Source organism: Pseudonocardia sp. EV170527-09, assembly GCF_008369905.1.
Classification (GTDB): domain Bacteria; phylum Actinomycetota; class Actinomycetes; order Mycobacteriales; family Pseudonocardiaceae; genus Pseudonocardia.
On the sequence record NZ_VRMC01000035.1, the window covers coordinates 1 to 55,481 of the forward strand.

57 protein-coding genes and 1 tRNA gene (1 of these 58 running past the window's edge) are annotated in these 55,481 nt (G+C 74.5%); 25 read left to right on the forward strand and 33 right to left on the reverse strand.

What is annotated here, in order from left to right:
- Positions 1–170: integrase core domain-containing protein (locus tag FVA95_RS12965; protein ID WP_149662779.1), on the forward strand; the 170-nt coding region annotated here is incomplete at its 5' end.
- Here FVA95_RS12965 and FVA95_RS12970 read toward each other — a convergent pair.
- On the reverse strand, positions 161–640 hold the full coding sequence (locus FVA95_RS12970) for an SDR family oxidoreductase (protein ID WP_149664446.1): 480 nt from the start codon (positions 638–640) through the stop codon (positions 161–163). The two genes, FVA95_RS12965 and FVA95_RS12970, sit on opposite strands and share 10 nt — an antisense overlap.
- Positions 641–753: 113 nt before the next feature.
- Here FVA95_RS12970 and FVA95_RS12975 point away from each other — a divergent pair.
- Positions 754–829, forward strand: a tRNA-Gly gene (locus FVA95_RS12975).
- Positions 830–831: 2 nt separating this feature from the next.
- Here the strand turns inward: FVA95_RS12975 and FVA95_RS12980 are convergent.
- From FVA95_RS12980 to FVA95_RS12990, 3 genes are all read right to left on the reverse strand, one after another.
- Entirely contained in the window at positions 832–1,650 is an 819-nt protein-coding gene (locus tag FVA95_RS12980; protein WP_149664447.1) for an SDR family oxidoreductase, read from the reverse strand.
- A 59-nt stretch (positions 1,651–1,709) separates the two neighbouring features.
- Positions 1,710–2,303: a helix-turn-helix domain-containing protein gene (locus FVA95_RS12985; RefSeq protein ID WP_149664448.1), complete on the reverse strand. Its 594-nt coding sequence runs from the start codon at positions 2,301–2,303 to the stop codon at positions 1,710–1,712.
- Between the two features lie 73 nt (positions 2,304–2,376).
- A complete protein-coding gene (locus tag FVA95_RS12990; RefSeq protein ID WP_149664449.1) occupies positions 2,377–2,781 on the reverse strand; it encodes a hypothetical protein in 405 nt (134 codons plus the stop codon).
- A 74-nt stretch (positions 2,782–2,855) separates the two neighbouring features.
- Between FVA95_RS12990 and FVA95_RS12995 the strand changes: the two genes are divergently transcribed.
- Both FVA95_RS12995 and FVA95_RS13000 read left to right on the forward strand, forming a co-directional pair.
- The gene (locus FVA95_RS12995; RefSeq protein WP_020624102.1) at positions 2,856–3,110 is read left to right on the forward strand and encodes a type B 50S ribosomal protein L31; all 255 of its coding nucleotides are present in this window, start codon (positions 2,856–2,858) and stop codon (positions 3,108–3,110) included.
- 20 nt (positions 3,111–3,130) lie between these two features.
- Entirely contained in the window at positions 3,131–3,430 is a 300-nt protein-coding gene (locus FVA95_RS13000; RefSeq protein WP_149664450.1) for a hypothetical protein, read from the forward strand.
- A 65-nt stretch (positions 3,431–3,495) separates the two neighbouring features.
- On the opposite strand, the gene FVA95_RS13005 is transcribed toward FVA95_RS13000, so the two are convergent.
- Together FVA95_RS13005 and FVA95_RS13010 are read right to left on the reverse strand one after the other, a co-directional pair.
- Positions 3,496–4,839: an FAD-dependent oxidoreductase gene (locus tag FVA95_RS13005; protein ID WP_193564346.1), complete on the reverse strand. Its 1,344-nt coding sequence runs from the start codon at positions 4,837–4,839 to the stop codon at positions 3,496–3,498.
- 56 nt (positions 4,840–4,895) lie between these two features.
- A complete protein-coding gene (locus FVA95_RS13010) occupies positions 4,896–5,771 on the reverse strand; it encodes a metallophosphoesterase (RefSeq protein WP_149664451.1) in 876 nt (291 codons plus the stop codon).
- Between the two features lie 123 nt (positions 5,772–5,894).
- Here FVA95_RS13010 and FVA95_RS13015 point away from each other — a divergent pair, with 123 nt between their 5' ends.
- On the forward strand, positions 5,895–7,235 hold the full coding sequence (locus FVA95_RS13015) for a cytochrome P450 (RefSeq protein WP_240051452.1): 1,341 nt from the start codon (positions 5,895–5,897) through the stop codon (positions 7,233–7,235).
- 2 nt (positions 7,236–7,237) lie between these two features.
- Here the strand turns inward: FVA95_RS13015 and FVA95_RS13020 are convergent, their stop codons facing one another.
- From FVA95_RS13020 to FVA95_RS13040, 5 genes are all read right to left on the reverse strand, one after another.
- Complete coding sequence (locus FVA95_RS13020; protein WP_020624107.1) at positions 7,238–7,723, reverse strand: DUF6069 family protein; 486 nt, start codon at positions 7,721–7,723, stop codon at positions 7,238–7,240.
- A 102-nt stretch (positions 7,724–7,825) separates the two neighbouring features.
- Positions 7,826–8,899, reverse strand: a complete 1,074-nt coding sequence (locus tag FVA95_RS13025; protein ID WP_149664452.1) for a phosphotransferase family protein — start codon at positions 8,897–8,899, stop codon at positions 7,826–7,828.
- Positions 8,900–9,040: 141 nt separating this feature from the next.
- Positions 9,041–9,472, reverse strand: a complete 432-nt coding sequence (locus tag FVA95_RS13030; RefSeq protein WP_149664453.1) for a DUF3037 domain-containing protein — start codon at positions 9,470–9,472, stop codon at positions 9,041–9,043.
- Positions 9,469–10,350, reverse strand: a complete 882-nt coding sequence (locus FVA95_RS13035) for a HipA family kinase (protein WP_193564347.1) — start codon at positions 10,348–10,350, stop codon at positions 9,469–9,471. Before FVA95_RS13035 ends, FVA95_RS13030 begins: the two co-directional genes overlap by 4 nt.
- A 145-nt stretch (positions 10,351–10,495) precedes the next feature.
- Positions 10,496–10,963: a DoxX family protein gene (locus FVA95_RS13040; protein ID WP_149664454.1), complete on the reverse strand. Its 468-nt coding sequence runs from the start codon at positions 10,961–10,963 to the stop codon at positions 10,496–10,498.
- Positions 10,964–11,434: 471 nt separating this feature from the next.
- Between FVA95_RS13040 and pgi the strand changes: the two genes are divergently transcribed.
- Together pgi and FVA95_RS13050 are read left to right on the forward strand one after the other, a co-directional pair.
- Positions 11,435–13,105, forward strand: a complete 1,671-nt coding sequence (gene pgi, locus FVA95_RS13045) for a glucose-6-phosphate isomerase (RefSeq protein WP_149664455.1) — start codon at positions 11,435–11,437, stop codon at positions 13,103–13,105.
- Between the two features lie 47 nt (positions 13,106–13,152).
- Positions 13,153–13,824 carry a phosphatase PAP2 family protein gene (locus FVA95_RS13050; protein ID WP_161992296.1) on the forward strand — a complete coding sequence of 224 codons (672 nt, stop codon included), beginning with the start codon at positions 13,153–13,155 and terminating at the stop codon, positions 13,822–13,824.
- A gap of 16 nt (positions 13,825–13,840) precedes the next feature.
- Here the strand turns inward: FVA95_RS13050 and FVA95_RS13055 are convergent, their stop codons facing one another.
- Both FVA95_RS13055 and FVA95_RS13060 read right to left on the reverse strand, forming a co-directional pair.
- Positions 13,841–14,419: a hypothetical protein gene (locus FVA95_RS13055; RefSeq protein WP_149664457.1), complete on the reverse strand. Its 579-nt coding sequence runs from the start codon at positions 14,417–14,419 to the stop codon at positions 13,841–13,843.
- 125 nt (positions 14,420–14,544) lie between these two features.
- Positions 14,545–15,351, reverse strand: coding sequence for an Fpg/Nei family DNA glycosylase (locus tag FVA95_RS13060; protein WP_149664458.1), 807 nt, complete (start codon positions 15,349–15,351; stop codon positions 14,545–14,547).
- 77 nt (positions 15,352–15,428) lie between these two features.
- On the opposite strand from FVA95_RS13060, the gene FVA95_RS13065 reads away from it, so the two are divergent.
- Positions 15,429–17,204, forward strand: a complete 1,776-nt coding sequence (locus tag FVA95_RS13065; protein WP_149664459.1) for an NHL domain-containing thioredoxin family protein — start codon at positions 15,429–15,431, stop codon at positions 17,202–17,204.
- Here the strand turns inward: FVA95_RS13065 and FVA95_RS13070 are convergent.
- Both FVA95_RS13070 and FVA95_RS13075 read right to left on the reverse strand, forming a co-directional pair.
- Positions 17,201–17,842, reverse strand: coding sequence for a response regulator transcription factor (locus FVA95_RS13070; RefSeq protein ID WP_043282742.1), 642 nt, complete (start codon positions 17,840–17,842; stop codon positions 17,201–17,203). The two genes, FVA95_RS13065 and FVA95_RS13070, sit on opposite strands and share 4 nt — an antisense overlap.
- Positions 17,843–17,862: 20 nt before the next feature.
- Entirely contained in the window at positions 17,863–19,302 is a 1,440-nt protein-coding gene (locus FVA95_RS13075; RefSeq protein ID WP_149664460.1) for a sensor histidine kinase, read from the reverse strand.
- A gap of 140 nt (positions 19,303–19,442) precedes the next feature.
- Between FVA95_RS13075 and FVA95_RS13080 the strand changes: the two genes are divergently transcribed.
- Positions 19,443–20,600, forward strand: a complete 1,158-nt coding sequence (locus FVA95_RS13080; RefSeq protein ID WP_149664461.1) for an acyl-CoA dehydrogenase family protein — start codon at positions 19,443–19,445, stop codon at positions 20,598–20,600.
- A gap of 36 nt (positions 20,601–20,636) precedes the next feature.
- Here FVA95_RS13080 and FVA95_RS13085 read toward each other — a convergent pair whose 3' ends face one another.
- Positions 20,637–21,209, reverse strand: coding sequence for a TetR family transcriptional regulator (locus tag FVA95_RS13085; protein ID WP_149664462.1), 573 nt, complete (start codon positions 21,207–21,209; stop codon positions 20,637–20,639).
- A gap of 95 nt (positions 21,210–21,304) precedes the next feature.
- Between FVA95_RS13085 and FVA95_RS13090 the strand changes: the two genes are divergently transcribed.
- Positions 21,305–22,216, forward strand: a complete 912-nt coding sequence (locus FVA95_RS13090; protein ID WP_149664463.1) for an SDR family oxidoreductase — start codon at positions 21,305–21,307, stop codon at positions 22,214–22,216.
- 67 nt (positions 22,217–22,283) lie between these two features.
- On the opposite strand, the gene FVA95_RS13095 is transcribed toward FVA95_RS13090, so the two are convergent.
- Together FVA95_RS13095 and FVA95_RS13100 are read right to left on the reverse strand one after the other, a co-directional pair.
- On the reverse strand, positions 22,284–22,682 hold the full coding sequence (locus tag FVA95_RS13095; RefSeq protein WP_020628301.1) for a cytochrome c oxidase subunit 4: 399 nt from the start codon (positions 22,680–22,682) through the stop codon (positions 22,284–22,286).
- A gap of 16 nt (positions 22,683–22,698) precedes the next feature.
- On the reverse strand, positions 22,699–23,649 hold the full coding sequence (locus FVA95_RS13100; protein WP_020628302.1) for a cytochrome c oxidase subunit II: 951 nt from the start codon (positions 23,647–23,649) through the stop codon (positions 22,699–22,701).
- Positions 23,650–23,943: 294 nt separating this feature from the next.
- Here FVA95_RS13100 and asnB point away from each other — a divergent pair, with 294 nt between their 5' ends.
- Positions 23,944–25,890: an asparagine synthase (glutamine-hydrolyzing) gene (asnB, locus tag FVA95_RS13105; RefSeq protein WP_149664464.1), complete on the forward strand. Its 1,947-nt coding sequence runs from the start codon at positions 23,944–23,946 to the stop codon at positions 25,888–25,890.
- A gap of 67 nt (positions 25,891–25,957) precedes the next feature.
- Here the strand turns inward: asnB and FVA95_RS13110 are convergent, their stop codons facing one another.
- The 3 genes from FVA95_RS13110 to FVA95_RS13120 all read right to left on the reverse strand — a co-directional run bounded on the left by FVA95_RS13110 (position 25,958) and on the right by FVA95_RS13120 (position 28,630).
- Positions 25,958–26,893 carry a carbohydrate kinase family protein gene (locus tag FVA95_RS13110; RefSeq protein ID WP_149664465.1) on the reverse strand — a complete coding sequence of 312 codons (936 nt, stop codon included), beginning with the start codon at positions 26,891–26,893 and terminating at the stop codon, positions 25,958–25,960.
- Positions 26,894–27,017: 124 nt separating this feature from the next.
- Complete coding sequence (locus FVA95_RS13115; RefSeq protein WP_020628305.1) at positions 27,018–27,389, reverse strand: iron-sulfur cluster assembly accessory protein; 372 nt, start codon at positions 27,387–27,389, stop codon at positions 27,018–27,020.
- Between the two features lie 125 nt (positions 27,390–27,514).
- A complete protein-coding gene (locus tag FVA95_RS13120) occupies positions 27,515–28,630 on the reverse strand; it encodes a glycerate kinase (protein WP_149664466.1) in 1,116 nt (371 codons plus the stop codon).
- A 38-nt stretch (positions 28,631–28,668) separates the two neighbouring features.
- On the opposite strand from FVA95_RS13120, the gene FVA95_RS13125 reads away from it, so the two are divergent.
- Positions 28,669–29,334 (forward strand): DUF3043 domain-containing protein, encoded by a 666-nt coding sequence (locus tag FVA95_RS13125; protein ID WP_149664467.1) that lies wholly within the window; start codon positions 28,669–28,671, stop codon positions 29,332–29,334.
- Positions 29,335–29,358: 24 nt separating this feature from the next.
- On the opposite strand, the gene FVA95_RS13130 is transcribed toward FVA95_RS13125, so the two are convergent.
- Positions 29,359–29,919 (reverse strand): VOC family protein, encoded by a 561-nt coding sequence (locus tag FVA95_RS13130; protein ID WP_368667325.1) that lies wholly within the window; start codon positions 29,917–29,919, stop codon positions 29,359–29,361.
- A gap of 95 nt (positions 29,920–30,014) precedes the next feature.
- Here FVA95_RS13130 and FVA95_RS32875 point away from each other — a divergent pair, with 95 nt between their 5' ends.
- On the forward strand, positions 30,015–31,883 hold the full coding sequence (locus tag FVA95_RS32875) for a bifunctional adenosylcobinamide kinase/adenosylcobinamide-phosphate guanylyltransferase (RefSeq protein ID WP_161992298.1): 1,869 nt from the start codon (positions 30,015–30,017) through the stop codon (positions 31,881–31,883).
- Positions 31,880–32,704 carry an adenosylcobinamide-GDP ribazoletransferase gene (locus FVA95_RS13140; protein ID WP_149664469.1) on the forward strand — a complete coding sequence of 275 codons (825 nt, stop codon included), beginning with the start codon at positions 31,880–31,882 and terminating at the stop codon, positions 32,702–32,704. Before FVA95_RS32875 ends, FVA95_RS13140 begins: the two co-directional genes overlap by 4 nt.
- Before the next feature lie 16 nt (positions 32,705–32,720).
- Here FVA95_RS13140 and FVA95_RS13145 read toward each other — a convergent pair whose 3' ends face one another.
- The gene (locus tag FVA95_RS13145; protein ID WP_240051453.1) at positions 32,721–34,163 is read right to left on the reverse strand and encodes an FAD-dependent monooxygenase; all 1,443 of its coding nucleotides are present in this window, start codon (positions 34,161–34,163) and stop codon (positions 32,721–32,723) included.
- A 115-nt stretch (positions 34,164–34,278) separates the two neighbouring features.
- Here FVA95_RS13145 and FVA95_RS13150 point away from each other — a divergent pair, with 115 nt between their 5' ends.
- The gene (locus FVA95_RS13150; protein WP_149664470.1) at positions 34,279–35,268 is read left to right on the forward strand and encodes an Lrp/AsnC family transcriptional regulator; all 990 of its coding nucleotides are present in this window, start codon (positions 34,279–34,281) and stop codon (positions 35,266–35,268) included.
- A gap of 23 nt (positions 35,269–35,291) precedes the next feature.
- On the opposite strand, the gene FVA95_RS13155 is transcribed toward FVA95_RS13150, so the two are convergent.
- The 3 genes from FVA95_RS13155 to FVA95_RS13165 form a co-directional block, all read right to left on the reverse strand.
- Positions 35,292–36,413 (reverse strand): branched-chain amino acid aminotransferase, encoded by a 1,122-nt coding sequence (locus FVA95_RS13155; RefSeq protein ID WP_060711610.1) that lies wholly within the window; start codon positions 36,411–36,413, stop codon positions 35,292–35,294.
- 62 nt (positions 36,414–36,475) lie between these two features.
- Complete coding sequence (gene gcvT, locus FVA95_RS13160) at positions 36,476–37,603, reverse strand: glycine cleavage system aminomethyltransferase GcvT (protein WP_149664471.1); 1,128 nt, start codon at positions 37,601–37,603, stop codon at positions 36,476–36,478.
- Positions 37,604–37,622: 19 nt separating this feature from the next.
- Positions 37,623–38,981 carry an amino acid permease gene (locus FVA95_RS13165; RefSeq protein ID WP_149664472.1) on the reverse strand — a complete coding sequence of 453 codons (1,359 nt, stop codon included), beginning with the start codon at positions 38,979–38,981 and terminating at the stop codon, positions 37,623–37,625.
- Between the two features lie 215 nt (positions 38,982–39,196).
- On the opposite strand from FVA95_RS13165, the gene FVA95_RS13170 reads away from it, so the two are divergent.
- Complete coding sequence (locus tag FVA95_RS13170; RefSeq protein ID WP_149664490.1) at positions 39,197–40,705, forward strand: leucyl aminopeptidase; 1,509 nt, start codon at positions 39,197–39,199, stop codon at positions 40,703–40,705.
- 6 nt (positions 40,706–40,711) lie between these two features.
- Here FVA95_RS13170 and FVA95_RS13175 read toward each other — a convergent pair whose 3' ends face one another.
- Positions 40,712–41,284 carry a hypothetical protein gene (locus FVA95_RS13175; protein WP_205015843.1) on the reverse strand — a complete coding sequence of 191 codons (573 nt, stop codon included), beginning with the start codon at positions 41,282–41,284 and terminating at the stop codon, positions 40,712–40,714.
- A gap of 80 nt (positions 41,285–41,364) precedes the next feature.
- On the opposite strand from FVA95_RS13175, the gene FVA95_RS13180 reads away from it, so the two are divergent.
- Positions 41,365–42,213 (forward strand): SDR family oxidoreductase, encoded by an 849-nt coding sequence (locus FVA95_RS13180; protein ID WP_149664473.1) that lies wholly within the window; start codon positions 41,365–41,367, stop codon positions 42,211–42,213.
- 12 nt (positions 42,214–42,225) lie between these two features.
- On the opposite strand, the gene FVA95_RS13185 is transcribed toward FVA95_RS13180, so the two are convergent.
- Positions 42,226–42,633 (reverse strand): oxidoreductase, encoded by a 408-nt coding sequence (locus FVA95_RS13185; protein ID WP_149664474.1) that lies wholly within the window; start codon positions 42,631–42,633, stop codon positions 42,226–42,228.
- A gap of 201 nt (positions 42,634–42,834) precedes the next feature.
- Here FVA95_RS13185 and lpdA point away from each other — a divergent pair, with 201 nt between their 5' ends.
- From lpdA to lipB, 5 genes are all read left to right on the forward strand, one after another.
- On the forward strand, positions 42,835–44,226 hold the full coding sequence (gene lpdA, locus FVA95_RS13190) for a dihydrolipoyl dehydrogenase (RefSeq protein WP_149664475.1): 1,392 nt from the start codon (positions 42,835–42,837) through the stop codon (positions 44,224–44,226).
- Between the two features lie 54 nt (positions 44,227–44,280).
- Positions 44,281–46,074: a 2-oxoglutarate dehydrogenase, E2 component, dihydrolipoamide succinyltransferase gene (gene sucB / locus FVA95_RS13195; protein ID WP_149664476.1), complete on the forward strand. Its 1,794-nt coding sequence runs from the start codon at positions 44,281–44,283 to the stop codon at positions 46,072–46,074.
- A 138-nt stretch (positions 46,075–46,212) separates the two neighbouring features.
- The gene (locus FVA95_RS13200) at positions 46,213–47,103 is read left to right on the forward strand and encodes a TIGR01777 family oxidoreductase (RefSeq protein WP_149664477.1); all 891 of its coding nucleotides are present in this window, start codon (positions 46,213–46,215) and stop codon (positions 47,101–47,103) included.
- Positions 47,100–48,365 carry an NAD(P)/FAD-dependent oxidoreductase gene (locus FVA95_RS13205; protein WP_149664478.1) on the forward strand — a complete coding sequence of 422 codons (1,266 nt, stop codon included), beginning with the start codon at positions 47,100–47,102 and terminating at the stop codon, positions 48,363–48,365. Before FVA95_RS13200 ends, FVA95_RS13205 begins: the two co-directional genes overlap by 4 nt.
- A 10-nt stretch (positions 48,366–48,375) precedes the next feature.
- The gene (lipB, locus tag FVA95_RS13210; protein ID WP_149664479.1) at positions 48,376–49,098 is read left to right on the forward strand and encodes a lipoyl(octanoyl) transferase LipB; all 723 of its coding nucleotides are present in this window, start codon (positions 48,376–48,378) and stop codon (positions 49,096–49,098) included.
- Positions 49,099–49,114: 16 nt separating this feature from the next.
- Here lipB and FVA95_RS13215 read toward each other — a convergent pair whose 3' ends face one another.
- Positions 49,115–50,047 (reverse strand): LLM class F420-dependent oxidoreductase, encoded by a 933-nt coding sequence (locus FVA95_RS13215; protein WP_149664480.1) that lies wholly within the window; start codon positions 50,045–50,047, stop codon positions 49,115–49,117.
- An 82-nt stretch (positions 50,048–50,129) separates the two neighbouring features.
- On the opposite strand from FVA95_RS13215, the gene FVA95_RS13220 reads away from it, so the two are divergent.
- The 3 genes from FVA95_RS13220 to FVA95_RS13230 are packed head-to-tail and all read left to right on the forward strand — an operon-like array spanning position 50,130 to position 52,840.
- Positions 50,130–51,056, forward strand: a complete 927-nt coding sequence (locus FVA95_RS13220) for an SDR family NAD(P)-dependent oxidoreductase (RefSeq protein ID WP_149664481.1) — start codon at positions 50,130–50,132, stop codon at positions 51,054–51,056.
- Positions 51,053–52,057, forward strand: a complete 1,005-nt coding sequence (gene lipA / locus FVA95_RS13225; protein ID WP_020623523.1) for a lipoyl synthase — start codon at positions 51,053–51,055, stop codon at positions 52,055–52,057. The genes FVA95_RS13220 and lipA overlap by 4 nt, the downstream gene beginning before the upstream one ends.
- A gap of 45 nt (positions 52,058–52,102) precedes the next feature.
- On the forward strand, positions 52,103–52,840 hold the full coding sequence (locus FVA95_RS13230; protein WP_149664482.1) for a DUF4191 domain-containing protein: 738 nt from the start codon (positions 52,103–52,105) through the stop codon (positions 52,838–52,840).
- A 68-nt stretch (positions 52,841–52,908) separates the two neighbouring features.
- On the opposite strand, the gene FVA95_RS13235 is transcribed toward FVA95_RS13230, so the two are convergent.
- The 4 genes in view from FVA95_RS13235 to FVA95_RS13250 are tightly spaced (each overlapping or abutting the next) and all read right to left on the reverse strand, a layout consistent with a single transcriptional unit that may run on beyond the window.
- Entirely contained in the window at positions 52,909–53,697 is a 789-nt protein-coding gene (locus FVA95_RS13235; protein WP_149664483.1) for a (2Fe-2S)-binding protein, read from the reverse strand.
- On the reverse strand, positions 53,694–53,912 hold the full coding sequence (locus FVA95_RS13240; protein ID WP_149664484.1) for a hypothetical protein: 219 nt from the start codon (positions 53,910–53,912) through the stop codon (positions 53,694–53,696). Before FVA95_RS13240 ends, FVA95_RS13235 begins: the two co-directional genes overlap by 4 nt.
- A complete protein-coding gene (locus FVA95_RS13245) occupies positions 53,909–54,343 on the reverse strand; it encodes a glycerol dehydratase reactivase beta/small subunit family protein (protein ID WP_149664485.1) in 435 nt (144 codons plus the stop codon). The genes FVA95_RS13240 and FVA95_RS13245 overlap by 4 nt, the downstream gene beginning before the upstream one ends.
- Positions 54,340–55,481 carry the 3' portion of a diol dehydratase reactivase subunit alpha gene (locus FVA95_RS13250; RefSeq protein ID WP_240051454.1) on the reverse strand. 499 nt of this gene lie beyond the right edge of the window, so only the last 1,142 of its 1,641 coding nucleotides appear in the window; its start codon lies beyond the right edge, outside the window — the gene reads right to left on this strand; it ends in the stop codon at positions 54,340–54,342. Before FVA95_RS13250 ends, FVA95_RS13245 begins: the two co-directional genes overlap by 4 nt.

Genomic DNA, 55,481 nt, shown 5'->3' on the forward strand with positions numbered 1-55,481 from the left:
GGACCCTGGCCGACGGCTGGGCCTACGCCCGACTCTATGAGTCGACCCGCCAACGCAACGACGCCCTACCCGGCTGGCTGCACTTCTACAATCACCACCGCGCTCACTCCGCCATCGGCGGCCAGCCACCAGTCACCAGGCTGACCAACCTCCCTGGACATCACACGTAGACGTTGCTGTGCGGGGAGGGGACCCGCCGCCCGGCCGCCGAGCTGATCGTCACCACGTCGGCGACGCCGCGCGGGCCACCGGCTGCCGTCGCCAGGTGCGGCAGGGCCGCGTGCGTCGCCGACAGCACACCCATGAGGTTGACGTCGATCATCCTGCGCCAGTCCGCGACGTCGGCCTCGGCCGCCGGGCCCCAGGCCCCGACGCCGGCGTTGTTGACCAGCACGTCCAGCCCGCCGTGCTGTTCGACCACGGCCGCCACGGCGGCGTGCAGCGCGTCGTCGTCGGCGACGTCCACCGGGTGCACCGACGACCCCGGCAGCGAGTCCGCCAGCTCCTCGAGCCGCTCCCGGCGCCGGGCCAGCAGCGCCACCGTCGCGCCCTCGGCGGACAGCGCCCGTGCGGTCGCCTCACCGATGCCGCTCGACGCTCCCGTCACGATCACCGTCGTCCCGTCCAACCGTCCGCTCATGACAGCGGCGTACCCGAACCCCGGGCGCGGTAATGATCGTCGCCGGGGTGCGGAGCGGAGACCGGGACCGGGTGGGCTATCGTGGTCGGGCACGCACCGGTGACGGTGCGCACGCGGACGTAGCGCAGCTGGTAGCGCATCACCTTGCCAAGGTGAGGGTCGCGGGTTCGAATCCCGTCGTCCGCTCCACCTCACCAGGGCCGCCACCCGTTCCGGTGCCGCGCGAACCCACCTTCGGAGTCGATCACCTGTCCGGTGATCCAGGCCGCCTCGTCGGTGCACAGCCAGGCGATCAGCCGGGCCGGGTCGTCCGGCTCACCGAACCGGCCGAACGGGAACATCGGGGCCATCTCACGGAACGCCTCCGCGCCGAGGTAGCCGGTGTCGACCGGCCCCGGGTTCACCGTGTTGACCCGCAGCCACCGGTCCGCGAGCTGGTCGGCCAGGGTCGGGGTGATCCCCGCGACGGCCGCCTTCGCCGCGGCGTAGGCCACCTCACCGGGCATCGGCCCGCGTGCCTGCCCCGAGGTGAGCAGGACGGCCGCGCCACCGGGACGGGTGTCGTCGTGCGTGTTCGCCCACGCCTGGACCAGCAGGATCGAGGCACGCGCGTCGACCGCCCAGTGCCGGTCCAGCTCCACGGACAGCTCCCCCAGCGGGCCGTCGGACCCCGAGAGCGCCTGGTTGGCGACGAGCAGATCCACCGGCCCGGCGAGCTCACGGGCGGTGTCGAGCAGCCGCTGCGGCGCGGACGGGTCGGCGAGATCGGCGTGCACCCCGGCGACGGGCGCCGTCGCGTGCGTCCGCACCTCGGCCAGCGCGTCGTCGACGTCGTCGGCGCCCCACGGCTGCGCCGCGTCGTGCGGGGCGAAGTGGTGCACGACCACGGCCGCGCCGTACGCGGCGAGCCGGCAGGCGGTCGCGTGCCCGATCCCGCCGCGACGGCCACCGCCGGTCACGAGCGCGGTCCGGCCGCGCAACGGCATCGGGTCCCGGCGCAGGGTGCTCACACCCCGACCCTGCCCGACCGCGACCCGGCCGCGCGAGGGAGAAAGTGGGCGGACCGGGCTCAGTGGCGGCCCGGACCCGCTGCGCCGTGGCTGAGGTGTGCGTGCTCGCTCTGCAGGCTGAACAGCGCGAGCGTCTCGGCGGGCCGGTCGTCGGCGCTGCCGATCCAGTGCGGTGTGCCGGTGTCGAACTCGACGACCTCGCCAGGATCGAGGAGGTGCTCGGTGTCGTCGAGGACCAGCCGCACCCGGCCGTCGAGGACGTAGAACCACTCGTAGCCCTCGTGGGTCTGCAGGGCGGTCGTCGCGGACGCCGCCGCCGGAGGGTAGATCACCTTGAAGGCCTGGACCCCACCACCGCGCCGGGTCAGCGGGACGAACACCAGCCCGCGGTGACGCACCGGGCGCAGGTGGATGCGGGGGTCGCCGGTCGGTGGTGCCTGCACCAGGTCGTCGAGCGGGACCCCGTGGGCCCGGGCCAGGGGCAGCAGCTGCTCCAGTGTCGGCCGCAGCTTCCCGGTCTCCAGCCGGGACAGCGTGCTCGCGGTCAAGGAGGTCTCCGCGGCGAGCTGGTCGAGGGTGACGCCGCGGCGACGGCGCAGGTCCCGCAGCCGCGGGCCCACCCCGGCGAGCACGTCGCGTCCGGTGTCGTCCACACCGCCAGGTTGCCGATCGGCAAGGTTCCTTGCAAGACGGAGCGGTGGGCCCGGCCTCTCGGGGAGGCAGGGACTAGCCCCGGGCCGTCTCCGGGGTGATCGCGCAGCGCAGCCGTGCGGGCAGCGCCTGCGGGTCGGGCGCGCCGTCCTGGAGCCAGCGGGTCACCGCGCGGACGTCGTCGGTGCTGCGGACCGGGCCGACCGCGACCACCGGCGACTCGGGGCGGGTGCGGGTCGCGTCGCAGGCCTGCACCAGCAGCATCAGACCGGGCCGGCGCATCGCGCAGACGCCCGGCCCGAGCCGGCACCCGGTGGTCACGAGCACCCCGTGGGCGCTGTCCTGCACCACCGCGCGCAGGCCCTCCACCAGCACCTCGTCGATGCCGGGCAGGGCGGCGACGGTGCCGTGCGCGTCCTCGTCGAATCCCGACGGCGCGTGGGCGCAGGCCCCGCACCGGACCACCGTGAACCCGTCCACCGGCACCCCTTCCTGCGAACAGTAATCATTGTCGATTACTATGACGGTAACACCCGCGACGCAGGAGGAACACCGTGAAGCCCGGCATCCACCCCCCGTACGGCCCGGTCGTCTACCGCGACACGTCCACCGGCGACGAGTTCCTGACCCGGTCGACCGAGACCTCGCGCGAGACCGTCGAGTGGTCGGACGGGAACACCTATCCCCTGATCAAGGTGGACACGACCTCGGCGTCGCACCCGTTCTGGACGGGCAACGCGCGGGTGCTCGACGCCGCCGGCCAGGTCGAGAAGTTCCGTCGCCGCTTCGGGGAACGCACGCGCGGCTGACCCCGCGTAGCGTCGCCGGCATGCGCCGCCGTCGCGAACGGGTCCAGGTCGTCACCGACCTGACCGAGCCGCTGGCGGTCGAGCACGGTCGTCGCATCCGGATCCGGCTCGTCGCGATGGTGGTGTGGATCGCGGGCTGGCTCGTCGCCGGCGCCCTGTGGCGCGACGGGTGGCTGGCCACCACGATCCTGCTGGCCAGCGGCCCGGGGGTGTGGGTGCTGTGGTGGCTGCTCGTCCCGCCCCGGGAGCGCGGACGGCGCGAACCGGTCGGCCGCAGGCCCCCGCGGGCACTGCCCGCGCGGCGGGACCCGCGGGAGTGATCGGGTGGGCGGCCGCGGAGCTCCGCGACCACCCACCCCGGCATCCGGCGTCGTGGGCCGGAGGGTCATCCCGTCCTGCTGATCTCCACCATGTCCTCGCGCGGCACGACCTTCGTCCGCTCGCGGCCGCGCGCCTCGCCGAGGCTGCGCTCGTGCTTGTCGAGCGCGAGCCAGCCGCTCCAGGTCGTGTACGCCACGCCCCGGCGCTCCAGCAGCGCCTCGACCTCCGCCGGATCGCGGCGGGGCGCCCGCGGCAGCTGCGGGGCGTCGGAGAGAAGGCTCGCGACGGTCTCCGACGCGCAGCCCTTGGTGTGCCCGATCAGCCCGACCGGTCCGCGCTTGATCCAGCCGACGGCGTAGACGCCGGGCAGCTCCTGGCCGTCGATGTCGTGCACCCGCCCCTTGCGGTGCGGCAGCACGCCGTGCTCGTGGTCGAACGGCAGATCGGCCAGGTGCGAGCCGGTGTAGCCGATCGCCCGGTAGACCGCACCGACCGGGAAATCGGTGAACTGGCCGGTGTCGCGGACGTCGCCGTGGCCGGTGTACTCGGTGCGCTCGATCCGGATGCCCTCGACGCGGTCGGCGCCGAGGATCCGCTCGGGGCGCGAGAGGAAGTGCAGGTGCACCCGGCGCGGGTCGCCGCGCCGGTCGCGCAGCGCCCACCCCTGCAGGGTCCGCACCACCATCTCGACGTGCTTGGCGGAGCGGACCTCGGCGGCAGCGACGTCGTCGAACTCGACGTCGGCCGGATCGACGATCACCTCGACACCCGGGACGTGGTCGAGCTCGCGCAGCTCCATCGGGCTGAACCGGGCGTGCGCGATCCCGCGACGGGCGAACACGTGCACGTCGGTGGCCGGGTTGCGGGAGAGCCCGGCGTGGACCGAGTCCGGGATCTCGGTGCTCGCCAGGTCCTCGGCGGTGCTCGCCAGGATCCGGGCGACGTCCAGGGCCACGTTCCCGGCACCGATCACCGCGACCGACGACGCGTCGAGCGTCCAGTCCCGGGGCACGTCGGGGTGGCCGTCGTACCATTGCACGAAGCTGGCGGCACCGTGGCTGCCCGGCAGGTCGATCCCGGGGACGTCGAGGTCCCGGTCCCGCTCGCAGCCGGTGGCCGCGACGACCGCGTCGTAGTGCTCGCGCAGGTCGGACAGGGTGATGTCGGTCCCGACGTGGACGTTGCCGAACAGCCGCACACCGGGGCGGTCCAGCACACGGTGCAGGGCGTGCACGATCTGCTTGATCCGCGGGTGGTCCGGGGCGACGCCGTAGCGGACCAGTCCGAACGGTGCGGGCAGCTTCTCGAACAGGTCCACGGTGACGTCGGCGTCGGACTTCAGCAGGGTGTCGGCGGTGTAGACGGCGGCCGGACCGGCACCGATCACGGCGACGCGCAGCGCAGTCATCGTTCTCCTCGGGTGTCGACGGACCCCGAGGCTATAGCAAGGTAAGCCTTGCCTAACTATGATGCAGGCAACACCGTGCGCGGCAACTGGTCAGGGAAGTGCCCGCCGATCCGTTCGGAATGGCGTCGCCACTCCCGCGGGTAGCCCAGCGACACCTCGACGAACGGCACGCCGTCGACGGTGACCGTGCGCGGGATGTGCAGGTGACCGTGCACGACCGCCCGGGCCCGGTAGCGGCGGTGCCAGTCCGCCGTCGCCGTCGTCCCGCACCAGAGCGCGAACTCCGGGTACCACAGGACGTCGCAGGGCTCGCGGACCAGCGGCCAGTGGTTCACCAGGACGGTCGGCAGGTCCGGGTCGAGCGCGTCGAGACGGGCGGCGGTGGCGGTCACCCGGGCCGCGGACCACTCCGCCCGGGTCGCGTACGGGTCCGGGTGGAGCAGGTACTCGTCGGTGCAGACGACACCCGCGGCGTGGGCCGCGACCAACCCCTCCTCCGGGGTCGAGGTGCCGGCGGGCAGGAACGAGTAGTCGTAGGGCACGAACAGCGACGCGACGACGACCGGCCCGCCCGGCCCGTCCCACACCGGCCACGCGTCCTCCGGGGTCAGCACCCCGATCTCCCGGCAGCGGCGGACCAGCTCGTCGTAGCGGGCGACACCGGAGAGCCGCTCGACCGAGTCGGCCCGGACGTTCTTGGCACGGGTCCAGAGCTCGTGGTTGCCCGGTGTCCACAGCACCCGGGCGAAGCGGTCGCGCAGCGCGGCGAGCGTCGCGATGACGCTCTCGATCCGTTCGTCGACGTCACCAGCGACGATCAGCCAGTCGCCCGGGTGCGCCGGGCGCAGCCCCGCGGCGATGTCACCGTTCTCCGCGTACCGCACATGCAGGTCACTGACCGCGAGCAGGCGCGGCTCCCCGACGGCGGTCACCCGTCATTGGTACCCGGTGACCCCGGGGCCACCCCCCGCCGGGGCGGCGAAACGCGCCTACCCGCGGTAACTTACTGCTGGTAGCTTCGGATTCGAGCTCGACGACGAGGCGGGGAGGCCGGCATGGCGGCATCGCGAGGCGTACGACGGTGGATCCGGTGGGTGCTGCGCCATGGGGCGATGCGCCAGGAGGTGACCCGCCAGGCGGGCAAGGGCGACCTGGGCGCCCACATGATCATCAGCCCGGAGGTGGTCCGGGACCCGTACCCGGCCTACGAGCAGATCCGTGGTCAGGGCCGGATGGTGCGCTCGGCGCTGACCTGGACCACGGTCGACCACGAGATCACCACCGAGGTGCTGCGCAGCCCCGACTTCTGCGTGGGCATGCGCATGCCGGAGAACGCGCCGGGCCTGCTGCGCGCGCTGCTCGCCGCGGGCGGGACCTGGCCGCTCGGGCCGGCCGAACCGCCGTCGCTGCTGTCGATCGACCCGCCGGACCACAACCGGATCCGGAAGCTGGTCACCCGCTCGTTCAGCGCCAAGGCGATCTCGTCGCTGCGCGGACGCACCGAGGAGATCGCGGCGCAGCTGCTCGCGGACCTCGAGGCCCGGGCCGGCGCCGACCGGCGCACCGACGTCATCTCCGGCTACGCCTCGCTGCTGCCGGCCACGGTCATCACCGAGATGCTCGGTGCCCCGGTGGAGATGCGGGAGAAGTTCCTCGAGTGGGGCGCCGGCGGGGCCTACTCCCTGGACATGGGTCTGGACTACGCGAAGTTCCGCCGGTCCGAGCGCGACATCGACGCGCTCACCGACTGGATGGCCGGGCACTTCGAGCGGCTGCGCCGCGAGCCCAACGACTCCATCCTGTCCTCCCTGGTCGCCACCTACGACGAGGAGGAGGGCCGGCTCACCCACGACGAGCTGCTGTCGCTGGCGATGCTGCTGCTCGCCGCGGGGTTCGAGACGACGGTCAACCTGATCGGCAACGGCACCCGCCTGCTGCTGACCCACCCCGACGAGCTCGCCCGGCTGCAGGCCGATCCGGCGCTGTGGCCGAACGCCGTCGACGAGATCCTGCGCTACGACTCCCCCGTCCAGCGGACCGCGCGCGTCGCCGCCCGCGCCACCGAGGTGTGCGGGTTCCCGGTCGAGCGGGGCGCGCTGGTGGTCACCCACCTCGGCGGTGCGAACCGGGACCCGGAGGTGTTCGCCGACCCGGGCCGCTTCGACGTCGGGCGCGAGGGGGCCGACCGCCACGTCGCGTTCAGCCAGGGCATCCACTACTGCCTGGGTGCGGCACTGGCGAAGATGGAGGGCGAGGTCGGGCTCCGGGCGCTGTTCGACCGCTACCCCGACCTGCGTGCCGACGGCCCCGCCGAGCTGCGCGGGACCCGGGTGCTGCGCGGCTACCGGACGCTGCCGGTCCGCCTGGGCGACGCCCGGGTCCCCGTCGATGCCTGAGCTCAGGCCCGGTTGGTGGCGCTGGTGACCGTCGTCGTCACCAGGCTGATGATCGACATCCCGATGACGAGGTGGATCACCGCGGTGGCGATGCGGACCGTCCAGGGCTGCTCGGTGAGGATCAGCGGGGACACCGCGGCCAGCGCGGTGAGCAGCCCGGCGATCCAGCCGAAGTAGGACATCGGGCTCGGCACCGCGACCAGCAGCAGGTGCGCGAGACCGGTGGCCGCGAGACCGGCGACCGCCGCCCAGATCGCGAGGCTCTGCGCCGCGGCCCACCCGTCGAGCGGCTCGGAGACGGCCGGGGCCAGGTACGGGATCTGCAGCAGGACCTGCAGGATCAGCAGCCCCACCAGGGCGATCAGCGCGGCGGTCACCGCCGTCGCCACACCGCCGGCCCACAGCCGGCCAGGGTTCACCCCGCTGCGGGGACGCGGCCGGGCGGTCTCCCGGCTCATCTCTCGGGTGCGGTCGTCGGCCTCGGACATCGTCGTACTCCCCCGGTCGCGGACGGGCCGTGCGCGGCGTCGGTGCGGCGCCGCGCGGCGGTGAGCACCCGCGCCGGGTGATCACCTGTGGTGGGCAGCAGACTACGCCCCGCGACGACGCCCCGTCCGCCCCCGCTGCAACGCGGCGAGTGCGGCCTCCGCGTCGGCGACCACCCGCTCGCCACGGCGTTCCAGGGCCTCCCCCGACTCGGCGCCCGAGCCCATGTTGCCCTGGGCGTACCGCGTCCAGACCCCGGCCCCGATGCAGGCGCAGCGCCAGTGCGCGAACGCCACCCAGTACGGCAGCTGGTCCAGCGCCCGCCCGGAGCGGGCGGCGTAGCGGGCGGCGACGAGGTCACGGTCGGGCCAGCCGGGCGCCGCGGTCGGGCCGCTGGTGATCGCGGGCAGGGTGTCGCCGGGACGCTCCCAGGACGCCAGCAGCCACCCGAGGTCGGCCAGCGGTTCCCCCAGGGCCGCCAGCTCCCAGTCGAAGACGCCGGTGATCCGGCCGCCGCGGAACGACAGGTTGCCCGGCCGGTAGTCGCCGTGCGCGATCCGCGGACCGTCGGACGGCTCCGGCGGCATCGCCTCGACCAGCGCGGCGTGTGCGGCGTCGAGCGCGGCGAGGTCGGTGAACGCGCCGGCGTGCGCCTGCCGGTGCCAGCGGCGCAGCTGCCGCTCCAGGTAGCGGCCGGGCCGCGCCAGGTCGGCGAGCCCCACCTCGGCGGGGTCGACGGAGTGCAGTGCGGCGAGCACCTCGGCGGTGTCGAGACCGCAGGCCCGCCGTTCCGGTTCGGGGACGGCCTCGCCCGCGGCGCGGTCCCCCGGGACGACACCGTCGACCCAGCCCATCAGGTAGAAGCCGGCGCCGAGCACCGCGATGTCCGTGCAGAGGGCGACCGGCTCCGGCACCGGGACCGCGGTGCCGGCCAGCGCGGTCAGGAAGCGCCACTCCCGGCCCATGTCGTGCGCGGTGGCGAGCACACCCCCGGTCGGTGGGCGGCGCAGTGCGTACGGCGTGCCGCGGGCGTCGGTGATCCGGAAGGTGAGGTTGGAGTGTCCGCCGGAGATCCGCTCCACGGCCACCGGGCCGTCGCCGAGCTCGACCTGCGGCACCTCGGCTGCCAGCCAGCGGGTCAGGGCGACCGGGTCCACCCCGTCGTGTGCGTCGGTCATCCCCCGATGCAACATGATCGCCCCCGTGCCGACCAGCCCCCGGACGGAGAACAGCGGCACGTCCTCCGGGGCGGGACAACGCGACCGGCGGCACCGGCGGCACGGTCCTGCGTTCCCCGGCACCGGCCGGGGCACCCGCTCCTAGGACGGTGGTAGGACGAGCCGGGCCAGCAGCCGATCGGCCTCCGCGGCCGGGTCCGCGGTGAGCCCGGTGTGCACCGGGCCGGGGCACACGATGGTGCTGCGGGCGGTGGTGAGGCGCCGGAAGCGGCGTCCGATGTCCTCCCCCGCGCCGGGGCCGCGGGCGGCCAGCGCGCCGGTGGCGTGCCGGTCCGACCGCGGCGGCTCGGGTACCGCGGCGACCGCGGCCACGGTCGCCAGCAGCTCGTCGACGGCGTCGGCGTCGGCGGCCGGGTCGAGCGCGGCCAGCCGGGCACGGTCGAGGTGGACGCGCACCGCGAGGACGTCGCGGGCCCGGCAGTGCAGCAGCACCCCGGCGTTCATCGACTCCCCGCGTTCCACCCGCGGCACGACCCGCAGCAGCGCGTACTCGTAGGGGACGAGGTCGCTCACCGGCCCTCCCCGCCGCCGACGCCACCGATCCGCAGCCACGGTGGACGGCGGGGCGCCCGGTCGACCGGCCGGGGTCTGCCCGCGGCCACCGTCGCGGCGACGCCCGGCAACCAGTCCCCGCGTGCCGCGACCCGGGCCAGCAGGGCCTCGGCGTAGGCGGCACGGACGGCGTCGGGACCGCCGACTCCGTCGACGTCGGCGATCCACTCGTCGGGGACGAGCGCCAGCACCTCGTCGAGCAGGGCCGGGGTGACCTGTGGGGCGAGTGCGGCGTCGGCGGCGTCGAGGTCGGGGTGCGCACCGAGGAGCACGTGGTCGCCGGCGTCGAACGGACGGTGGGCGAACCGCGACGCGGCCGACCAGTCGTGGGCGAAGGTGAGCGTCGCGCCGTGGTCGATCAGGTAGGGCCTGCGGTGCCAGAGCAGCATGTTCGAGTTGCGCCAGGAGCGGTCGACGTTCCCGACGAGCGCGTCGAACCAGAGCACCCGACCGGCGAACCCGGGCCCGACGTCGAACGCGACCGGGTCCAGGTCGAGCGCCCCCGGCAGGAAGTCGACGGCGAGGTTGAGGCCGTCGGAGTTCCGGAGCAGCTCCTGGACCTCCTCGTCGGGCTCGGTGCGCCCGAGCGTCCCGTCGACGACGATCGTCGCGATCCGCGGGACGGGCAGGCCCAGCGCGCGGGCGAGCTCCCCGGAGACGATCTCGTTGACCAGCACCGGACGGCCCTGCCCGGCGCCGGTGAACTTCACCGCATAGGTGCCGAGGTCGTCGGCCTCCATCAGTCCGGGCAGCGACCCGCCCTCGCGCAGCGGGGTCACGTACCGGACCGCGGTCAGCCGGGGCAGGGCCCGCTTCTCGGTCGTCGGCTCCTGGCTCACCCGCGGAGGTTAGCGCCGGACACGGATGCGGCCCGCACCCCGTGGCGTCGGGGTGCGGGCCGTGGTCGCGCTCGCCGGCCGGGCCGGTAGGAGGATCACCGGCCCGCCCGGCTCCGGGGCGCGCGGGCGGGCCGGGAGGTACGGGTCAGACCGAGACGGTCTGGCGCGGGATCGCCTGGGTCTGCTCCATGCGGCGGGCCGACTGGCGGGCCAGGAGCTCGTCGACGCTGAACCGGCCCGGGCCGCTGGACATGAAGATCAGCGTGGCGCAGATGATCGTGCCGACCAGCGCCCAGCCGTTGTCGGCCATGAACAGGCCGTTCTTGCCGTGGACGAACCAGATCGCGCCGGCCATCACGAAGGTCATCAGTGCACCGGGCACGACCATGCGGACACCGAGGGCGACCGAGAGCGAGAACACGAGCTCGACCACGATCGTGAACGACGCCGCGCCGATGGCCAGCGGGATGCCGAACTTCGCGAACACGGCGGCGGTGTCGAACAGACCGGCGTCGATCTTCTTCCACGAGTGCATGACCATGATGTAGGCCAGCAGCAGACGGGCGACGAGCAGCGCGACGTCGCGCGGGGTTCCGGTCAGGGAGCGGTACACGGTTCCTCCAGGAGCGAGTTGGTCACCGCGGGTGAGCTCGTCACCACGGAATGCACAAGACCCTAAGCGCACGAACGTGCTACTCCGCCGGGTTCAGCAACTCTGCGCAACGAAATGGCCGCACGGCGCGACGAGGCGCACCGAACGGCCGGTCACCCGACCGGGGAGCGCTGCGGCCGGTGCGTCACGCGGCACGACCGGACGAGCGGTCGCCTCACGGGCACATCACCGCAGGTCACGAGCACGGAGGGTCGCACCTTCCGGGCGGCCATAACCCGAATGTCGCAGTGGTTCGACGACCACTCCCCAGGGGGTCACCGACGGTCGCCACGTCGTGCAACCCGGCGTTCCGGACGTGCCGCTCGTCCCGCGAACCGTCGCGTACGACGGGCGGTTCGCCCGAGCGGCCCAGCGACGCGCCCCGGCTCGTGCCGGCGCGCTCGCGCCGGGGTGCTGCGCCATGATGGCCGCGTGTCCGACACGAACAGCCACGACATCACGGCGACCACGGAATGGACGGCGCTGACCGAGCACGCGGCGGAGGTCGAGCCCCGACACCTGCGGTCGCTGTTCGACGACGACCCCGACCGCGCCGCCGCCCTCACCGCCACCGGCGCCGACCTGGTGCTCGACTTCTCCAAGCACCGCATCACCCGCGACACCGTCGGTCTGCTGACGGACCTGGCGCGCGCGGCCGGGCTGCCCGCGCGCATCGAGGCGATGTTCACCGGTGAGCACGTGAACACCTCCGAGGACCGGGCGGTCCTGCACACGGCCCTGCGGCTGCCGCGGGACGCGTCGCTCACCGTCGACGGCCAGGACGTCGTCGCCGACGTGCACGCCGTGCTGGACCGGATGGGCGAGTTCACCGACGCCGTCCGCTCCGGGGCGTGGACCGGGTTCACCGGGCAGCGGATCCGCACCGTGGTCAACATCGGCATCGGTGGCTCCGACCTGGGCCCGGTCATGGCCTACGAGGCGCTGCGGGACTACGCACAGCGCGACCTCGAGTGCCGGTTCGTGTCCAACATCGACCCGACCGACCTGTACGAGAAGACCCGCGACCTCGACCCGGCGACGACCCTGTTCGTCGTCTCGTCGAAGACGTTCACCACCCAGGAGACGCTCACCAACGCCCGCAACGCGCGGTCCTGGCTGCTGTCCGGGCTCGGGACGGACGACACCGGAGCGGTCGCGAAGCACTTCGCCGCGGTCTCCACGAACGCCGAGAAGGTGGCGGAGTTCGGCATCTCCACCGACAACATGTTCGGGTTCTGGGACTGGGTGGGCGGGCGCTACTCGGTGGACTCGGCGATCGGCCTGTCGCTGATGTGCGCGATCGGCCGCGAGCACTTCGCTGAGTTCCTCGCCGGCATGCACGCCATGGACGAACACTTCCGCCACACCCCGCTCGAGCAGAACCTGCCGGTGATCTCCGGACTGCTCGGCGTCTGGTACTCGAACTTCTTCGGCGCCGACACCCGCGCGGTGCTGCCGTACTCGCAGTACCTGCACCGGCTGCCCGCCTACCTGCAGCAGCTCACCATGGAGTCCAACGGCAAGTCGGTGCGCGGTGACGGCACCCCGGTCACCACCACCACCGGTGAGATCTTCTGGGGCGAGCCGGGCACCAACGGCCAGCACGCCTTCTACCAGCTGCTGCACCAGGGCACCCGGCTCGTGCCGTGCGACTTCATCGGCTTCGCCCGCCCGCACCACGACCTGCCCGGCGAGGACGCGGCCGACTCCCACGACCTGTTCATGGCGAACCTGTTCGCCCAGTCCGCGGCGCTGGCGTTCGGCAAGACCGCCGCGGAGATCGAGGCCGAGGGCACCCCGTCCGACGTCGTGCCGCACAAGGTGATGCCGGGCAACCGGCCGTCGTCGACGATCCTGGCCGAGAAGCTGACCCCGGCGGTGCTGGGGCAGATCATCGCCTTCTACGAGCACGTCACCTTCGTCGAGGGCACGATCTGGGGCATCGACTCCTTCGACCAGTGGGGGGTCGAGCTCGGCAAGGTCATGGCCAAGCAGTTCGGGCCCGCGCTCTACGGCGCGGACCCGCCGGACGCCGGCGAGTCCGGTCTCGACGCCTCCACCGCCGCGCTGATCGGTCGCTACCGCTCCTGGCGCGGTAGCTGAGACCCCTCGCCCGGCGGGGCCCCGTCCCGCCGGGCGAGAATCGCCCGGTGAACGATCCACGGTCGGCCCCGCTGCGGGCCAGCGTCACCGGTCCGGTCGCTGCGGCCCTGCTCGTGCTCGCCGGGGTGCTGATCGCCCTGGCAGCGACGGGGGTGCTGCAGAGCGGTGACACCGAGACCGCGATCGGACTCGCCGCGGACCGGATCCCGGGGGTCACGGTGGTGGCGCTGGTGGTCACCGAGCTCGGGAACACCGTCGGCAGCACCGCGGTCGCCCTGGCCGGCGCGGCCGTGCTCGCCCTGCGTGGCCGGGCCGCCGAGGGGCTGTGCCTGGCCGCGGTGCCGCTCGTCGCGAGCGTGGTGTTCACGGTGATCAAGCAGCTGCTCGACCGGGCCCGCCCACCGGCGGACCTGCAGGTCACCTTCATCGCGAACGAGTCCCTGCCGTCCGGACACGCGACGATGGTGGCCGCCGCCTGGACGGCGCTGGTGCTCGTGCTGTGGCCGGTGCTGCGCCCGCGCGGCCGGGTGCTGCTCACCGCGTTCGCGGTGCTGTGGGCCGGAGCCGTCGGGTTCACCCGCATCTACCTGGGTGTGCACTGGCTGTCCGACGTGCTCGCCGGATGGACGCTCGGGGCGGCGCTCGCGTTCACCGTGGTGACGGTGCTGTCGCTGGTGCTCACCCGGCGGACCCGGCGACGCGACATCGCCGCGGCCTGACCCGGCTCGGCGCCGGTCAGGCTCCGGGGTCACCGTCCGGTGTCCCGGCGCCGGTCAGGGCGCCGGTGACGCGCGTGGCCCGCTCCCCCGCCGCGGCGAGGGTGCGGGCGTGGTCGTGCCAGGCACCGATGTCCTCGCGCAGCCACGCCGCGCGCAGTGCCTCCGTCGCCGTCGTCCACTGCCGCAGCAGCGCGACCCCCTCGGCGGTGCCCGCGGCCTTCCGGTGCGTGCGCAGCGCACCGGTCATCGCGAGCACGGCACGCGTCGCGGTCGCGACCTTCCCGGTGATCTCGATCGGCACCGGGAGTCCCGCCGTGGCCTGGGCGACGGCGGCGGAGCGGGTCAGCAGCAGCACCGCGGCCACGGCCGCGACCAGCACGACGACCGCCGTCGCCCAGAACGCCGCGCCCGCCACCGGGGTGAACGCGAGCACCAGCACGACGAGCAGCAGCGCGGGGACCGCCCACCGGAGCCCGCGGGCGGTCCGGGCCAGGGTGTGGGCACGGCGCTGGACCCCGGGGTCGGGTGCGGTGTCGTCGGCGCGCACGAGGCCGCGGTCGACGTACAGCAGAGCGGTGTCGGACGCGTCCGGCATGGTGTGATTGTGCACGGCTCCCGGGAGGGTGGAACCGCGGGATTCGCGTACCCGGTGAGCGAGTTCGCCGATGTCACGTCCGGCCGCGCGGACGGGGCGGGCACGTGCGGTCGCTCCACCCGGGTTCAGACCTGCTCCCGCGGGCACCACCAGGTCGACCGCCCGCCGACGGTCCCGTGCACCATCTCCGTCCCGCAGCGCGGGCAGTGCCCGCCCGGACGCCGGTGCTCGACGACCTCACCGGTGTGGACGCCGCCGTGGGCGATGGCCCGCTCCAGCGCGCGGCCGAGGTTGCGGTGCAGCCGGTCCAGGTCGGCGCGGGTCAGGTCGCGGACCGGGACCTTCGGCGAGATCCTCGCCTGCCACAGTGTCTCGTCGGCCAGCAGGTTCCCGACGCCGGCCAGCACGGACTGGTCGAGCAGCCGGGCCTTCACCGCCGACGTGCCGCGCAGCAGTCGTTCACGGAACTCGGCGGGGTCGATGCCCTCGGCGTCGGGGCCGAGACCGGACAGGTCGGGGTCGAGCCGGACCCGGCCGAGACGGCGCTTGTCGAACAGCTGGAGCTGCCCGCCGTCGTCGAAGGTCAGGGTGAACCGGTCCCACTCGGCCTTGCGCGGCTGCCGGTCGGGGCGGGCCGGTCCGCCGCCGATGCGCTCGTGCCCCGAGTTCGTGACGACGATCCGCCCACCCATCCCGAGGTGCACGCCCAGCGCGGGGCCCGCGTCGCCGTCCGCGGTCTCGGTGTCGCACCAGAGGGTCTTGCCGATCCGGTTCGCCCGGGTCAACCGTCCGCCCTTCAGCGCCGAGGCGATGTCGCCGGGCCGGTGGGGGCGGCAGACCCACTCGTCGCGGTCGTCGACGTCGGTGATCGTCCGGCCGACGGCCTCGGCGAGGACGGTGCGTGCGTTCTCCACCTCGGGCAGCTCCGGCATGACGACAAGTGTGGCGCCGTCGGGGAACACCCGCGCGCCGATCGGTCGTTGGGGCTGGTGTGACGGTCGGTGAACGGATGAAGGTGCGGGCGCCCGAGCTGCGCGGGCGGCGTTGGCTGAACACCGGGGGCGCGGACGTGACCCTCGCCGGGCTGCGCGGGCGCATCGTGGTGCTCGACTTCTGGACCTTCTGCTGCGTCAACTGCTTGCACGCGCTCGACGAGCTGCGGCCCCTGGAGGCCGAGTTCGGCGACGTCCTGACGATCATCGGGGTGCACTCGCCGAAGTTCGTGCACGAGGCGGACCCGGCCGCCGTCGAGGCCGCCGTGGAGCGCTACGACGTCACCCACCCCGTCCTCGACGATCCCGAGCTCACCACCTGGGACGCCTACGCCGCCCGCGCCTGGCCGACCCTGGCCGTCATCGACCCGGACGGGTTCGTCGTCGCCCGGATGGCGGGCGAGGACCACGGCCCCGGCCTGGCCGCGCTGGTCCGGGAGCTGGTCGCCACGCACGGCGACCGGCTGCGCCGCGGGGACGACCCGTACGTCCCGCCGCCCGCGCCGGACACCGCGCTGCGCTTCCCCGGCTCGGTCGTCGCGCTGCCCGGCGGCACGTTCCTCGTGTCCGACACCGCCCACCACCAGCTCGTCGAGCTGGCGGGCGACCTGGAGACCGAGGTGCGGCGGATCGGGGCCGGGGAGCGCGGGTTCGCCGACGGCGCGGCGTCGGCGGCGCGGTTCTCCGAGCCGCAGGGGCTGCTGGTCCTCCCCTCCGGCGACGCCGTCCTGGTCGCCGACACCGTCAACCACGCGGTCCGGCGGGTCGACCTGGCCGACGGCACCGTGTCCACCCTGGCCGGGACCGGTGAGCAGCTGCGCGAGCGGGTCGCGGTGGGCGCCACGTCGACGCTGCTGTCCTCGCCGTGGGACCTCGCGTGGTGGGGCGGCACGGTCGTCGTCGCCATGGCGGGCCCCCACCAGCTGTGGACCCTCGACCCGGCCACCGGCGAGGCCCGGGTGCTGGCCGGCACCACCACCGAGGGGCTGCGCGACGGGGCGTTCGACGAGGCGTTCTTCGCCCAGCCCTCCGGGCTCGCGGTGGGCCCCGACGGGACGCTGTGGGTCGCCGACTCCGAGATCTCCGCGCTGCGCCGGATCGGGGACGGCCCCGGGGCCGCGGTCGCGACGGCCGTCGGGCAGGGGCTGTTCGAGTTCGGGCACCGCGACGGACCGGCCGCGCAGGCGCTGCTGCAGCACCCGCTCGGGGTGAGCGTGCTGCCCGACGGCTCGGTCGCCGTCGCCGACACCTACAACGGTGCCGTGCGCCGGTTCGACCCGGCCACGAACCGGGTCTCGACGCTGGCCGAGGGGCTCGCCGAACCGTCGGACCTGCTCGTCGACGGCGAGACGCTGGTCGTCGTCGAGTCCGCGGCGCACCGGCTGGTGCGTCTGCCCGTCCCGGCCGGATCGCTCGTGGCCGGCGACGCCCACGTCGTCCGGCGGACCCCGACGACGCTCGCTCCGGACGTGACGCTGCGGATCGGGTTCACCCCGCCCACCGGCCAGCACCTCGACGACCGGTACGGCGACCCGACGTCGCTGACCGTGGTCACCGACCCGCCGTCGCTGCTGCAGGGCGGCGGCGGCACCGCGACCGGGCTGACCCGCGAGCTGCGTCTGGACCCGGCCGTCGGCACCGGGGTGCTGCAGGTCGCGGTGACCGCGGCGGCCTGCGACGACCCGTCGGACGGGTTCGCCGCCTGCCACCGCTACCAGCAGGACTGGGGCATCCCGGTGACCGTCGGCGACGACGGCCCGGCCGAGCTGGAGCTCGACCTGCGGTCGGTCTAACCCTCCATCCAGGCGAGCACCGCCATCACGCGGCGGTGGTCGTCCGAGGACGGCGGCAGCCCGAGCTTGGTGAAGATCGAGGAGATGTGCTTCTCCACCGCGCCCTGGGTGATCACCATGAGCCGTCCGATCGCGATGTTGGTGCGGCCCTGGGCCATGAGCTCCAGCACCTCGCGCTCGCGCGGGGACAGCTCGGCCAGCGGGTCACGCCGGCGGCGCTTGGTGAGCAGCGCGGAGACGACCTCCGGGTCCAGCACGGTGCCGCCCGCGGCGACCCTGCCGAGCGCGTCGGACAGGTCGGCGAGCTTGGAGACGCGGTCCTTGAGCAGGTAGCCGACCCCGCCACCGGCCTCCAGCAGGTCGGTGGCGTAGGACTCCTCGACGTACTGGGACAACACGAGGATCCCCACCGACGGGAACCTCCGGCGGATCTCCAGCGCGGCCCGCAACCCCTCGTCGGTGAACGACGGCGGCATCCGGACGTCCACGACGGCCACCTCGGGCTGGTGCTCCTCCACCGCCGCGACCAGCGCGGTGCCGTCCCCGACGGCGGCGAGCACCGTCGCGTCCGCCTCCTCCAGCAGCCGTACCAGGCCCTCGCGCAGCAGCACCGAGTCCTCGGCGAGCACCACCCGCATCGTCATGGACCCATCCTGGGTCACGCGTCGCCGAGGCCGGCGACCGGGACCTCCGCGGTCAGGACGGTCGGGCCACCGGGCGGGCTGTCGACCTCCAGGCGTCCCTCGACGATCTCCAGCCGGTCGGCGAGCCCGGCCAGGCCGTGGCCCTTGCCCGGGTGGGCGCCGCCGCGGCCGTCGTCGCGCACGCTGACCCGCAGCAGCGTCTCGTCGACGGTCACCGTGACCGTCACCGCGGTCGCGCCGGCGTGCTTGGCGATGTTGGTGAGCGCCTCGGTCACCACGAAGTACGCGGTGTTCTCGACCAGGGCGGGCAGGCGGGCACCGTCGTCGAGGCCGACGTCGAGGTCGACCGGGACCGGGCAGCGCCCCGCGGCGGCCCGCAGCGCCGGGCCGAGCCCGCGGTCGGCGAGGATCGGTGGCGCGATGCCCCGGGACAGCGCGCGCAGCTCCGAGAGCGCCTCACGACTCTGTTCCAGTGCCTCGTGCAGCAGCGGGCGGGCGCGCTCGGGATCGTCGTCGAGGCGCCGGACGGCGGACTCCAGGTCCATGCCGAGCCGCACCAGCCGCTGCTGCGGCCCGTCGTGGATGTCGCGTTCGAGCCGGCGCAGGGTCTGCGCCTCGGCCGCGACGGCCGCCCGCCGCCCGGCGGCCAGTGCCAGCGCGCGGGCCCGCAGCGCGGCCGTCTGGTTGGTGAGCAGGCCGCGGGCCAGCAGTGCGCGCATGTCGGTCAGCCACCGCACGACCGTCGGCAGGGTCACGAGCAGCAGAACCCCGAGCCCGGTGTTGAGCGCGACGTCGCCGAGGGTGGAGTCGATGCCGGTGATGGAGCCGAACAGCGTCCAGTTCTCCGGCCCGCGCGGCAACGACCACTGCCAGAACACGTAGAACAGCCCGCCGAGCCCGGTGACCGCCCACACCAGCGCGACCGTCGCGGTCAGGATCCGGACCGGCAGGGCGGCGACCGCGTGGGCCACGTCGCGCCAGCTCTGGGGGTCGGCCAGCGCCCGGAACAGCCGTCCCATCAGTGAGCGCCCGCGGTTGGGCCGGTAGTGGTGCGGCGGGAGCGGACCGCCGGTCGCGCCCTCGGTGGCCCGGCGCTCCAGCTCGGCGAACCCGCGCGCCGCGGCCAGCAGACCGACGGTGATGGGCAGTCCGATCCAGATGACGAACGTGCTCGCCCCCAGCACCAGCCCGACCAGCACCACCACCCCGCTGACGACCGCCAGCGGCAGCCCGGCCAGCAGGTAGGCCATCTGCGCGCCGAGCCGGGTGCGTCCCGGCCACGTCGACGGCCAGCCCGGCGGGTGCGGCAGGTGCAGGCCGCCGTCGCGCAGCAGGTACTCGCGCAGCGCGCCGTTGCCCCAGCCCTCCAGCGCACGGACCAGGTGCGGGTCCAGGTGGCTGCCGCCCGGCTCGTCGGGGTCCGGCCGCGGCCGGATGGCCTGGTTCTCCGCCATCGCGGTCCACCTCCTCGCCCTGCCGGTCGTCCCTGCGCAGGATAGGCGGTGACGAACGCCGCGCCGGGGTCGCGTGGGGCGGGGGCGACATGGTGAGCTACCACTCGGTAACAGACGCGACGACGCGAGAAGGTGTGCCCGTGGACCCCGCCGACCTCACCGACGTCCTGGACTCCGTCCGTGACTTCATCCGCACCGAGGTGGTGCCGCAGGAGGAGCGGATCGACGCCGAGGACGCCGTCCCCGAGCGCATCGTCGCCCAGTGCAAGGAGATGGGTCTCTACGGTTTCACCATCCCCGAGCAGTACGGCGGGCTCGGGCTGACCGCATCGCAGGAGGTCCGGCTCGCGTTCGAGCTCGGCTGGACGACACCCGCGCTGCGTTCGCTGTTCGGCACCAACAACGGCATCGCCGGGCACGTGCTGCTGGAGGGCGGCACCGAGGAGCAGAAGAAGCAGTGGCTGCCCCGGCTGGCGTCCGGTGAGGTCACCGCCTCGTTCGGGCTGACCGAGGCCGACGCGGGCTCCGACCCGTCCTCGCTCACCACCAGGGCCGTCCGCGACGGCGACGGCTGGGTCCTCAACGGCTCCAAGCGCTACATCACCAACTCCCCCGTCGCCGACGTGATCATGGTGTTCGCGCGGACCGACCCGGACGCCCCCGGCAACCGCGGTATCTCGACCTTCCTCGTCCCGAAGGGCACCCCCGGTCTCTCCGTCGGGCCGAAGGATCACAAGATGGGCCAGTTCGGCGCGTGGACCGCCGACGTGCACCTCGACGACGTCCGCGTCCCGTTCGAGAACGTGGTCGGTGGCGAGGACGGCATCGACAAGGGCTTCCTCGTCGCCGCCAAGTGCCTGGCCCACGGCCGGCTGCACATCGCCGCCGTCTGCGTCGGGATGGCCGACCGCCTGGTCCACGAGACCGTCGAGTTCGCCAGGACCCGCGAGCAGGGCGGCAAGCCGATCGCACGGTTCCAGCTGGTCCAGGGTCTGGTCGCGGACTCGGTGACCGACGCGCGTGCCGGCCGCGGCCTGGTCCTCGACGCCGCTCGCAGCTTCGACGACGGCACCGACATGGTCTCCGGGCCCGCCGCCGCGAAGTACTTCTGCTCGGAGATGGTGGGCCGGGTCGCCGACCGCGCCGTCCAGGTGCACGGCGGGGCGGGTTACATGCGCGGGGTCGCGGTCGAACGGTTCTACCGCGACGCCCGGCTCTTCCGGATCTACGAGGGCACCAGCCAGATCCAGCAGGTGATCATCGCGCGCGACGCCCTGGGCCGCGCCGCCCGCGGGTGACCGTTCCCTGGCGGTCCGGCCCGTCCGGGCCGCCGGTCATCCGCCGGCGAGCACCTGGCGCAGTGCCGCGGACACCACTCTGATCTCCGCCACGAGGTCACCCGGCACGGGGGCGGAGACCCAGCGGGTGAACGCGGTGCGGAACACCGCGACGCCCGCCTCGGCCGCGACGGTCGCACCCGGCTCGCTCACGCCACGGTCGCGCAGTCCCTCGGCGAGCACCCGCGTGACCGCCTCCATCTTCACCAACTCCCGCTCGCGCAGCGAGACGTTCGCCATGAGCACCCCCTGCCGGCGCCGCGCGAACTCCCACCCTGGATCGAACGCGTCGGCCGCGCGCTCCAGCGCGGTGCCCAGCGCACGCTCGGGCGGCACGTCCGGGCCCACGGCGGCCAACCCCGCGGCGAACAGGCCGACGAACGACTGCCCCGAGTCCCCGCCGAACAGCACCTCCCGCTTGTCGGGGTAGTGCCGGAAGAACGTCCGCTTGGTGACCCCGGCCCGGGACGCGATGTCCTCCACCGTCGTGCCGTCGAAACCGTGCTCCTCGAACAGGTCCAGGGCCGCTCCACGCAGCCGCCCGGCGGCGTCCGGCTCCCATCTGCCCATGCGCGCAGCCTACGGGATGACACCTCGTGTCATCCCGGTGTACGGTAACGACACCAGGTGACATCACCTGGTCGTATCCCTCACGGAGGCACCTCATGCGCATCCTCGTCACCGGGGCGACCGGCTGGATCGGCTCCGCCCTCGTCCCCGAGCTCCTCGGGGCGGGCCACCGCGTCGTCGGGCTCGCCCGGTCCGACGCCGGCTCGGCCGCTCTCGACTCCGCGGGAGCCGAGGTCGTCCGGGGCGACCTGGACGACCTCGACCTGCTGTCCGCCACGGCCGCGCAGGTCGACGGCGTCGTCCACCTCGCCTTCAAGCACGACCTGGCCTTCGGTGGCGACTTCCCCGCCGCGGTCGCCGCGGACCGGGCGGCCGTCGGCGCACTCGCCGCACCGCTGAAGGGCACCGGCCGTCCGCTCGTCATCGCCTCCGGACTGGCCGGACACCACTCCGGCACGCCCGTCACCGAGGACGACCCGCCCGCCGCCGACAGCCCGGCGGCGCACCGCATGGTCACCGAGCGGGACGTCCTGGCCCTCGCCTCGGCGGACGTGCGCTCGGCGAGCGTGCGGCTCGCCCCCACCGTGCACGGCGCGGGCGACACCGGGTTCGTGTCCGTGCTCGTCGAGACCGCACGCCGGACCGGGATCAGCGGCCAGGTCGGCGACGGGAGCAACCACTGGCCCGCCGTGCACGTCACCGACGCGGCGCGGCTGTTCCGGCTGGCCTGCGAGTCCGCCCCGGCCGGGACGGTGCTGCACGCCGCGGGCGAGCAGGGTGTGCCGATGCGCGAGATCGCCGGCGCGATCGGCCGCGGGCTCGACGTGCCGGTGCAGGAGGTGCAGCCGGAGCACTTCGGCCACCTGGGCGCCTTCGCCGCACTCGACGTCGTCGCCCTCAGCGACCGGACCCGGGCGCTGCTCGGGTGGCGGCCGGAGGGACCCACGCTCGTCGAGGACATCGAGCGGCACTACACCAGGACCACCACGGCACAGCCGACGAGCTGAGGCCCCGGCAACGACGAACGGCCCCGCCCCGGAATCCCGGGCGGGGCCGTGCGTGCGGTGCGGTGGATCAGTGGGCGGCGGGGCCCCGGTGGTACTCGAACACCAGCCCGCCGACGGCGATCAGCACCAGCGTCATGCCGACGACGATCATCCAGGCGTACCAGAACGCCACACCCAGCGCGGCGAACGCCGCCGCGGCGGCCAGACCCAGGGGCCAGTAGCTGCCGGGAGAGAAGAAGCCCACCTCACCGGCGCCGTCGGACACCTCGGCCTCGGGGTTGTCCTCGGGACGCTCCTCCAGGCGGCGCGAGACGAACCGGAAGTACGTGCCGACGATCAGCGACAGCCCCGCGGTCAGCCACAGCGCGGTCACGCCGACGACCTCACCGGCGATGAACATGTACGCCAGCGCGGCCAGGATGAAGAAGCCGGTGACGATCTCGAAGAGCCGGGACTCGATCTTCATGGGTGCGCGTCCTCCCTCAGCCCGTGACCTGCGCGGCGAGCTGGCCGCGGTCGGTCGAGAACGGCTGCGTGCTGATCGCCTCCGGCGCGCACCACTCGCCGCAGTTCAGCGCCTGCAGCGCCTCACCGGTCGAGTAGGCCTGCCCGGTCTGCGGGTTGATCTCCTTGCGGAGCTGGATGTACCGGTCGAACAGCGCGGGCTCCAGGGCACGCACCTCGAAGTTCATCTGCGAGTGGTAGGTGCCGCACAGCTCGGCGCAGCGGCCGACGAACGCACCCTCACGGTCGATCCGGTCGATGATGTAGGTGTTGTCCTGCTCGTTCCGCTCCGGGAACGGGAAGACGTCGCGCTTGAAGAGGAACTCCGGCACGTAGAACGAGTGGATGACGTCGGGCGAGCGCTGCGTGAACTGGATCGACCGGTCGGTCGGGAGGACCATGATCGGGATCGTGTCGCTCGTGCCCAGCGTGCTCACCGGGCGTCCGCCCGGGCCGGCCTCGTCGGGGTAGGAGAACTCCCAGTTCCACTGGAACCCGACGATGTCGACCCGCAGGTCGGCCGGGCCACCCGCGGTCGGGTTCTCCTTGTCGACGAAGTTCTGCACGTTCACCGTGAAGCCGAAGAGCACGGCGACGATGACGGTCGGGATGGCGGTGAAGACGAGCTCGACCGGCAGGTTGTACTGCGTCTGGCGCGGCAGCGAGCCGTCGTCGTCCTTGCGCTTGCGGTGCAGGATCATCGCCCAGAACATCGCGCCCCAGGTGATGACACCGACGATCAGCGCCGCGATCGCGGACCAGGTCCACAGGTGACGCATCGACTCGGCTTCGGGGGTCACCCCCTCGGGCCACCCGAACCGGATGACCTCCTGGACCGAGCAACCGGCCAGAGCCGGCGCCGCCAGCAGGCCGACCACGGCCACCTTCGCCGCCCGGGCGATCCGGGAGCGGCCTTCGGTTCGGGCCACTGCACGCCGCCTTCCTGTCGTCTCCTGCGTACGCCGCACTGCCAGCACGTTCTTCCTTGCTCCGCCGTCACGACACCGCGGCCGAAGGGGATCTTGTGCCACCCGTATGGAGCACCGTCTTCGACCTCGCGTAGAGCCTAGACGAACCCCGGTCGGGCCGCGCCCCCCGGGGGTTCCCGGCCGGCGCGTGAACGTCGTCACCACCGCAGGGGAAACCGGCAGTCTCTCAGCGGGAAGACCGTTTCGCACCGGGGCGCGCGAGACCCGTCCGGCTGACTCGGCATACTGACCGATGTGTGCGGACTGCTGGGATTGCTGACCGCCGGGGCGGACGCCGCGACCCGGGTCGACCCGATCGCCGACGGGCTGCGCTGTGCGCGGCACCGGGGACCCGACGAGAGCGAGACGTGGAACGACCACGACCTCGTCCTGGGGTTCAACCGGTTGTCGATCATCGACGTGGACCATTCCCACCAACCCCTGCACTGGGGGCCGGTGCCGGGAGAGGACACCCGCTACACGATCGTCTTCAACGGCGAGATCTACAACTACCTCGAGCTCCGTGAGGAGCTGATCGAGACCTACGACGCGGCCTTCGCCACCGACGGCGACGGCGAGGTCATCGTCGCTGCGTTCCACTACTGGGGCCCCGACGCCGTCCAGCGCCTGCGCGGCATGTTCGCCTTCGCCATCTGGGACGTCGTGGAGCGCGAGCTGTTCCTGGCCCGCGACCCGTTCGGCATCAAGCCGCTGTTCCTGGCCACCACCCCGGTCGGCACCGCGTTCGCCAGCGAGAAGAAGTCGCTGCTCTCCCTGGCCGGTGAGCTCGAGATCGGGCTCGACCTGGAGCCGGCCGCGCTGCAGCACTACCTGACCCTGCAGTACGTGCCCGAGCCGATGTCGCTGCACCGGATGATCTCGCGCGTCGAGTCCGGCACGCACGTCACCGTGCGCCCCGGCGAGGAGCCGCTGCACCAGCGGTACTTCGCGCCGAAGTTCATCTCGCTGCCCAGCCACGCCCCGGCCAGCGCCGAGGCGGAGGCGATCGTGCACGGCGAGATCGCCGACGTGCTGCGCGACTCGGTCGCCAAGCACATGCGGGCCGACGTCACCGTCGGCGCGTTCCTGTCCGGCGGGATCGACTCCACCGCGATCGCGGCGCTGGCCAAGGAGCACAACCCGAACCTGATCACCTTCACCACCGGGTTCGAGCGCGAGGGCTACTCCGAGGTCGACGTGGCCGCCGAGTCCGCCGCGGCGATCGGCGTGCGGCACGTCGTCCGCACCGTCAAGCCGGACGAGATGATGGAGGCCCTGCCGCTCATCATCTGGTACCTCGACGACCCGGTCGCCGACCCGGCGCTGGCCCCGCTGTGGTTCATCGCCCGCGAGGCCCGCCAGCACGTCAAGGTCGTCCTGTCCGGCGAGGGCGCCGACGAGCTGTTCGGCGGCTACTCGATCTACCGCGAGCCGCTGTCGCTGTCGCCGTTCGAGAAGGTCCCCGGCACGCTCAAGCCGCTCATGCGCCGGGCCTCCCGCAAGATGCCCGAGGGCATGCGGGGCAAGGACCTGCTGCGCCGCGGGTCGCTGTCGATGGAGCAGCGCTACTACGGCAACGCCCGCATCTTCCGCGACGACCAGCTCCACGAGGTCCTGCGCGGCTACGACCCGCGGGTGTCGCACCAGGACGTGACGGCGCCGCACTACTTCGCCAGCCACGACTGGGACCCGGTCGCCCGGATGCAGCACGTGGACCTGTTCACCTGGCTGCGTGGCGACATCCTGGTCAAGGCCGACAAGATGACGATGGCGCACTCGCTGGAGCTGCGGGTGCCGTTCCTCGACCCCGAGGTCTTCGACATCGCCTCGTCGCTGCCGCAGTCGCAGAAGATCACCCACGGCTCGAACGGGACCACGAAGTACGCGCTGCGCCGGGCCTGCGAGGGCATCATCCCGCCGCACGTGCTGAACCGGCCGAAGCTGGGCTTCCCGGTGCCGATCCGACACTGGCTGCGCGACGAGATGTACGCCTGGGCGCGCGACATCCTGCAGAACTCGGGCGCCGGGCACCTGATCGACCTGCAGGCCGTGCACCGCATGCTCGACGCGCACCGCGAGGGCCCGGTCGACCACTCCCGCCGGATCTGGGCGGTGCTGGTCTTCCTGCTGTGGCACGGGATCTTCGTCGAGAAGCGGATCGTTCCCGAGGTCCCGACCCCGACCTACCCGGTCAAGATCTGAGCGGTCCCCGCACGACGACGGGCCGGCACCCCCTCGGGGGGTGCCGGCCCGTTCGGCTACGGCGGGGTCAGCCGGGCAGGACGGCCCGGATCTCGTCGGCGGCGGCGTCACCGAACGCGTCGCGCAGCCGGACGAGGGCGGCGTCGCGGTCCCAGGTCCACTCCTGCGGGCCGTCGGACTCCAGGACGTAGGTCGCGATGAGCGCGCCCAGCTGGGCCGAGCGCTCCAGCGACAGCCCGGCGCCGAGCGCGGTGAGGAACCCGGCGCGCCAGGCGTCACCGACACCGGTCGGGTCGACCAGCTCGGTCGGCGGGACGACGTCGATCCGGGTCTCGGTGCCGTCGGCCTCGACGATCAGCGCCCCCCGCTCGCCGAAGGTGGTGATCCGGGTGCCGACCTTGGCGCCGATCTCCTCGGCGGTCCAGCCGGTCTTCTTGAGCAGCAGCTCGAACTCGTAGTCGTTGGTCACCAGGTAGGTGGCGCCCTCGATGAGGCGCTTCACCTCGGGACCCTCCATGCGGGCCAGCTGCTGGGACGGGTCGGCGAGGAAGGGGTAGCCCTTCTCCCGGCACTCGTCGGTGTGGCGCAGCATCGCGTCGGGGTCGCTGGCGCCGATGAGCACCAGGTCGAACCCGCCGACGCGCTCGGCGATCGGGGCGAGCTCGATCTCCTTCGACTTGGCCATGGCGCCGGTGTAGAAGGACGCGATCTGCCGCATGTCGTCGTCGGTGGTGCAGACGAAGCGGGCGGTGTGGACGTCGTCGTGGGTGTGCACCCCGGAGGAGTCGACGCCCAGGTCGTCGAGGACCTTCCGGTACTCGGCGAAGTCGGCGCCGACGGCGCCGATCAGCACCGGGTTCTGGCCGAGCACACCGAGGGCGAAGGCGATGTTGCCGGCCACGCCGCCCCGGCGGATCGTCAGGTCGTCGACCAGGAAGCTGACCGAGATCCGGTCGAGCTGCTCGGCGAGGATCTGCTCGGAGAACTTCCCGGGAAAGTGCATGAGATTGTCGGAGGCGATCGACCCCGTCACGGCAATAGGCACACGGGGGAGCCTACGTCACCCGAGCCGAAGGGCCCCGCCGGAGATCACCGGCGGGGCCCTTCGGAGGTGCTGTCGTGCGACGTCAGTTGAAGCTGTCGCCACAGGCGCAGGACCCGCCCGCGTTCGGGTTGTCGATCGTGAAGCCCTGCTTCTCGATGGTGTCGACGAAGTCGATCGTGGCGCCCTGCAGGTACGGGGCGCTCATCCGGTCGACGCCGACCTTGAGACCGTGGAAGTCACGGAAGAGGTCACCGTCGAGCGACCGGTCGTCGAAGAACAGCTGGTAGCGCAGGCCAGCGCAGCCACCGGGCTGCACGGCGATGCGCAGGTGCATGTCGTCACGGCCCTCCTGCTCGAGCAGGGTGCGCGCCTTGACGGCAGCGGAGTCGGTCAGCTCCACGCCGTGCGTCTGCTCCGTGGTCGCGCCCGCGTTCACGGTGTTGTCAACGGTCATGACTCTCCCAACAACGTGCGTGGTCCGCCCTGTTCCCACCGGGCGTCGGAATCCATAGTACGACGTCCCGCAGGTCCGCATCCGCGCGGAGACCGTGCGATTCGTCGCCGGAAGGGTGACGGGGATCACCGGCTCCAGCGCGGGGCGACACGTTCGGCCAGGTGGGCGAGGGTCCCGGCCGGGTCGGCCAGCGAGGCCTCCAGCCCGAACTCCTCGGCCACCCCGAACGCGGCGTCGACCCCCGCCGCGGCGGCCTCCCGTCGCCCGACGCTCACCTGACCGGCCAGCACCACGCACGGCGTGCCGCGGTCGGCCGCGCCCCGGGCGACGGCGGTGACGAGCTTGCCGCGCAGCGACTGCCAGTCGAAGCTGCCCTCCCCGGTCACCGCGACGTCGGCGGCGTCCAGCTCGGCGTCGAGCCCGACCAGGCCGCGGACCAGCCCGGCACCGGACTCGACCCGCGCACCGAGGGCGAGCAGCGCGGCACCGAGACCGCCCGCGGCCCCCGCCGAGGGCAGGTCGCGCACCTCGTGCCCGGCCAGGCCGGCGAGCACCCCGGCGAACACGGTCAGCGCGCGGTCCAGCTCGGTGACCGCGGCGTCGTCGGCGCCCTTCTGCGGGCCGAACACCGCGGCGGCGCCGTGCGGTCCGAGCAGCGGGTTGTCGACGTCGCTCGCCGCGACCAGGGTCATCCCGCCCAGGTCGGGTGTCCCGTCGAGGCGGGCACAGCAGTCCAGGGACGCGCCGCCGGGTGGGAGCGGGAGACCGTCCTCGTCGACGGGGACGGCGCCGAGGGCGGCCAGCAGGCCTGCGCCGCCGTCGGTGGTGGCGGACCCGCCCAGCCCCACGACGGCGGTGGTGACCCCGGCGTCCCGGGCGGCGGCGAGCAGCTCCCCCACCCCGGAGGTCGTCGCGGTACGGGCGACCCCGGGGATCCGGTCCTCGCGCGGGACGTGGTGCAGGCCGCACGCCGAGGCGCACTCCAGGTAGGCCGTGTCCCCGACGCGCAGCCAGGACCCGGTCACCGGGTCGCCGAGCGGACCGGTGACCTCCTGCTCGTGCAGGGTCCCGCCGAGCGCGGTGTGCAGCACCTCCGCGAAGCCGGTGCCCCCGTCGGCGAGGGGGACGATCGCGACGTCGGCGCCGGGCACCCCGCGACGCCAGCCCGCGGCGATCGCCTCGGCCGCCTCCCGTGCGCTCAGCGTTCCGCCGAACGAGTCGGGAGCCACCACGATGCGCATGCGGGGCAGGCTAGCGGCGGCCCGTATTGTGAGCTCCTGTGAGGTTCCTGCGCCGCTCCGAGAGCTCCGACCAGGCCGGTCAGACGGCCGTCGAGTCCCCGGCGGACACGGACGCTGCGGAGACGGAGGACGAGGGCGCGACCCGCTCGCGTCCCCGCACCACCCCCGGCAAGGGCCGGGCGACGCCGAAGCGCCGTGACGCCGAAGGCAGGCGGCGCGGCCCCGCGCCGCCCCCGCCGCGCACCCAGCGGGAGGCCGCGAAGCTGGCCCGCGCCAGCCGGCCGTCGAAGGACGAGCGCCGGGCGAAGGCGCTGGAGCGCCGCAAGCGGATGGACGCCGGCGACGACCGCGTGCTGCTCCCCCGTGACCGCGGCAAGGTGCGGGCGTACGTGCGTGACATCGTCGACTCGCGCCCGCACGTCATCGGGTTGTTCCTGCCGCTGGCCGCGCTCGTGCTGGTCGCGGCGCTGATCCAGAACCCGATGATCCAGCAGTACGTCACGCTGTTCACGTTCCTGATGCTGATCGTGATGGTCGTCGAGGGCACCCTGCTGGGCATGCAGGTCCTGAGGAAGGCCCGCGCGAAGTTCCCCGACGAGGAGATCAAGGGCCTCGGCACCGGGTGGTACGCGTTCTCCCGTGCCACCCAGCCGCGACGGATGCGGGTGCCCAAGCCGCGCGTCAAGCGCGGCGACACGGTCTGACACCGTCCCGGCGGGCCCCTGCTCTCAGAGCACGAGCGGCCCGCCGGGCAGGTCCAGCACGGCCTGCAGCGTCGGCGTCTCCCCCGCGGCGACCTCGGCCTGCCCGCCCGCGCCGAGCGCGTCGAGCAGCGCGGCCACCCGCTCCGGCTCGGGATGGGTCAGGCGCAGCGTCCGCAGGCTCGCCGGGACCGGGAGGTCGGCGGCCGGGTGCCGGGTGGTGCCCCAGTCGATGAGGAACGGCAGCACCCCGCCCGCGTCGTCGGGCGGGAACGCGAGCCGCCACGCCAGGAGCGTGCCGTCCGGGCGTCTGCGGGACATCTCCCGGGCCGGTCCCGGGTCGTGCCCGGCGGCGCGGGCCGCGGCGAGCGCGGCGTCGAGGTCCTCGACACGCACCGCCCAGGTCACCAGGGCGGGCGCGGTCAGGGTGTCGATCCGGAACGGGCGCGGTGCGCCCGGCTCGTCCTGGGCGGGGTCGGGGCCGACGACCTCCAGGTAGCGGCCCGGCCCGATCCCGGCCAGCCGGTTGCGGGTGCCCACACCGACGTGCGGCCCGCCCTCGATCGTGTGGAGATGACGTCCGGCCAGGTCAGCGGCGGTGTCGTCGACGTCGGGGTGGCCAGGACCAGATGATCGAGCACCTTCGCGACGCTACCGGGGACCGGTAGGACACGATGTGCGGTGTGACTCCTCCCGTCGAACTGCGGACACTCGTCCTCGGGGGCACGCGCTCCGGCAAGTCGCGGCACGCCGAGGAACTGCTCGAGGGGCTTCCCGGCGACGCGGCGGTCCGCTACCTGGCGACCGGTCGGCGGATCCCCGGCGACACCGACTGGGACGCGCGCATCGCCGCGCACGCCGCCCGGCGGCCCGCGCACTGGACCACCGAGGAGGTCGTCGGCACCGAGCTGGCCACCGCCCTCGCCCGGCCCGGCCCGGTGCTGGTCGACGACCTGGCGACCTGGCTGACCGGGGTCCTCGACGACGCCGGCGCCTGGGCCGCACCGGTCGTGCCCGCCGGCGTCGACGCCGCCGTCGACGGGTTGGTCGCCGCGGTCGCCGCCGCGCCCGGGCCGCTGGTGCTGGTGTCCGCCGAGACCGGGCTGGGCGTCGTGCCGGACACCCGCGCCGGGCGGCTGTTCCGCGACTGCCTCGGCGAGCTGAACGCCGCCGTCGCGCGGGTGTGCGACGACGTCGTGCTGGTGGTGGCGGGGCGGGCGCTCGCGCTGCCCCCGGGTGGCACCGGATCCGGTGCCGGGACTCCGGCCGCAGCCACCCCGGCAGCAGCCACGCCGGTGGCGGAGACCCCGGAGCCCGAGGTCCCCGCTGCCGGGGCCGCCGGGACGGAGGTCGCGGATCCCGCCGGGGACGTCGCCGGCACCCCGGCCGGGGTGCCGGGTGCGGTCGTCCCCGCGACCGGAGCCGCCGCGGGCGCCGTCGCCGGGGCCGCGCCGACGCCCGACTCGGTGTCGGAGTCCGACGTGGAGATCGTCCCGGTCACCGTCGGGCGGCCGGACTCCCGCAGCCGCCGCGAGGCCGTCGCGCTGGTCGACGGGCTCGCGATGCCCACCGGCGGGCTCGGCAGGCTCGGTGAGCTGGGTGTGTGGCTGGCCTCCTGCCAGGGCGCCTGCCCGCCGCAGGCCCCGGTGCGTGCCCGGGTGGTGCTGCTCGCCGCCGACCACGGCATCGCCGCGAACGGTGTCTCGGCCTACCCGCCCGAGGTGTCCGCGGTGCGGGCGACCGCCGCCGCGGCCGGACGGCTGCCGGTGACCGTCGCCGCGCGGGCCGCCGGGGCGACCGTGCGGGTCGTCGACGTCGGGCTGGTGTCCGGGGCCGAGGGTGCCGAACCGGGCTGGCTCGTCGCCCACGGCACCGGCCGGATCGACCGCGAGGACGCCCTCGACGGTGAGCGCGCCACCGCCGCCTGGCTGACCGGGCGCCGGCTGGCCGACGCCGAGATCGACGCCGGGGCGGACCTGCTGATCCCGGCGACGCTCGCCGTCGGCGTGACGACCCCGGCCGCGACGCTGGTCGCGGCCGTGACCGGGGCCGAGCCGGTCGCCGTCGTGGGGCGGGCGTCGGGGATCGACGACCGCGCCTGGATGCGCAAGGCCGTCGCGATCCGCGACGCGCTGCGCCGGGCCCGTCCGCACCTGCGCGATCCGCTGGCGCTGCTGCGCACCGTCGGGGGCACGGACCTGATCGTGCTCGCCGGTTTCCTCGCCCGGGCCGCGGAGCGGAAGGTGCCCGCGGTGCTCGACGGTCTGGCGGTCGGCGCGGCGGCGCTGCTGGCCGACGAGCTGGCCCCCGGGGCGAAGGACTGGTGGGTCGCGGCGCAGCCGTCGACCGAACCGGCCGCGACGCTCGTCCTGGAGCACCTGTCGCTGGTGCCGCTGCTGGACCTGGCGGTGCGCACCGAGGACGGCACCGCCGCGGTGACGGCGCTGCCGCTGCTGGTCGGCGCGGCGCGGCTGCTCGCCGAGACCGGGACCGCGCGCGAGACCGGCGTCGTGCCGGGCGACGTGACCGCGGCGGCCGGCGCCGGGCGGTGAGCGGGCCCCGGCCGGGTCCCCTCGCCGGGCTCGCGCTGGCGGTCAGCTGGCTGACCGTGGTGCCGGCCCGGGTGCGCACCGCCGACGACGGCGCGCTGCCCGACGGCGTCGCCGCGGCCGCGCTGCGCTGGGCGCCGCTGGTCGGTGCCGGGCTCGGCGTCGCGGGCGGGGCGCTGCTCACCGGTCTGGTCGCGGCCGGGGTGTCCCCGCTGGTCGCGGGCCTGCTCACGGTCGGGGCGGGTGCCCTGGCGACGCGCGGGATGCACGTCGACGGCATCGCCGACACCGCCGACGGTCTCGGCAGCTACGGCCCGCCGGAGCGGGCCCTGCGGATCATGGCCGACGGCGGGGCGGGACCGTTCGCCGTCGTCACGCTGCTGGTGGTGCTGGGCGCCCGCGCCGCGGCTCTCGCCCAGCTGGTGGCCGCGCCACCGGTGGTCGTGCTGGTGGTCTGTGCGCTGGCCGCGGCGACCGGGCGCGCCGGGTTCTGCTGGGTCGCGCGCCGCGGCACGCCCGCCGCGCGCCCGGGTGGTCTCGGTGCGACGGTCGCCGGGTCACAGCCGGTGTGGGTCGCGCCGCTGTGGTGGGCCGGGCTGGCCTCGGCCGCCGCCGTGGCGCTGGCCGCGACGGGACCGGCGGGCACCGGCGTGACGACGGTGGCCGTGGTGGGGGCGGTCCTGCTCGCGGCGCTGCTGGTGGTGGGGCTGGCCCACCACACCCGGCGCCGGTTCGGCGGGATGAGCGGCGACGTGCTGGGCGCGGCCTGCGAGGTGGGCGGCACCGCCGTCCTCGTCGTGCTGGCAGCCGCGCTCCCGGGCTGACGGGCCGCCGAGGGCGTCACCGCGGTTCCCCGAACCAGCGGCCGAGGGCGACGTCGAGGGTCGACGGGTCGCCGGCCCAGCAGACGTAACCGTCGGGCCGGACCAGCAGAGCGTCGGTGTCGGTGCCCCGGCCGGCGCGCTGGATCCGGCCGCTCCAGCGGCGCTCCTGATCGCCGTAGTGGTCCCGGGGATCGACGAGCACACCACCACCGGCGCGCAGGAGCTCGTGGAGCCGGGCCGGACCGAGGTCGACGTCGGGGGCGGGACGACCGACCATCGGGTGCTCTCCCGCGCCGGGCATCGGATAGCGGACGGTCCGGCCGGAGAGCGTCTCGGTCAGCCTCCGACGCACCTCCGGCAGCGCGGCCAGCTCGACGACGAGGTCGCGGGCCGCCGTGACGCCGGGGGATCCGGTGCCGGCCCAGTCCATCAGCAGGCTCTGGGCCGCGACGTTGCGCAGGACCGCGGCGCCGACCGGGTGGCGCTCGTCGTGGTAGGTGTCGAGCAATCCGGGCCCGGCCCAACCGTGCACGGCGGCGCCGAGCTTCCACCCGAGGTTCATCGCGTCCTGGATGCCGGTGTTCATGCCCTGGGCGCCGAGGGGCAGGTGGACGTGGGCGGCGTCGCCGGCCAGGAACACCCGTCCGTGCCGGTAGCGGGCGGCCTGGCGGGCGGCGTCGGTGATCCGGTAGGCGTAGCTGGTCTCCAGCAGCTCCACGGCCGTCCCGTACACCGCCCGCAGGCCGTCGCGGATCTCCTCCTCGGTGACGGGGACGTCGCGGGGCCGCGACCGCGGCCCGCCCAGGGCCAGGCGGTGCAGTGGGCGCCCCTGCCGGTCGGTGCCGAGGGGGAAGATCTCGGTCCAGGTCCCGTCGTCGCCACGGGTGTGGGTGACGAGCTGGTACTCACCGCTGAGCCGGACGTCGGCAGCGACGACGGTCACCGTCCCCGGCGTGCCGGGGAACGGCTCGTCGAGCAGGGAGCGCACGGTGCTGCGTCCACCGTCGGCGGCGACGAGCCAGCGTGCGCGCAGTGTGGTGCCGTCGGCGCAGAGGGCGGTGACCGCGTCGTCGTCCCGGGTGAGCGCCGTCAGCTCGCACGCGCGCCGGGCGCGTACGCCGTGCGTGGCGAGGTGCCCCTCCAGCAGCTTCTCGATCTCCACCTGCGGCGCGGTCCGCCACGCCAGCCGCTCATCGGGATCGTCGAGCCGGATGCCGGCGAAGTGGGCCGGGACCGCCACGGCGAAGTCCTGGGCGAGCAGGGGCTCCAGCAGGCCTCGCTGGTCGAGCGCCTCCTGGGTGCGGGGCTGGATCCCCCCGGCCTTGGACAGCGTGCTGCGCTCGGCCAACCGGTCGACCAGGACGAACGGCACCTGCGCGAGGCGCAGCTCCTCGGCCAGTACGAGACCGGTGGGCCCGGCCCCCACCACGAGTACCTCGGTGTCCACGGGGTCTGTCATCGGAAGCTCCTCGGGTCGGTGTGTCCGCGTCGGGCCGACTGTTCACGGAGTTCGGTAATCACCGCCGCTGAACCGCACGGATCCGGCGGATTCCGGCGCCGTAGGCTCGGAGGTGATGGATGACGACTTCGACGAGATCGACCGTCGGCTGGCGCACGCGCTGGCGCTCGACGGCCGGGCCCCGTTCGGCCTCATCGCAGAGGTGGCGGAGGTCTCCGAGCGGACGGTCGCCCGGCGCTACACCCGGCTGCGCTCGACCGGAACGATCCGGGTCGTGGGCCGCCCGGCCGCCGTCGCGACCGGCGCCGTGGAGTGGTTCCTGCGGGTGCGCTGTGCGCCGTCCGCCGCCGTCGCCGTCGCCGAGGCACTCGCGCGGCGACCGGACACCTCGTGGGTGATGCTCACCTCGGGCGGTACCGAGATCGTGTGCGCAGTGCGCGCCGACCACGACACGGACAGCGAGACGTTGCTGCTCGACCGGCTCCCCCGCACATCACGGGTGGAGGCCGTGAGCGCGCACTCGGTGCTGCACACCTTCTACGGCGGCGCGGAGAGTCCGGTGGCCAAGCTCGGGCCGCTCGACGCAGCTGCCGCCGCCCGCCTGCGGCCCGAACCGCCGGACGGACCGGGCGGGCCCGTCCGCCTCGACGACGGCGACCGCGAGCTCGTCGCCGCACTGGCCGACGACGGACGCAGCACCTACGAGCAGCTGGCCGCACGCACCGGCTGGTCCGCCTCGACCGTGCGTCGCAGGCTGCACGAGCTGCGTCGCCGCGGAGCGGTTCATCTCGATCTCGATGTCGACCCGCGCCTGTTCGGCCGCGGTGTGCGCACCCTGTGCTGGTTCTCGGTACCGCCGGCGGACCTCGCTCGCGTCGGCGAGGCCCTCGCCGGGCACGCCGAGGTCGCCTTCGCCGCCGCCACCACGGGGCCGACGAACCTGTGCGCCACGGTGCTCTGTGCCGACCAGCAGGGGGTCTACCGATATCTGACCGAGCAGGTCGCGACGCTGCCGTCCGTCGCCCACGTCGAGACGGCGCCGGTGATCCGGATCGTCAAGGAGGTCGGCGGCGGCACCGTGCCACGGGCACGGCCCCACCACTAGACCGCGCCGCCCGACTGCGCGTCTCAGACCGACGCGGAGGCCGGCACCAGCGTGTGCATCCAGCCGTGCGGGTCCGGGGCCGCACCGCGCTGGATCGCGGTCAGCGCGTCGCGCAGCTGCAGGGTGACCGGGCCGGGCTCACCGTTGCCGATGGTCACCTCGCCGCCGCTGTGCTTGACCGTCCCGATCGGGGTGATCACCGCGGCGGTGCCACAGCCGAACGCCTCGGTCAGCACGCCGCTCGCGGCACCACCGAGCCACTCCTGGCCGGAGATGCGACGCTCGACCACGGACATCCCGAGGTCCTCCGCCACGGTGATCAGCGAGTCCCGGGTGATGCCGGCGAGCACCGAGCCACGCAGGTCCGGCGTCGCGATCTCGACCGAGCCGTCGTCGCCGCGGAAGACGAAGAACAGGTTGTTCGAGCCCATCTCGTCGATCCACTGGCGCTCCTCGGCGTCGAGGTAGGCGACCTGGGCGCAGCCGTGCTGGGCGCCGACCGACTGCGGCAGCAGCGACGCCGCGTAGTTCCCGCCGCACTTGGCGGTGCCGGTGCCGCCGAGCGCGGCGCGGGTGTACTCGGTCTCCAGCCACACGTCCATCGGCTGGACCCCACCGGCGAAGTACGGCCCGGCGGGCGAGGCGATGACCGCGTAGAGGTACTCCGACGACGGCCGCACCCCCAGCCCGATCTCGGTCGCGATCATGAAGGGCCGCAGGTAGAGCGAGTCCTCCCCGCCCGCCTCGGGCACCCACTCGGAGTCCACGGCGAGCAGCTCGGACAGCGAGGCGAGGAACAGCTCCTCGGGGAGCTCGGCCATCGCGAGCCGGCGCGCGGAGCCGGCGAACCGGGCGGCGTTGGCGTCGGGGCGGAACGAGGCGATCGAGCCGTCGGGCTGGCGGTAGGCCTTGAGCCCCTCGAAGATCTCCTGCCCGTAGTGCAGGACCATCGACGACGGGTCCAGCGTCAGCGGGCCGTAGGGCACGACCGCCGGGTCGTGCCAGCCGGTCCCGGCGGTCCACCGGATCGTCACCATGTGGTCGGTCATGTACCGGCCGAAACCAGGGGCGGCCAGTACGTCGGCGCGCCGCTGGGGGGACGCCGGGGCGGGGTTGCGGGTCACGGAGAACTTCGGCGCGCTCATGGCCAAGACGGTATCCCCGTCGTCCACGGGGCAGACAGTCGGATTCCCGACGAACGGGCCCCTCAGCGGACGTGCGAGGGCACCAGGGGCGGCTTCACGACCTCCGCCGGCAGCGCACGGCCCCGGACGTCGATCGCCAGCGTGTCCCCGACGGCCACGTGCGGTGCGGTGTCGACCAGGGCCAGCGCGATGCCGGTGCGCAACGTCGGCGAGAACGTCCCGGAGGTGACGACGCCGACCGGGTTGCCGCCCTCGCCGTCCAGGACGGTCATGCCCGCACGCGGGACACCGCGCCCGGTCGCCCGCAGCGCGCGCAGCCGCCGCGCCGGGCCCGCCGCGCGCTCGGCCAGCAGCGCGTCGCGGCCCCAGAACGCGGGCTTGTCCCAGCCGACCGCCCAGCCGCTCCCGGCCTGGACCGGGCTGATCTCGGTGGACAGCTCGTGGCCGTGCAGCGGGTAGCCCATCTCGGTGCGCAGGGTGTCCCGCGCGGCGAGCCCGCAGGGCCCGCCGCCGACCGCGCGGACGGCGTCGAGCAGGGCGTCCCACATCGCGGGGGCGGCCTCGGCGGCGAGGACGACCTCGTAGCCGAGTTCGCCGGTGTAGCCGGTGCGGCAGATCCGCACGCCGCCGTCGCCCAGACCGCCCTCGATGTCGGTGAAGGCCATGTAGTCCAGCCCGGCGACGGCGTCGCCGGCGGCACCGAGCGCCGCGACCAGCGCCTCGCGGGACCGGGGGCCCTGCACCGCGAGCACCGCGAGCTCGCGGTGCCGGTCGGTGATCACGACCCCGGGCGGGGCCTCGGCGGCGAGCGCGGAGACGATCCGGGTGGAGTTCGCCGCGTTCGGGACGAGCAGCAGGTCGTCGTCGGCCGCCAGGTACACGATCATGTCGTCCTCGACGCCGCCACGGGCGTCGCAGGCCAGGGTGTACTGGGCCCGGCCCGGGCCGATGCGGCCGAGGTCGTTGGTGAGGCAGGCGTTCAGGTGCGCGGCCGCCCCCGGCCCGGTGACCGGGACGGTCCCGAGGTGGCTGACGTCGAACAGCCCCGCCGTCTCCCGGACCGAGGTGTGCTCGGCGACGGTGCCGCCCGGGTAGGAGATCGGCATCGACCACCCCCCGAACTCGCCGAGGGTGGCGTCGAGGGCGACGTGCCGGTCGTGCAGTGGGCTGGGCAGGAGCTCGTCGGTCACGCGCCCGACCCTATCGGCCTCAGGCCGCCTGCTCCTCCGGATCGGTGCGCCGCACGGGTTCCTCGGCCGCGGCGCTGGCGCGGGAGCGCGCGGTGACCGCACAGAGCAGCCAGCCCGCGGCGAGCGCCCCAACCGTCGCGAGCAGCGGCCACAGCGGCATCGCCGCGGCGACGACCAGGCACCCCACCCCACCGGCGACGGCGACGACCGCCGCCCGCACCGGGCGCCCCGGCAGCCGGAGGACCGCGGCGTGCACCACCGCGTGGTGGACCAGGGCCGCGACCACGGTGACCACGATCGCGGTCGTCGCGGACAGCAGCAGGGTCATCGCCACGGTCAGCGCCCCCAGCGTCAGGTCGGCCACCCACGGCGTGCCACGCGACCCGCCCCGCCCCAGGAACGCGGGCAGCTCCCCCTCGCGGGACAGCCGGGCGGCCCCGGCCGCGGCGCGCGAGAGCGCACCGAGCAGCGCGGCGATCGTGGCGGCGGCGGCACCGATCCGCACCAGCACCCCGACCTGGGCGCTGCTGCTGGTGTCCATCAGTGCGGCCAGCGGAGCCGACGCCGACGCCAGCCCGGACGCGCCGAGCCCGCGCAGCAGCGCCGCCGACAGCAGGAGCAGCAGCAGCGTCGTGATCATGACCGCGAGCGCGGGGGCCCGGCGGATCGCCCGCACCGGGTCCCGCAGGCTGCCACCGAGCTCGGCGACGCGCGACAGGCCGGTGAAGGCGAGGAAGACGAACCCGGCGGCCGCGAGCACGCCCAGCGGGCCCGGCTCGATCGCGGCCTGCAGCGTGGCGACGGCCGGGTCGTCGGGCGTCCCGGCGCCGTCGCCGGCGATGCCGGCCCCGGTCGCCGCGGCGGGCATCGCCGAGGACAGCACGGCCTGCGGCCCCTCCGAGCTCAGCCCCACGGCGATCGCGACGGTCAGGGCGAGCAGCGTGCCCACCACCAGACCGCGCGCGGCGCCGTGCGAGATCCGCACCCCGAAGGCGTTCACCGCGACGACGGCGAGCACCGCCACCACCGCGATCGTCACCGGCTGGGTGGGCAGCACGTAGGCGCCGAACACCAGTGCCGCCGCCGACCCGGCGGCGGCCCGCGAGGTCACCCGCGCGACCGCCCCGAGCCGCAGCGCGGGGGCGGGCAGGTCACCGCGGGCCAGCTCCGGACCGGCCGGGCGGGCGAGCGACAGGTGCGCGGTCGAGGCGACCACGCCGAGTGCGAGCAGCGCGGCGAGCAGCACCCCGAGCGGGAACCAGGTGCCCGCCGACGCCGCCGCGGGGCCGAGCGCGGCGTACAGCCCGGTACCGAACGTCGCCGCGAGGGCGACGACGACCGCGGTCACGGTCGGCATCCGGTACGGGGGGCGAGGCACCCGTTCACCTTCCCATCCACCCCTGTGCCGCGCGGCGCCGCGGGGGTGTCATTACCATCTCGGTCCGGTCTCGTCGTCCCGCCCGCCACCCGGCTCCCCACCCGCCCGGCGCACAGGAGGCGCGCACCGGCCACGCAGGGTGAGATCGGGCGAGGCGGAACCACTCGTCCGATACCCACCGTTCCCGTCCGACCCGAGGAGTGCCCCCCGTGCCGATCGACGTCCCGACCCTCCCCCAGACCGCCGCGCACAGCGGTGCCGAGACGGAGGCGGTCGTCGACGCCGTCGTGGTCGGTCTGTGCGCCCCCGCGGCCGACGCCGCCGACGGCACCGGCCCGGCCCTGGCCGCGGGTGCCGACGGCGTCGACGCCGCGTTCTCCGGGGAGCTGCTGGAGCTGCTCACCACGGTCGGCGCGACCGGCAAGGCCGAGCAGGTCGTCTCGCTGCCGACCCGCGGAGCGCTGTCCGCGCCGCGGCTGGTCGCGGTCGGTCTGGGCCGCCCGGCCGAGGGACCGAAGGCGTCCGAGGCGGTCCGGCGCGGCGCCGGTGCCGCCGCCCGCGCGCTGGCCGGGACCGGCTCGGCGCTGAGCACGCTGTCGGCGGTCGACGCCGAGGCCGCGGTCGTCGGTGCCGTCCTGGGCGGCTACCGCTTCGACCGGCACCGGACCTCGACCGACGCCGCGGCCGCCCCGGTCGGCAGCTGGTCGTTCACCGGCACCGACGACCGGTCCGTGCAGCGGGCGACGCTGGTCGCCGAGGCCGTCGTCACCGCGCGGGACCTGGTCAACACTGCGCCGAACGTGCTGGTCCCGGAGACCTTCGCGGCGCACGCGGTCGCGCTCGGGGAGCGTGCCGGTCTGGTCACCGAGGTCCTCGACGACGCGCAGCTGCGGGAGAACGGCTACGGCGGCATCACCGGCGTCGGGAAGGGGTCGGCGAACCCGCCGCGGCTGGTCCGCCTGACCTGGAACGGCGGCACCGCCCCGTCGAAGCGGGTCGCGCTCGTCGGCAAGGGCATCACCTTCGACACCGGCGGCATCTCGCTCAAGCCCAACGCCGGCATGGCCGACATGACCTCGGACATGGGCGGGGCGGCCGCGGTCGTCGCGACCGTCGTGCTGGCCGCGAAGCTGGAGCTGCCGGTCACCGTGACCGCGACCGTGCCGATGGCGGAGAACATGCCGTCGTCGACGGCGTACAAGCCCGGTGACGTGCTGACCATGTTCGGCGGCACCACCGTCGAGGTGCTCAACACCGACGCCGGGGGACGGCTGATCCTCGCCGACGCGATCGTCCGCGCCGCCCGGGACGACCCCGACTACCTGGTGGAGACCTCGACGCTGACCGGCGCGCAGCTCGTCGCGCTCGGCATGCGCACCGCCGGGGTGATGGGCTCCGACGAGCTGCGCGACCGGGTCGCCGCGCACGGCACCGCCACCGGCGAGGACGCCTGGGCGATGCCGCTGCCGGAGTACCTGCGCAGCGAGCTGGACTCGCGGGTGGCCGACATCAGCAACGTCAGCGGGCAGCGGTTCGCCGGGATGCTGCTGGCCGGGGTGTTCCTCAAGGAGTTCGTGCCCGCCGGGCTGCCGTGGGCGCACATCGACATCGCCGGGCCGTCGTTCAACACCGGCGGGCCGCGCGGCTACACGACCAAGGGCGGCACCGGTGTCCCGGTGCGCACCCTGCTGGCGTTCCTGGAGGACGTGGCCGCGAACGGCTGACCGGCCTCAGCGTTCCTGCAACGCGTCCAGCGCGACGGCGAACGCGGCGGCCAGGCGGAAGTCGACGCGCGGGTCCGGGACGGAGACGTCGTAGGAGTCGCGCAGCGACCACCGCCGGTCGCTGCTCATCAGCCGGGTGCCGTCGGCGTCGTCGGTGACGTCGAAGTGGTACGGCAGCGGCAGGTTCTCCGCGACCCGGCGCAGCAGCGCGATGCCCAGGCTGCGTTCGCGCCCGGTCGCGGCGATCCCGGGCGCGGTCAGCGTCCAGGTCGAGCGCAGCAGGCTCGCCCCGAACCGCTTGCCGAAGGTGCCGATCACCTGGCCGTGCTCGTCGAACACGTCGTGCTCGGCGCGGACGTCGAGACGCTGGCGGGCGCGGAAGGAGAACACCGCGCGGGAGCGGCTGTCGTCGGACCAGAACGTCACCTGCTCCTTGAAGGCGAACCGCTTCTGCTGGGCGAACGCCATGAGCGCGCCGGCGCTGCCGTCGGGGTTCGCGGCGTGCACGTCGTAGCGGTTCACGCCGAGGGTGATCCGCTGGCGTACGAGGAAGCGGGGCAGGTGCATCGCGGCGGTCACGGGTCCGGAGTCTGGCCCTGCCGGGCACCGGCCGCGACACCGGACCGGGGGTTACCCGCCGGTAGGGCATACTGCCGCCCATGAGCCGGCAGCGTCGTCGACACGAGGTCCCCGCGCACTCGCCCCGCTCCGCGGTGGTCACCGGCGCGGCCCGCGGCATCGGCGAGCAGATCGCCCGCGAGCTCGTCGGTCGCGGCTACCGGGTGCTGGTCACCGACCTCGACGAGGCGGCGGCACGGGCCACCGCGGTCCGGATCGGGGCGGCCGCCGGCACCGCCTGCGACGTCACCGATCCCGCCGCGTCCGCGGCGGCGGTGGCCCGGGCCCGCGAGCTCGCGCCGCTGGGTGCCTGGGTGAGCAACGCCGGCGTCGGGTTCGACGGCACCGTCACCGACATCGCCGAGGACCGTGCCCGCGCGCTGGTCGAGGTCAACCTGCTGGGCCCGATCTGGGGTGCCCGGGCCGCGGTGACCGCGTTCCGCGAACAGGCCGACGCGGGGACCACCCGGGGCGGCGAGATCGGCGTGACCGTGTCGCTGTCCGGCCTCGGGCCGGTACCGGGACTGTCGGTGTACGCGGCGTCGAAGGCGGGCGCGCTGTCGGTGGTGTCCGCGCTGGCCTCGGAGGTGCGCCGGGAGGGCATCGGGGTGCACGCGGTGTGCCCGGACGGGGTGAACACCGAGTTGCTGCGCTCGATGACGCCCGGCGGCCAGGGCCAGGCGCTCGTGCGGTCCGGGGTGCTGGTCACCCCCGAGCAGGTCGCGACGGCACTGGTCGGGATGTTCTGCACCGGCCGGGTCTACCGGACGCTGCCCGCCTGGCGGGGTGCGCTGCTGCGCCTCACCGCGCTGGCCCCCGGACCCGCGCTGCGCCTGGAGCCCGCGATGCGCGCACTCGGCGAGCGGCGCGCCCGCTCGCTGCGGCCCTGACCCGGGGTCGGGTCAGGCGTCACGGTCCTTGGCCCGCAGCTCGCGCAGCATCCGCTCCCGGCGCTCGCGCTTGCGCAGGGCGCGGTCGCGGGCGTCGTGCTCGCGCATCCGGTTCGGGTAGCCGACGAGCTGCACGTCGTAGATCGGCATCTGCAGCGACCGGGCCAGCTTCTTCGCCGCGTTCGGGCTCGCGACCCGCCTGCGGGTCCACTCGCCGTCGTGCGCGACGAAGACCACGGTCGTCTCCGTCACCGTGGTGCGGGGCTCCACGAAGGCCTCGACCCCGATCCGGGCGGCCGACCACGCACGCAGGTGCGCCTCCCCCTCCGCGTACGCGCCACGCCTCCCCCCGGAGCCGGATCCCCGGCCGGACCTGGCACCCGACGGTCCCCGTGACCGGAACAGGTCGAGCAGACCCATGCGCGTCATCCTCTCCTCGATCCGGTCCCACCCCTACGAACCGGACACGGTAGCTCCAGGTGCCCAACGAACGGGATCACCGTTTTGCTCCCGACACCCCAGTGGCGCAGCCGCGACCGGATGACAAGATGGTCGCCGCATAGCGGGGTCCCGTCCGGCGGAGCCGGTCCACCGGCGGTGACCCCCGGAGGGAGCTGATCGGTGTCCGACCCGGGCGCTCGTTCCGCCGACCTGGTGATCCTGGGTGGCGGCTCCGGTGGCTACGCCTGCGCGCTGCGGGCCGCGGAGCTGGGCCTGTCGGTGGTCCTGGTCGAGAAGGACAAGCTCGGCGGCACCTGTCTGCACCGTGGCTGCATCCCGACCAAGGCGCTGCTGCACGCGGCCGAGGTGGCCGACCAAGCCCGGGACGGCGCGCAGGTCGGCGTCCGGTCCACCTTCGACGGCGTCGACATGGCCGGGGTGAACGCCTACAAGGACGGCGTGGTCTCCCGGCTGTACACGGGCCTGCAGGGCCTGGTCGCCTCGCGCGGGATCACCGTGGTGCCCGGCGCGGGCACCCTGGAGGGCCCCGGCACGGTCCGGGTGGGCGACGAGCGGATCACCGGCCGCCACGTCGTGCTCGCCACCGGCTCCTACGCCCGGTCGCTGCCCGGCCTGGAGCTCGACGACCGCATCGTCACCTCCGACGCCGCGATCTCCCTCGACGAGGCCCCGCGCCGGGTCGTGGTGCTCGGCGGCGGTGTGATCGGCGTCGAGTTCGCCAGCGTCTGGCGCTCGTTCGGGGCCGAGGTCACGGTCGTCGAGGCGCTGCCGCGGCTCGTGCCCAACGAGGACGAGTTCTGCTCGACCCAGCTCGCGCGGGCGTTCCGGCGTCGCCGGATCACCACCCGCACCGGGGTGCGGCTCGCGACGGCGACCCGCAGCGGCGACACCGTCACCGTGTCGCTGGAGTCCGGCGAGGAGATCGAGGCCGACCTGCTGCTGGTCGCGGTCGGCCGCGGCCCCAACACCACCGGTCACGGCTTCGCCGAGGCCGGCGTCGCGATGGACGGTGGCTTCGTGACCGTCGACGAGCGGCTGCGCACCAACCTCGACGGCGTGTACGCCGTCGGGGACGTCACCCCCGGCCTGCAGCTCGCCCACCGCGGCTTCGCCCACGGGATCTTCGTCACCGAGGACGTCGCGGGGCTGGCCCCCCGCCCGGTCACCGACGACGGCATCCCGCGCGTCACCTACTGCGACCCCGAGGTCGCCTCGGTCGGGCTGACCGAGCAGGCCGCGCGGGACCGCCACGGCGAGGTGCACACCCTGACCTACGACCTGGCGGGCAACGGGAAGTCGCAGATCCTGAAGACCTCCGGGGCGGTCAAGCTCGTCGCCCAGGGGCCCGCCGGACAGGGCGGACGCATCCTCGGCGTACACATGGTGGGCTCCCGGATCGGGGAGCTCGTCGGGGAAGCGCAACTGGTCTACAACTGGGAGGCTCTGCCCACCGACGTCGCCGCCCTGATCCACGCCCATCCCACGCAGAGCGAGGCCCTCGGAGAGGCCCACCTCGCACTGGCCGGGAGACCGCTGCACACCCACGGCTGATCCCGGCCCCCACGACCCGAACACCCACGCGGAACAAGAGGAGCTCCACCCGACATGGCCGTCACCGTTGAGATGCCCGCCCTGGGCGAGAGTGTCACCGAGGGCACCGTCACCCGCTGGCTCAAGGCCGAGGGCGACACCGTCGAGGTCGACGAGCCGTTGCTCGAGGTCTCGACCGACAAGGTCGACACGGAGATCCCGTCGCCCGCCGCGGGCGTGCTGAAGCGCATCATCGCGGGCGAGGACGACACCGTCGAGGTCGGCGGCGAGCTCGCCGTGATCGGCGACGCCGACGAGGCCGACGCCGCCGGTTCCGACTCGTCCTCCGAGAAGACTTCCTCCGAGAAGGCTGAGGAGCCCGCGGAGACCGAGCCCGAGCCCGAGCCGGCCGAGGAGGAGGCCCCGAAGCCGTCCTCCGGTGGCTCGTCGTCCGGTGGGGGCTCCGGCACCCCGGTGACGATGCCCGAGCTCGGTGAGTCGGTCACCGAGGGCACCGTGACCCGCTGGCTCAAGCAGGTCGGCGACGCCGTCGAGGTCGACGAGCCGCTGCTCGAGGTCTCCACCGACAAGGTCGACACCGAGATCCCCTCGCCGGTCGCGGGCACCGTGCTCGAGCACACCGTCGCCGAGGACGAGACCGTCGAGGTCGGCGCGCAGCTCGCGCTGGTCGGCGACGGCTCCGCCGCCCCGGCGCAGGACGAGGCGCCGAAGCAGGAGAAGGCGCCCGAGAAGAAGGAGGCTCCGAAGGCCGAGCCGAAGGCCGCTGCGCCGAAGGCCGAGCACCCCAAGGCCGAGGAGAAGCAGGAGAAGGCCCCGGCCGGCTCCGAGGACTCCCCCGCCGGGAGCATCGAGCCCTCCTCGAACGGCTCGGGTTCGGGCGAGAAGCCCTACGTGACCCCGCTGGTGCGCAAGCTGGCCCAGGAGCACGGCGTCGACCTCGACTCGGTCACCGGCTCCGGCGTCGGCGGCCGCATCCGCAAGCAGGACGTCCTCGCCGCCGCCGAGCAGGCGAAGGCCCCCGCGAAGGAGACGCCGGCCGCCGCGTCCGCCCCGGCGGGGCAGCCCGCCTCCGGTGGCGCGCCGAAGACGCCGCAGGCCGTCCCGACCCGCGCGGACGACGCGCCGGAGCCGGGAACCACGGTCAAGCTCCCGCGCCTGCGTCAGGTCATCGCGCAGCGGATGAACGAGTCGCTCGCCACCTCGGCGCAGCTGACCACCGTCCAGGAGGTCGACCTCACCCGCATCGTCAAGCTGCGGAACCGGGTCAAGGAGGACTTCAAGCGTCGCGAGGGCGCCAACCTCACCTTCCTGGCCTTCATCGCCAAGGCGACCATCGAGGCGCTCAAGGCGTACCCGTCGCTGAACGCCTCCATCTCCGAGGACAACAAGCAGGTCACCTACCACGGCTCGGTCCACATGGGCATCGCCGTGGACACCCCGCGCGGCCTGCTCGTCCCGGTGATCAAGGATGCCGACGACCTGTCGCTGGCCGGGATCGCCAAGAAGATCGCCGACGTCGCGGCCCGCACCCGGGCCTCGAAGATCGGCCCGGACGAGCTGTCCGGCGGCACCTTCACGATCACGAACATCGGGTCCGCCGGCGCGCTGTTCGACACGCCGATCATCAACCAGCCCCAGGTCGCCATCCTGGGCACCGGCGCGATCTCGAAGGAGCCGAAGGTCGTCACCGGCCCCGAGGGCGACGACGTCATCGCCGTCCGCTCGGTGTGCTTCCTGCCGATGACCTACGACCACCGCCTGGTCGACGGTGCCGACGCCGGCCGCTTCCTGTCCGCGGTCAAGGCCCGTCTGGAGGAGGGCGCCTTCGAGGCCGAGCTCGGCCTGTAGGCACCCCGCACGGCACACGGCGGCCCGCCCCGGTTCCCCCGGCGCGGGCCGCCGTCGTCACCGGTCCGGGTGACCGGTGACGACGGTCGCGGTATGTCCGGCTCGCGCGTCCGCCCGGGACCGGGAAGGATCTCCGCCGTGCGAGTCGTCGTGGCCGGTTCGTCCGGACTCATCGGAACAGCCCTGGTCGCCCACCTGAGGGGCGCGGGGCACGAGGTGCTGCGCCTGGTGCGGCGCACCCCCGCCGCCCCCGACGAGCGCGGCTGGGACCCGCCGGCCGGCACCCTCCAGGACGGCACCCTCGACGGTGTCGACGCGGTCGTGAACCTCAACGGCGCCGGCATCGCCGACCGGCCGTGGACCGGCGCCCGCAAGCAGCTGATCCGCGACTCGCGCAACGTCCCCACCGAGGTCCTGGCCGAGGCCGTGGCCCGGCACCGGGTCCCGGTGCTGGTCAGCGGCTCGGCCGTCGGCTACTACGGCGACACCGGCCAGGTCGTCGTCGACGAGTCCGCGCCGTCGGGCTCGGGGTTCCTCGCCGACGTCTGCCGCGACTGGGAGGCCGCCACCGCCCCCGCCGGGGACGCCGGCGCCCGGGTGGTGCTCGTCCGCACCGGCTTGGTCCTGTCCCCGTCCGGTGGGCTGCTCGCGATGCTGCGCCCGCTGTTCAAGGGCTTCCTCGGCGGGCGGATCGGCAAGGGCACCCAGTACATGCCCTGGGTCTCGCTCGACGACCAGGTCGCCGCGATCCGGTTCGCCGTCGAGACCGGGTCGGTGTCCGGCCCGGCGAACGTGACCGGCCCGGTGCCGGTCACCAACGCCGAGTTCACCAAGGAGATGGCCACCGCCGTCGGGCGTCCCGCGCCGTTCCCGGTCCCCGGCCCGGTCATCTCCACCGTGCTCGGCGAGATGGGCCGCGAGATGCTGCTCGGCGGTCAGCGGGCCGTTCCGGCGGCGCTGCTCGACGCCGGGTTCCAGTTCCGCCACCACACCATCGGCGACGCACTCTCGGCCGCGGTCGGGTCATGACCCCGTCCGGGGTCGACGTCCTGGTGGTCGGGGCGGGCCTCGCCGGCCTGCGCGCGGCCACCGTCCTGCACCGGCGCGGGCTGACCGTGCGCGTGCTGGAGGCCGCCGACCGGGTCGGCGGCCGGATGGCGACCGACGTCGTCGACGGGTTCCGCTGCGACCGCGGGTTCCAGGTGCTGAACAGCTCCTACCCCGCGCTGCACGCCGCACTCGCCCCGCACGGGCTCGACACCCTGGGCGCGCGGGCGTTCGAGCCCGGGGCCGCCATCCGGGCCGGCGACGGCGAGCTGCACCGCTTCGTCAACCCGCTGCGCCGGCCCGCGTCCGCCCCGGCCACGGCGCTGGACGACCTGTTCGGCCCGATCGACAAGGCCAAGCTCGTCGCGTGGACGGCGAAGGTGCTGGCCTCGCCGCCGTCGCGGACCGCGACGCTGGTCGGCTCCTCCGCCGCCCAGGACCTCGACGCCGCGGGCCTCGGCGGTGCGGTCACCGACCGGTTCCTGCGCCCCTTCCTGTCCGGGGTGCTCGCCGAGACGGCGCTGGAGACCTCCACCGCGTTCGTGCGGCTGGTGTGGCGCAGCTTCGCCCTGGGCACGATCGTCGTCCCCGACGACGGCATGGAGGCACTCCCCCGGCGCCTCGCCGCGGCCCTGCCCGAGGGCACGGTGACGCTCGGGACCCGGGTGCGCGCCGTCCGCGGCGGGCCCACGCCCGCGCTGGACACCGACGGCGGCACCCTGTCGGCGCGCGCGGTCGTCGTCGCGGCGGACCCGCGGACGGCCGCCGCGCTGCTGCCCGGTGTCGCCGAGCCGCGGATGAACGCGCTGACCACGTTCTTCCACGTCCCGCCGCAGGCACCGACGGCCGCTGCGCTGCTGCACCTGGACGGCACCGGCGGGCCAGTCGTCAACACGATGGTGCTGACCGCGGCCGCGCCGGGCTACTCCGCCGCCGGGCGCCCGCTGGTGGCATCGTCGATCGTCGGGACCCCGGGGTCCACCGGGCTCGACGAGCCCGCGGTGCGTCGCGAGCTGGCCCGGATCTGGGGGGTCGGCACCGACGACTGGCTGCACCTGCACACCGCCCAGGTCGACGAGGCGCTGCCGCTGTTCGAGGCGGGGCGCCCGGTCCGTCGCGACGTCGATCTCGGGGAGAACCTGTTCGTCGCGGGCGACCACCGCGACACCCCGTCCACCCAGGGGGCGCTGGTGAGCGGTCGCCGGGCCGCGCAGGCCGTCCTCGCCCGGCTGGGTGCGGCGTAGGCTCGCCGCCATGGCCGCTCCGCACCTGTCCTGCCGTGCCCGCACCGACGACGTCCGGGTCGACCGGCTCGGGCGCGTGGAGTACCAGGCGGCGTGGGACACCCAGAAGGCGCACGCCGAGGCCCGCAAGAACGGCGGGCCGGACGTGCTGATGCTGCTGGAGCACCCGCCCGTCTACACCGCGGGCCGGCGCACCCGGCCGGAGGACCGGCCCACCGACGGCACCCCGGTCGTCGACGTCGACCGGGGCGGGCGCATCACCTGGCACGGGCCGGGGCAGCTCGTCGGCTACCCGATCGTCGCCCTCGGCGAACCGATGGACGTCGTGGACTACGTCCGCCGCCTGGAGGAGGCCCTCATCCGGGTCTGCCACGACCTCGGCGTCACCGACGCGGGCCGCGTGGAGGGACGGTCCGGTGTGTGGCTGCCCGCGCAGGGCTTCACCCCCGAGCGCAAGGTCGCCGCGATCGGCGTCCGGATCGCCGGCGGGGTCACCCAGCACGGCTTCGCGATCAACTGCGACGCCGACCTGGACGACTTCGGCAGGATCGTGCCGTGCGGGATCGCCGACGCCGGCGTCACCACCCTGAGCGCGGAGCTGGACCGCGCGGTGACCGTCGACGAGGTCGCCGGCCCGGCGGCCGCCGCCGTGCTGGACGCGCTCGACGGGCGGCTGCCGGTGACCGAGCACCGGGTCGTCCGCCAGGTCGACCTGATGTCCGGCCTGGGCTGACCCCGGCCCCGGTGCCTCAGGTCAGCTGCGGCATGACCGTCGCGGCGAACTCCTCGATGTGGGCGAGGTCGGACAGGTCGAGGATCTGCAGGTAGAACCGGGTCGTCCCGGTGACCTCCGACCACCGGCCGAGCTGGTCCACGACCTGGCCGGGGGTGCCGGCCAGGCAGTTCTCCCGGACCTCGGCGGCGTCGCGGCCGGCCGAGGCGGCACGGCGCTCGACCTCGGCGTCGTCCTTGCCCAGGCACAGCATCTGCGCCGTCGACCAGGTCAGCGTGCCCGGGTCGCGCCCGGCCGCGGTGCAGGCCTCGCGGACCCGCCCGAACTGGTCGGCGACGGCCTCGGGCTGCTGGAACGGCACGTTGAACTCGGTGGCGAACCGGGCGGCCAGCGCCGGGGTCTTCTTCTTCCCCATCCCGCCGATGATCACCGGCGGCGCGTCCTGCACCGGGCGCGGCAGCGCCGGGGAGTCGGTGATCGTGTAGTGCTGCCCCTGGTGGGTGAAGCGCCCGCCGAGCGGGGTCGACCACAGCCCGGTGAGGATCTCCAGCTGCTCGGTGAGGATCTCGAAGCGCTCGGCCAGCGGCGGGAACGGGATGCCCAGTGCCCGGTGCTCGGCCTCGAACCAGCCCGAGCCGAGCCCGACCTCGACGCGGCCGCCGGACATCTCGTCGGCCTGCGCGACGGCGACGGCGAGCGGGCCGGGCAGCCGGAACGTCGCGCTGGTCACCAGGGTGCCGAGCCGGATGCGCTCGGTCTCGCGGCCGAGCGCGGCCAGGGTCACCCAGGCGTCGGTCGGGCCGGGCAGGCCGCTGCCGTCGCCCATCGCGAGGAAGTGGTCGGAGCGGAAGAACGCGTCGTACCCGGCGTCCTGCGTGGTGCGGGCGACCCGCAGGAGGTCGGTGTAGCGGGCGCCCTGCTGGGGCTCGGTGAAGATCCGGAAGTCCACGGACGTCGACGCTAGCGGCCCCGCCCGGCGCCCGCCCGGCCGCCGTCGGGTCGCTGTCGGGGGCTGCCGCTACGGTGCCGCCGTGCAGTCCTTCCCCGACCTGAGCGGCCGTACCGTCGTCGTCACCGGCACGACCTCCGGCCTCGGCCGCGCGCTGGCGGCGCGCTTCGCCCGCGCCGGGGCGCGGGTGCTGATGACCGCCCGCGACGACGCGCGAGGCCGGGCCGCGGCCCGCGAGGTGGGCGGCGAGCTCGTGCTGCTCGACCTGGCCGACCTCGCCTCGGTGCGGGCCGCGGCGGCCCGGATCCGCGAGCGCACCGGGGACCGGCTCGACGTGCTCGTGAACAACGCGGGCGTCGCGATGGGGCCGCGCAGCGAGACCGCGGACGGGTTCGAGCTCCAGATCGGCACCAACCATCTGGGCCCGGCCGCGCTGACCTGGCTGCTGATGCCCGCGCTGTGCGGCGCCGGGGACCCGGAGCGCCCGTCCCGGGTGGTGTCGACCTCCAGCATCGGGCACCGCAGCGCCCGTCTCGACCTCGACGACCTGCACTGGCGGCGGCGCCGGTACTCCCCGGTGTTCGCCTACGGCGCCTCCAAGCTGGCGAACCTGCTGTTCGCCGCCGAGCTGGACCGGCGGCTGCGGCTGTCCGGGCAGCCGGTGCTGTCGGTGGCGGCCCACCCGGGGATGACGACGTCGCAGCTGCTGGCGAACTCCTACCGGCGTGCGGGCGGCGGCGGCCTGCCGGCCCGGGTGCTGCTCGCCGCCGAACGGCTGGTCGTGCAGCCGGTGGAGGACGGCATCGCCGCCCAGTGGGCCGCCGCGACCGGGCCGGTGCACGGTGGGGACTACCTGGGCCCGTCCGGTCCCCTGGAGGCGCACGGACCGGCCGGTCCGGCCCGCCGGTCCGCCGCGGCGCAGGACCCGGTGCTCGCCGCCCGGTTGTGGCAGGTCACGGCCGCCGCGACCGGCATCACACCCGACCCCGGGCGTAGGCTGGGCGCGTGACCATCGCACCCGAAGGCCGCAAGCTCCTCCGCCTCGAGGTCCGCAACAGCGAGACCCCGATCGAGCGCAAGCCGTCCTGGATCCGCACCCGCGCCAAGACCGGTCCGCAGTACACCGAGCTGAAGGGCCTCGTCCGCTCGGGCGGCCTGCACACGGTGTGCGAGGAGGCCGGTTGCCCCAACATCTACGAGTGCTGGGAGGACCGGGAGGCGACGTTCCTCATCGGTGGGGAGCAGTGCACCCGTCGCTGTGACTTCTGCCAGATCGACACCGGCAAGCCGGCCGACCTGGACACCGACGAGCCGCGCCGGGTGGCGGAGTCGGTGCAGCAGATGGGGCTGCGCTACTCCACCGTCACCGGTGTCGCGCGCGACGACCTGGACGACGGCGGCTCGTGGCTCTACGCCGAGACCGTCCGCAAGATCCACGAGCTGAACCCGGGTACCGGCGTCGAGCTGCTGGCCCCCGACTTCAACTCGATCGACGACCAGCTCGTCCCGGTCTTCGAGTCCCGCCCCGAGGTGTTCGCGCACAACCTCGAGACCGTCCCGCGGATCTTCAAGCGGATCCGTCCGGCGTTCCGGTACGACCGGTCGCTGGAGGTCATCGGCAAGGCGCGCGCGTTCGGTCTGGTCACCAAGTCGAACCTGATCCTGGGCATGGGCGAGACCCCCGAGGAGGTCACCTCGGCGCTGCAGGACCTGCACGACGCGGGCTGCGAGATCATCACGATCACGCAGTACCTGCGGCCGACCAAGCGCCACCACCCGGTGGAGCGCTGGGTCAAGCCCGAGGAGTTCGTGGAGCACTCGAAGGCCGCCGAGGAGATCGGCTTCGCCGGTGTCATGGCCGGTCCGCTGGTCCGCTCGTCCTACCGGGCCGGCAGGCTCTACGCGCAGACCGTGGCCCACCGCGGCGAGGAGCTCTCCCCCGCACTGGCGCACCTGGCCGACTCCGGCCCGGCCGCGCAGGAGGCCAGCTCCCTGCTGGCACGCAGCTGACACCTCCTCGCACCGTCGATCACCGGTCGGACGTAGGCTGGTCACATGCCCGGCAAGCCCCGTAAGCCCTCGCCCGACGAGAAGAAGGCGCTCAAGGCCCAGAAGAAGGCCGCGTCGAAGCAACGCCGCCAGCAGATCTGGCAGGCGTTCCAGATGCAGCGCAAGGAGGACTCCAAGCTCCTCCCGATCATGATCGGCGTGTTCGTCGGGTCGATCGTGGTCGTCACGCTCATCGGGTGGCTGCTCGGCCTGGTCTGGTTCTTCCTGCCCTTCGGCATCCTGATCGGCGCGCTGGCGGCGTTCAGCATCTTCGGCCGCCGCGTCCAGAAGTCGATCTACGTGAAGGCCGACGGGCAACCGGGTGCCGCGGGCTGGGCGCTGGACAACATGCGCGGGCAGTGGCGGATCACCCAGGGCGTCGCGGGCACCACCCACCTCGACGCGGTGCACCGGGTCATCGGGCGGCCCGGGATCATCTTCGTCGCCGAAGGGGCCCCGCACCGGGTGAAGACCCTGCTCGCGCAGGAGAAGAAGCGCACCGCGCGGGTCGCCGGCACCACCCCGATCTACGACGTGATCGTGGGCAACGAGGAGGGTCAGGTCCCGCTCAAGGGGCTGCAGCGCCACCTCATGAAGCTGCCCCGCAACATCTCCGCCGCCGAGATGGACTCCCTGGAGGGCAAGCTCAACGCCCTCGGCAGCCGCGCCGCGGCGATGCCCAAGGGGCCGATGCCCCAGGGCGCGAAGATGCGCAGCATCCAGCGCACCGTCCGCCGCCGCTGACCCTCCCGCTGCTGGCCCTGCCGCCGGTCCCACCGCGCGGCCGGGCCGCAGCGACGACGGCCGTCGGCTCAGTCGGCCGTCTCGCCGGCCGCCGGCTCGCCGCGCAGGTCCGCGAGGACGCAGTCGGCGCAGGTGCTGCCGCCGGGCACCCGGTAGTACAGACAGCAGGACCGGCGCCGGAACGTCCAGGCGTGGTCCGGGGCCACCGGAGCGCGCCGCTCCCCGGTACCGGTCAGCCGCGGGTGCTCCAGCAGGTCGGTGGCGACGGCCGCGACGGCGTCCGCGGCGTCGGGGCGCTGGATGTCGAGCACCCGTTTGGCTCCCGCGACCGACGACGCGACGTTGCCCCACAGCACCGTCGCGGACACCCCGAAACGCTCGCCGGCGATCTCCACCAGCGGGGTGAGCACCTCGTCGACGAGCGGGGCCAGCGCGTCGGCCCCGGGGACCCGACCGCGGACCATCCGCGGCGGGTCCAGCGCGACGACGTCGCCCAGCGGCGTGGCGGACCACCACAGCGTCTGCGGCCGCAGGTCGACCAGCACGCCGTACAGCGCCAGCGCCGCGACCGGCCCGGACAACAGCTTCGCCGCGAGGCCCTGCACCGCGATCGACGCGGCGATCCGGCGGCCCAGTGGCGGCTCGGCCCCGAGTGCGATCCGGGTTCGTTCGACCCGGTCGAGCAGCGCGTCCGGCGCCAGGACGGCGGCGAACGGGCGGACCGACCGCCCCGCCGCCCGCTCCTCGGTGACGTCGAGGAGCTCGAAGAACGGTCCGACCGCCGCGAGCCCGGCCAGCACCTCGCTCACCGGCGGGGCGGTGGCCGGGCCCGCGAGGTCGGTGTGGTCGGTGGTCACCGTGGCAGCCTCGCATCCCGGCTCGTCCCGGGCGAGCCGTTCGCGAGGGTCCCGGCGAGCGGCCCGACCCACAGCACCGCCCCCGCCGCGGCGACCACCGCGACCGCCTGCGCCGCCGTCGACGACGTCACCAGCGCGGCGAGCACCGTCAGCCAGAGGAGGCCCCGTGCGGTCACCCGTCCGGTCACCGTCGCCGACGGCGGCAGGTGCGTCACGGCCGGACACCGGCCGGGCCGGGCAGCGGCAGTCCGGTCACGATCCGGGCCGCCGCCGCGCCCGCGTGGCGCCCGTGCGGCCGGTCCCCCGAGCCCGGCCGGCCCGGATCGACCGGCGCGGCCGGGCCGGGTGCGGGTTCGGTGAAGGCGGGCCGGTCGGCGGGCAGCTTCGTGTGGTGCACGACCACCGAGCCGTCGGCGTCGATCCCGACGCCGACGTCGAGCCGGGACCGCTGCGCCGCCCGGTGGGCCAGTGCGACGAGCCCGTCGGGACCGCCGGCCGCGGCCGGGTCCGGCCAGGTCGTGACCGGGACGCCCTCCTCCTCGGCGCCGGCGAGGACCTGGCGCAGCACCGGGGCCGGGGTGTCCGGGTGGTGACCGACGACGACCGACGGCGGCTCCGGGGCCGAGGCCGGGCCCGACCGGCTCATGCCGCGGGCTCCCCGCTGCCGACCAGTGCGCTCGCGTGCGCGTCGACCAGCCCGGACGCGACGGCGTTGCGCGGCCCCTCTGTGCCGTGCACGTTGCCGGTCCCGCACACCACACCCTGTCCGGCGAGGGCGTCGGCGACCATCTGCGGGATCTCGAAGTCCAGCGCGGACCCGCCGAGCAGCACGACGAAGTCGAGCATGCGCAGCGAGCCGCCCGGCGCGACCTGGCGCAGCGCCCGCAGGGCGTTCACCACGAACACCCGGCGCTTGGCCTCGCGGCGCACCCGGACGACGTGGTCGATGGAGTGCCGGGTCCTGATCGGGACCGGTCCGTCCGGGGTCATGACGACCACCCGGGCGAACACGTGCGAGGGCAGCGGCTCGGTGAAGAACTCGACCGAGCCGTCCTCGTGGCGGAGGTGGAAGAAGCTCTCCACCTTCGCCAGCGGGTACCACTTGACCTGCTCGGCGGTCTCCCGGTCCTCGAGCGCCAGCTCCGAGTCGATCAGCTTGGTGACCAGCTCGCCCGCGCCGGCCACGTGCACCGCGGTGCACGTGCCGTCCCGCAGGAGCAGCGCCGCGTCGGTGGATCCGCCGCCCATGTCGAGGATCGCGATCGGGGTGTCGGTGCCGGGGGTGGTGAGCGCCCCGCGGACCGCCATCTCGCCCTCGATGCCGCCGATCCGGGCCGAGCAGCCGAGGCTCTCGGCGACCCGGTCGGCGACGACCTGCATCCGGCTGCGGCTGGTGCGCACCATCGCGGCGAGCGCGACCGCGTTCTCCAGCGACACCTCGCCGGCCAGACCGCCCCGCACCTCCCGCGGGACGAACGTGTCGATCGCCAGCACGTCGCGGATCCGGATCTCCGCGGCCGGCTGCCCGGTCACGTCGGTCATCGTGTCCCGGACCTGCGCGAGCATCCCGCCGACGTGCGTGCCGGGCTGCCCGGTCGCGTCGTCGAGGGGCTGCACCCTGGCCAGGCTGTCCATGATCGCCTCGGCCCCGGCGTCGACGTCGATCCGCAGGGTCTTCCCGGCCCCGGTCAGGACCAGCTCGCCGACCGGGACACGCCGGTCGGTGACGTCACCGGCCGGGGTCCGGACGACGACCGCCGACCGGTTGCCGGTCAGCGCCCGTG

What these genes read in the sequence shown, in the direction of transcription:
- FVA95_RS13015 (WP_240051452.1), top strand. Translation starts at nt 5,895, where the DNA reads ATGGCGGCATCGCGAGGCGTACGACGGTGGATCCGGTGGGTGCTGCGC.
- FVA95_RS12970 (WP_149664446.1), bottom strand. Translation starts at nt 640, where the DNA reads ATGAGCGGACGGTTGGACGGGACGACGGTGATCGTGACGGGAGCGTCG.
- FVA95_RS13185 (WP_149664474.1), bottom strand. Translation starts at nt 42,633, where the DNA reads ATGGGTCTGCTCGACCTGTTCCGGTCACGGGGACCGTCGGGTGCCAGG.
- FVA95_RS13025 (WP_149664452.1), bottom strand. Translation starts at nt 8,899, where the DNA reads ATGACCGACGCACACGACGGGGTGGACCCGGTCGCCCTGACCCGCTGG.
- FVA95_RS13005 (WP_193564346.1), bottom strand. Translation starts at nt 4,839, where the DNA reads ATGACTGCGCTGCGCGTCGCCGTGATCGGTGCCGGTCCGGCCGCCGTC.
- FVA95_RS13155 (WP_060711610.1), bottom strand. Translation starts at nt 36,413, where the DNA reads ATGAGCGCGCCGAAGTTCTCCGTGACCCGCAACCCCGCCCCGGCGTCC.
- FVA95_RS13205 (WP_149664478.1), top strand. Translation starts at nt 47,100, where the DNA reads ATGACCCCGTCCGGGGTCGACGTCCTGGTGGTCGGGGCGGGCCTCGCC.
- FVA95_RS13070 (WP_043282742.1), bottom strand. Translation starts at nt 17,842, where the DNA reads ATGCGGGTGGTGCTCGCCGAGGACTCGGTGCTGCTGCGCGAGGGCCTG.
- FVA95_RS13230 (WP_149664482.1), top strand. Translation starts at nt 52,103, where the DNA reads ATGCCCGGCAAGCCCCGTAAGCCCTCGCCCGACGAGAAGAAGGCGCTC.
- lipB (WP_149664479.1), top strand. Translation starts at nt 48,376, where the DNA reads ATGGCCGCTCCGCACCTGTCCTGCCGTGCCCGCACCGACGACGTCCGG.
- FVA95_RS13115 (WP_020628305.1), bottom strand. Translation starts at nt 27,389, where the DNA reads ATGACCGTTGACAACACCGTGAACGCGGGCGCGACCACGGAGCAGACG.
- FVA95_RS13120 (WP_149664466.1), bottom strand. Translation starts at nt 28,630, where the DNA reads ATGCGCATCGTGGTGGCTCCCGACTCGTTCGGCGGAACGCTGAGCGCA.
- FVA95_RS13055 (WP_149664457.1), bottom strand. Translation starts at nt 14,419, where the DNA reads ATGCCGGACGCGTCCGACACCGCTCTGCTGTACGTCGACCGCGGCCTC.
- FVA95_RS13020 (WP_020624107.1), bottom strand. Translation starts at nt 7,723, where the DNA reads ATGTCCGAGGCCGACGACCGCACCCGAGAGATGAGCCGGGAGACCGCC.
- FVA95_RS13145 (WP_240051453.1), bottom strand. Translation starts at nt 34,163, where the DNA reads ATGACAGACCCCGTGGACACCGAGGTACTCGTGGTGGGGGCCGGGCCC.
- FVA95_RS13065 (WP_149664459.1), top strand. Translation starts at nt 15,429, where the DNA reads ATGAAGGTGCGGGCGCCCGAGCTGCGCGGGCGGCGTTGGCTGAACACC.
- FVA95_RS13095 (WP_020628301.1), bottom strand. Translation starts at nt 22,682, where the DNA reads ATGAAGATCGAGTCCCGGCTCTTCGAGATCGTCACCGGCTTCTTCATC.
- FVA95_RS13085 (WP_149664462.1), bottom strand. Translation starts at nt 21,209, where the DNA reads ATGGGCAGATGGGAGCCGGACGCCGCCGGGCGGCTGCGTGGAGCGGCC.
- FVA95_RS13000 (WP_149664450.1), top strand. Translation starts at nt 3,131, where the DNA reads ATGCGCCGCCGTCGCGAACGGGTCCAGGTCGTCACCGACCTGACCGAG.
- FVA95_RS13245 (WP_149664485.1), bottom strand. Translation starts at nt 54,343, where the DNA reads ATGAGCCGGTCGGGCCCGGCCTCGGCCCCGGAGCCGCCGTCGGTCGTC.
- FVA95_RS13075 (WP_149664460.1), bottom strand. Translation starts at nt 19,302, where the DNA reads ATGGCGGAGAACCAGGCCATCCGGCCGCGGCCGGACCCCGACGAGCCG.
- sucB (WP_149664476.1), top strand. Translation starts at nt 44,281, where the DNA reads ATGGCCGTCACCGTTGAGATGCCCGCCCTGGGCGAGAGTGTCACCGAG.
- FVA95_RS13110 (WP_149664465.1), bottom strand. Translation starts at nt 26,893, where the DNA reads ATGCACTTTCCCGGGAAGTTCTCCGAGCAGATCCTCGCCGAGCAGCTC.
- FVA95_RS13090 (WP_149664463.1), top strand. Translation starts at nt 21,305, where the DNA reads ATGCGCATCCTCGTCACCGGGGCGACCGGCTGGATCGGCTCCGCCCTC.
- FVA95_RS13060 (WP_149664458.1), bottom strand. Translation starts at nt 15,351, where the DNA reads ATGCCGGAGCTGCCCGAGGTGGAGAACGCACGCACCGTCCTCGCCGAG.
- FVA95_RS13150 (WP_149664470.1), top strand. Translation starts at nt 34,279, where the DNA reads ATGGATGACGACTTCGACGAGATCGACCGTCGGCTGGCGCACGCGCTG.
- FVA95_RS13180 (WP_149664473.1), top strand. Translation starts at nt 41,365, where the DNA reads ATGAGCCGGCAGCGTCGTCGACACGAGGTCCCCGCGCACTCGCCCCGC.